Genomic DNA, 55117 nt, shown 5'->3' with positions numbered 1-55117 from the left:
CGCGTACGCGCGCAGTGAGGCCCGCAGCCGTCCCATCGCGGCGACCGCGCTCGGGCCGGAGCCGGTGACCGAGCCGACGGCGAGGCCGAGCGCGGCGTCCGGCAGCGGCAGCGCGTCGTACCAGTCGCCGCCCCCGCTCGGGCAGGTGCGGTGCCGCGCGGCCAGCTGCACGCCGGCCACCCGGGGCAGGCGGGAGGGCAGCAGTTCCTCGGTCATCGTGGCCATGCACGCGCGCGTGTGCTCCAGTTCCAGGAGCCGGGCGAGGTGCTCCGCGGCCTGACGGACGTACAGGCCGACGAGGTGGCGCTGCCGCTCCGCGGGCTCGGCGGGTTCGTCGTAGAGCCAGACGACCGCGCCCAGGCGTCCGGCGGAGCCGGTGGCGAGGGGGAGGGTGTAGCTGGCGGCGTAACCGAGGCGGGCGGCGACCTCGCGGTGCCGGGGGTCGAGGCCCTTCTCGGCGAACAGGTCCGGCTCGGCGACGCCGTCGTCCCCGCCGGGCAGCCCGTCGAGGATCCGGCCGTACGGCAGGGAGCTGCGCGGCACCGTCTCGATGTGGCCGAGGTCCGCGCGGCCGAGCCCGAGTCCGACGGTGGCGGCCCGGCCCCGGCCGTCGGCCGGCTCCAGGGAGACGAGACCGCGCCGGGCGCCGACCAGTGCGGCACCCGCGCGCAGCAGCTCCTTCAGCGCTTCGTCGAGCGTGCCGGCGCGCACCAGCCGTTCGGTGAGTTCGTGCAGCGTGGTGAGGTCCGAGACCCAGCCGGCGAGGCGGTCCTGGAGCAGCGCACCCGGGGCGTTCTGGGGGTTTGCCGCGGAAGGCGGAGAGGTACTCGTGGCGGGCGCGACAGTGTGTGCGGGGGCGGGAACCGTTGAATCGATTCCGGCCACTTTCGGAGGGTGCGGGGCGTTCATGGCGTCCGGCTTTCCGACCGGTACGTACTGCTCAAAAGCATCGCAAACCCCCATGTCATTCTGCGTCGCCGGCAGTGTCTCCACATGTACACGTACTCGTGAGGAGATGTCCAGCATTGTCCTGCTGGGATTAGTGGTGTCCGTGAGATGGGAGGGAACTCCCGTTGGACCTCTTGCCGAAATTCGAGGTTGGCTTGAAACTGCCTCAGGGGGAGGCTCACTGCGGTCGACTGGCCCTGCTCGACGGAGCGTCACAGCGGTCGTGATGGGTACGTACTCGGAGAAGGCCAGGGGCGGTTGGGAACCGCTCGGGAACCTGGCGACGGACCCGGGCGTCTTAACCACCGACGACCGTGCCCCATCCTCCCGTGGCGGAGGCGGAGAGAAACACGCGCGACGGCAAACGCCAGACTTCGCCACCCCACGCCGTACCCGTACTTCTGATAAACGCTGTATGGGTGGAACGGCCGCGGAGGCAGCCCATGCCCGGCCCAGAGGGATTCTCCCTGCCCGGCGCGGGGGTGTGATGCGCCAACAGGTACGCACAGTGAAGTAATCGACACATGACGTGATGTGGTCCACGGTGTTGCCAGGCGTGCAACGGAAAGGAACGAGCGCTCATGCGCGAGATCCTCGGAAGGCGACGCAGGCTCCTGTCCCGCCGCGGTGACGGAGGGCCCGATCTGATCGGTGCGGCCCTGACCTTCGCCGCGCGGTGGCAGTGGCCTGTACTCCCCGGTGTGGCGGCCGACCCGCAGAACGGGTCCCGCTGCGCCTGCCCCGACCCGGAGTGCACGGTCCCGGGCGCCCACCCGTTCGACCCCGGCCTCCTCGCCGCCACCACCGACCCGCGCATGGTGCGCTGGTGGTGGACCAACCGGCCGACGGCGCCCGTCGTGCTCGCCACCGGCGGCAAGGCCCCGTGCGCCGTGTCCCTGCCCGCCCTGCCGGCCGCCCGCGCGCTCGCCGCGCTGGAGCGCCGGGGGATGCGGCTCGGCCCGGTCGTCGCCTCGCCGGCCCGCTGGGCGATCCTCGTGAAGCCCTACTCCCTGGAGCAGCTGGGCGAGCTGCTGTACGCCAAGGACTTCGTCCCCGGCTCGCTCCGCTTCCACGGCGAGGGCGGCTATCTCGCCCTCCCGCCGTCCACCACCGCGCAGGGGGAGATCCGCTGGGAGCGGGCGCCGCTGCCCGGCTCGGCGGCGCCCTGGGTGCCCGATGTCGAGGCCGTGGTGGACGCCGTGGTGGAGGCCCTCACCCGTACGGGTGTGAGCGCGCCCGAGATGTAGGGGCTGCCGTCGCGCGCCGCGCCCGGTGTCCCGTTCCGGACCGCTATCTTCCCGGGGCATGTCGCGTCATGCCGGGGGCCGTGTCCGGACGCCCCTGAGGGCCCGTCCGACGGCCCTCGCGGGCGTCGCGGCGGTCTGGGCCCTCGTGCTGCCGCTCGCGGTGGCGTCCGCGGGTCAGGACTCCAGGCGTCAGGCGGCGGCCGGTCCTGACGTCCTGCGTGAGACCTCGGTGCACCGGACCTCCGCCGGTCCGGACGCCCCACGCCGGGCCGCCGTCGGCCCGGACGTCCCCGGCCCGTCCTCCGTGCCCGGGGTGCCCGGGAGGGCCGCGGCTGCCGCACCACCCGCCGACGCGACGGCGCGCGCGTCGACGGCGGGCCCCGTGCCGCCCGGCGGGCACCTGTCCACCGCCCTGCGCTGCGGTCCCGCGCTGTCCTCGTCCGAGGGGGTGGAGGCGCAGACCTGTGTGGTGATGCGCGGGGAGGACATCTGGGCGCGGGCCTACCACCGCAACCTCACCGGCAGGACCCTGGACGCCGCGCTGGCCCTCCTCGGCCCGGACGGCCGCAGCGTGCGGAGCCGGTGCGTGGTGTCCGCCGGGGACGATCCGTCCCTGTGCGAGACCCCGCGCGTACGCATCGCCGGCGCGCCGCCGGAGTACACGGCGGTCGCGGAGTTCGCGCGGCACGCCGTGTCCGCGGGCGGTGCGGGGGACGGGCGGCTGCTGCTGCGGTCCGGGAGCAACTCACCGGTGACGGACGGCAGGTGATCGGACGCGACGGGACCGGTGACGCAGGCGACCGGTGAGCCCGTCCGACGGGCGGCGACGGACACCCTGGGGCTCTTCCGTGGCACCGGCGACGGGCACGCAAAGACCCGGTTGCTGGCGACGGGGGATGCACCAGCAACCGGGCTACTGGAACGGTAACAAGAGATCGGCGGTTCGCAAATTCGAACTCGGCGTTTCCGGTCACCGACTGGCTTGTNCCCGCCGGGAGTTGCGCATGGGGCGGGTGGTGCGTCCCGGGCGGTTCGGCCGCCCGGGACACGGGTGGAGCGCCGCGTACGGCGGCCCGTCAGCTCAGCGTGACCTGGCGGTTCGTCAGACCGCCACGGGCCCGGCGCTCGTCCGCGGTGAGCGGCGCGTCGGCGGCCAGCGCGGTGGCGAGCCGCTCGGCGAACTCGGCCGCCGGCTTCTCCACGTCCTCGGCACGGATCTCGCTGGGCAGGTCCCACACCGGCACGGTGAGCCCGTGGGCGCGGAAGGAGCCGACCAGGCGGGTGCCCTCACCGAGGGACGACTGCCCGGCCGCGTGCAGCCGCGCGAGAGCGTCCAGAAGCTGCTCCTCGGGGTGCGGCATGACCCACCGCAGGTGGTTCTTCTCCGGCGTCTCGCACCAGTACGCCGAGTCCACGCCCGTCAGCTTGACGGTCGGGATGGCCGCCGCGTTGGCCCGCTCCAGGGAGGCGGTGACGTCCGGCGTGGCGTTCTCCGGGTCCGGCACCCAGAACTCGAAGCCTTCGTGCACCACTGGCTCGAAAGGTCCTTCGGGGGCGAGCAGGTCCTGCAGCCGGGGGCCGTCGGCGGGAGCGCGCCGCGCCTGCACCGGGGTGCCCGGGTCGGCGGTGAGCGCACGCTGCAGCGTGTCGGCCAGGTCGCGGCTGATGTCGCCGGAGGAGGTGTCGTTCTGCAGGCCGAGCAGGACCGAGCCGTCGTCGCGGCGCAGCGCCGGCCAGGCCATCGGCAGCACCGTGGCCAGGGTGACCGAGGGGACGCCCTCGGGCAGGCCGTCCTTCAGGGTCAGCTCGACGGTCGCGGCGGGCACCAGTTCGCGCAGCGCCACCCAGTCGCACTCGCCCGGCAGGCCCTCGAAGGGGCGGTGCACCAGCTCCGTCACCGCCTGCGCGGCGGCGCGGCCGTGGCACGCCTTGTAGCGGCGGCCGCTGCCGCAGGGGCAGGGCTCGCGGGCGCCGACGACCGGGATCTGCCCGTCCGTGAGCTGCGGGCGCTTGGCCTTCGTCTGAGGTCGCTTCTTGGCCATCGTGGGTGTCTCCCGGTTACGGCTCGTCTGGTACGGGCGCGAGCCTAGCCGTTCGCGCCACGGCCGACGGGAACCTGTGGACGACGTGCCGACCTGTGGACAACCGGGGCGAGCGGGTATCCGCTGTCCTGCTCGCCGCCCTCGGGCCGTGCCTGCCTCAGTCCAGGTCGTCGAAGACGTCCGCGAAGTCCAGGCCCGCGATGTGCGAGACGGGCGGGGCGGTCACCCGCGCGGCGAAGTCCTCACGGCGGTGACAGCTCCGGGCGTCCGGGTCGTGCACGTCGTCGTGGACGACGACCCACACCGTGACCTCCCCGGGCACCTCGTCCCGTACGCCCCAGTCGTCGGACAGCGCGGTGATGATGTTCAGCCCGCGCCCGCCGTGCGCCGTGACCGACGGGGTGGCCGGTGCGGGGCGGGTCGGGCCGCCACCGTCCGTGACCTCCACGACGAGCCGGCCGCGCGGATCCACCCGCCAGGCCGCCCGCACGTCGCCGTCCCCGGCGAGGGCGTCGCCCAGGGGCCGGCCGTGTTTGCACGCGTTGCTCAACAGTTCGGACAGGATCAGTACGGCATCGTCGACGACCGATTCCGGCACGCCTCCGTCGCGCAGCTGTGCGCGCATCCGGCGCCTCGCCTTGCCCACGCCCGCAGGGCCATGGGGCACGGCCATGCTCGACGACGTGGGCACCTCCTGTGCCACCACCAACGCCACCCCCGAGACCTCCTTCGCCCCACGCCACGGTGTGGATGCCCCATCGACCTGAACCGGAAACCGGCCGATCCGTGCGCGGTGACGCACTCGGAACGAGCGAACACGTACCGAACGCGCCGGAGCACTCCCCGTAGTCGTGTGGCTGGATTTCGTCGGTGTGGCCGAGATATGAGGATGTGGGCGGCAGGTCCCGTGGGTCAAGAGGTGTGCGGTAGCTCTGAGACGTATGGGGCGGACGGGGCGGCTCCGGCAACCGCCCCGCAACCGCGCCGGCGCCTCTCGTCCGACACCGCGCCTGGCTCGTGCCTGGCTCGTGCCTGGTCAGCGGCCCAGCCGGTCGAGCACCGCGCGCGGGCGGTTGGTGATGATGGCGTCCACGCCGAGGTCGACGCAGAGGTCCACGTCCCGTGGTTCGTTCACCGTCCAGACGTGCACCTGACGGCCGGATCGCTTCAGTCGCTCGATGTACGTGGGGTGACTGCGCAGGATGCGGATCGAGGGCCCGGCGATGTCCACCCCGACGGGCAGCCGCCCGTCGCGCAGTCTCGGTGTGACGAACTGCATCAAGTAGACCGTCGGAAGCGTCGGGGCGGCGGCCCGCACGCGGTGCAGGGACCGCGCGGAGAAGCTCATCACGCGCACCGGCGATTCCTCTCGGCCGGCCGGCGCGTCCAGCCCGAAGCGCTTGAGCAGGACCAGCAGCCGTTCCTCCACCTGCCCCGCCCACCGCGTGGGGTGCTTGGTCTCGATCGCCAGCTCCACCCGGCGCCCGGCGTCCGAGACGAGCTCCAGCAGCCGTTCCAGGGTGAGGACGGAGGTCGCCTCGCGGTCCTCCGGGCGATGCTCCCAGTCGGGCTCCTCGACGCGGGGTCCACCGGCCGCGTCCCGGCTCTTCCAGGAGCCGAAGTCGAGGGCGGCGAGATCGGAGAGCTCGAGCGCCGAGACCGCACCGCGCCCGTTCGACGTACGGTTGACCCGACGGTCGTGTACGCAGACAAGGTGGCCGTCGGCGGTGAGGCGTACGTCGCATTCCAGTGCGTCCGCGCCGTCCTCGATCGCCTTGCGGTACGCGGCCAGGGTGTGCTCGGGGGCGTCCTCGGAGGCTCCGCGGTGCGCGACGACTCGGGTCAGGTGCTGTCGTGCGTGGGTCACCGCGTCATGGTGCCACCGCACGTCGGCCGACGTGCGGGCGGTGTGACGTGAACGGCACGGCCGTCCGGTCGGGAGCCATCAGGTGGCGCGCCTTACGTGAGTAATGCCCTATATAAAGAATGGCCCCGGACCCACAGGAACGGCTTACGGTGCCCTGACGGCGTGTGGGAAAAGCTGACGTCATACAAAGGAGACGTGCACAGCTGCATCCGCGTCGCGCCCTACGCGAGGCGCGCGTGACATGCGAGCCCCCGTGCGACCGACGACGTCAGCCGTTGCGACCGAGAACGACAGCCGTGGATCGAGGAGAGAAGCTGTGAGCACCGAGAACGAGGGCAGCGCGGTACCCCCGGCCCCGTCCGCTCCGCCGCCCCCGCCGGCGGATGCTCCCGCTGCCTCCGCTCCCCGGGGCACGCACCCGGGGGCGGCTCCGGCGGCCGGCGGCCCCTACGGCGCCCAGGGCTCCCACGCACACCAGGACCCCGGCCCGCACGGCGGCGCCCCGGCCGGTCCTCCCCCCGGCGAGTCCGGCTCCGCCCCCGACGCCTCCTGGCCCCCGCCCCCGCCGCCGTCCACCCCGTCGTACGGCGGCGACGGCGGTGCGGGGCACGGTGCCGCAGGCCACGGCGGTGGCTGGGGCAGCGGCTGGGGCACCCCGTACCAGCAGCCCGCGCCGAAGAGCGGCGGCGGGCGCGGACGCGTCGTCGCCGCGGTCCTGGTCGCCGCGCTGGTCGCGGGCGGTCTGGGCGGCGGCCTCGGCTACACGCTCGCCCGGGAGAACGACAGCGGCGGCTCGACGACCGTGTCGTCGTCCACCAGCGGCGGCAACGTCAAGCGCGACCCGGGCACGGTCGCCGCCGTCGCCGCGGCGGCGCTGCCCAGCACGGTCACCATCGAGGCCGCGAGCAGCAGCGGCGAGGGCGGCACCGGCACCGGCTTCGTCTTCGACAAGCAGGGCCACATCGTCACCAACAACCACGTCGTGGCGGACGCCGTCGACGGCGGCAAGCTGTCCGCGACGTTCCCCGACGGCAAGAAGTACGACGCCGAGGTCGTCGGCAACGCGCAGGGGTACGACGTAGCGGTCATCAAGCTGAAGAACGCGCCGTCGGACCTCAACCCGCTCACCCTGGGCAACTCCGACGAGGTGGCGGTCGGCGACTCGACCATCGCGATCGGCGCGCCCTTCGGCCTGTCCAACACGGTGACCACCGGCATCATCAGCGCGAAGAACCGACCGGTGGCGTCCAGCGACGGCAGCGGCAGCCAGGCCTCCTACATGAGCGCCCTGCAGACCGACGCGTCCATCAACCCGGGCAACTCCGGAGGCCCGCTGCTGGACGCGCAGGGCAACGTGATCGGCATCAACTCCGCGATCCAGTCGACCGGCAACGGCGGCTTCGGGACGGGGCAGGCCGGCTCGATCGGCCTGGGCTTCGCCATCCCGATCAACCAGGCCAAGTACGTCGCCCAGGAACTGATCAGGACGGGCAAGCCGGTGTACGCCAAGATCGGCGCGTCCGTCTCCCTGGAGGACACGGCGAGCGGCGCGAAGATCACCGAGGAGGGCGTGGGCGGCACCGAGCCCGTCGACCCGGGCGGCCCCGCCGACAAGGCCGGCCTGCGGCCCGGTGACGTCATCACCAAGCTCGACGACCGGGTCATCGACTCCGGGCCCACCCTGATCGGCGAGATCTGGACCCACAAGCCCGGCGACGAGGTCACGCTCACCTACGAACGCGGCGGCAAGCAGCGCACCACGGAACTCACGCTGGGCTCCCGCGTGGGCGACAGCTGACCCCACCCGCGTCCGTCGAACCCGTTACCCTTGTCCCCGCGCCGCCGATCACCGGCCGGCGCGGGGAGGTGTGCCCGAGCGGCCTAAGGGAACGGTCTTGAAAACCGTCGTGGCAGCGATGTCACCGTGGGTTCAAATCCCACCGCCTCCGCGTGGTGAGCACGAAGAACGGCTCCCGACCTGACCGGTCGGGGGCCGCTCTTGTGGGTGCGTTCAGATGTCAGACCCAACTCGTCCAGCCGAAGGTGACCTTGTACGCGGCGCGCACCGCGTTCCGCCCTCGCCTTCCGGTCAGGAGCCCTGCGGTCAGGGCGACGACGAACAGCCCTGCGAACGCGGCGGCGACGATCACGGCTGTGGCCCGTGACCAGGCCAGTCCCACCAGGACGCAGGCGAGGACCGTGACGGCCGCGCCGAGGTGGGCCGCCGGCATGTCCGTGCGGAAGAAGTCGCGCACCGAGTGGCGGGACTCGCTCATGAATACGTCGTATCGGGCTTTCGCCGCGTCCGGATCGGCGTGCGGCCCTTCCGGCCACTGCTGGTGCACGGCCACGCTCCCCTCGGTCGCTGGCCGGAAGCGTAGTGAGCGGACGGGTGAGGGCCGGTCAGGCCGGTGGTGGGAGGGGGCCGAGGTGGTGGGTGAGGCGGGTGCGGAGGAGGTGGTACTCGGCGTCGCGGCGGGGCGGGGGGCCCGTGGGGCGTTTCACGGTGCGGATGGACGTGATGGTCTGGCCGTCGCGAAACTGGTCGCGGGTCAGGTCCAGTTCGATGCCGCTGGGGAGGCGGTTCCACCAGTGGTAGCCGTACGGGGACCCGTCGCGGTGCACCTCGCCGACCACGAGGTCGCCGCCGAAGAGGTCGTTGACGACCAGGGTCGTGATGTCGCAGTGGCCCAACGCGGGGTTGCCCGGGTGCCAGTCGGGCAGGTCGTCGGGTGAGCAGGTGTCGGCCGCCCAGCAGGATCTGAGCGCCCGGTCCAGTCCGAGCAGGTTCCACGGCCGCCGGCCGACGGTCCCGTCGGCAGGGGTGTCCGCGCTCACGACACCGCCCGGATCAGGCGGAGCTGGCCGATCTCCGCGACGTTCTTCATCAGTTCGGCGTTCACCCAGGCGATCATGTCGGCCTTGGTGCGGGCCGGGTCGTGCGGCCAGGGGAAGGGCGCGGTGGCGTCCAGGTCCGCGTCGGTCACGCCGTCCAGGTACGCGAGCCATTCCGTACGCAGCGCGCGGAGCCCGTCGACGGCCGCGGCGCCCTCACCGGGCCAGGTGATCTCGGTCCGCTCCCGGGGGCGTACCCCGCGCGCGTGGTCCAGCGTCACGCGCCACCACCAGCCGATGTGCCAGCTCACCCAGGCGATGGTGGGCACCGGGACGGGGTCAGGTTCGGTCTCCGCCCAGTCGGGGACCCACGTGCCGTCGTCGGCGCGGCGCACGGTCCAGCAGTGCGGGGCCGGCTCCCAGAGGAAGTCCCCCGGCTCCAGACGCTCCAGGTGGTACTCGAACAGGGACCAGGTCAGGTCGAACTGCCGGCGCAGCAGACCGGTGCGCGAGGCGGCGGGGGAAGCGAAGGATGCGGTCACAGTTCCTCGTCGGTGGCGAGTCGCTCCCAGTCCACGTCCAGCAGGGCCGACTCCGCGTCGCAGCCCGAGGGGATGCGCGACGTCGGCTGGAACCAGACCACGGTGAGGCGGGAGCGGTACAGGGCACGGTCGTGGTCCGGGTCGAGCGCCTCGGAACGGAAGCTGCCGACGCAGGTCACGGCCGGCAGCACCTCCACCGGGCCGAAGGCGCCCGCGTACTGGTCGGGGTACTCACGCGGCGGCGGGATCAGATGTACCGGGCCGTCGGGGCAGGCATGTTCGGCGGACCGGAGCAGTCCGGCGATCGTGAGGTCGTTCAGCGGCTTGCAGGGGTATCCCTCGAGCACTTCGCCGTACGTCGACGACAGGCGCAGTTCGGTGAGGTCGACCGGGCGGCCCGAGGCGAGGACGACGCGGGAGAGTGCCATGGTCGGCACTTTAAGGCGCTGGTGCATGTGGGGCTTTCGATTTTTCGGGGTGTGAGCGCGAGCGTGAGGGGGCGAGCGGGCGGTTCGGTGGGGCGGCGAGCGGCGGTGTCAGTGGCCGGTCATGCGGGCGGCCGAGGCGATCGTCGCGCGGGCCTCGCGCTCGGGCAGACCCGTGGCGCGGGCCGCGTCGACCAGGGGATCCAGCAGGGCCGGGCCGATGCCGTCCTCGTAGGCGCGGCAGGCCGCCCAGAACAGCCGGGTGTTGCGCTGGCCCTCGTGCGCCCCGAGGACGAACTGGACCAGGCCCTGGCCGTGCCCGCCGGCGGACGGCGGTGTCGGGTGGTGCGCGCGGGGCGGAGGCAGGAGCAGGCGCAGCAGGGCGGGCGGGCAGGCGGCGGGGGCGAGGTGCGCGGTGCCGGGGGCGGCCGTGTACGTGCCGTGTTCCGTACGGGAGCCGGGGCCGACGAGGTAGCCGCCGGCTCCCCGGATGTCGATGCCGGGGGCGAGGCGCCCGGCGGAGTTGGGGACGACGACGTCGGGCGGGCCGCTCAGCCAGAGGTGGCGGCCGCCGCTCGGGGTGAGGACGACGACCGTGGGCGGGATGGTGAAGCGGTGGCGGGAGGCGAGGGCGCGCAGGGCGGCGGCGGGGTCCGTGCCGTTCTTCGTGTCCAGGTCCACGCCGACGAGGTGGTGCGGGGGCAGGCCGCAGGCGATGCCGTAGCCGGTGGCGCGGGGCGCGGCGGCGAACAGGGCGCGGATCCGGGCGGGGTCGGTGGACGCGTCGTACACGCCGTGGCCGAAGCGGCCGCACTCGCCGTGGCAGCGCGGTCGCGCCGGGCCCGGGTCGTCGCGGTGCGGGGAGCGCAGGGCCGGGAGCTTGGTGCGGGAGAGGGGGAGGACGGCCAGTCCGCGCTCGGCGGCTGACAGGGCGTGTGCGAGGGCCAGCGTCGTGGCCTGCCGGTCGGTGGTGGCCATGGATCTATTTTCGTACAGGCGTTCGAAGAAAGGAAGGGGGTGCGGTGCGGCACGCCCGGGGAGGGCGGGGTGTCGACGAGGTGCCGGAACGCTTCCTCCCTTGGGGTGCCGGGGCCGGCGCCGCCCGATGATCGACGGCTCGCAGATCAGGGTCGAGTAGGGGTTTATCGGCGGGTTCTCACGCTTGCGTGCGAATCACGGCTTCCGAGGTGGTTCGGCGGGATCCGATGGGCAATCCTGATCTTGCGACGTCGTGCACAGCACCAGGGTGGGGGGACAACTTCCCTGGTGAAAGCCGTAGTTCACGCATGGTCGGCCACGAGCCGGTGCGTTCTTGGTTCTGGAGGGAACACAACATGGCAAGCATCCGTACCGCCCGCGTCATCGCCGCCGTCTCCGCGCTCCCGCTCGCGGCCGCTCTGTTCGCCGGGGTCGCGACGGCGGACAACGGCGCCCTCGGTACCGGAGTCGGCGGAGACAACTTCGGCAACTCCGCCACGACCCAGCAGCAGGCCACGGGCTGGGGCGCCGAGAACGAAAGCAATACCGCCCAGGTCAACGGCTCCGCGTTCACGAACGTCAACCAGGGCGAGGACAACGTGGCCATCAGCTTCGCGCCCTTCTGGTGGCCCGCGATCTGACGGAGAGGGGGGCTCCGGCAGAGAGGGGGGTTGTACGACCAGGGGGGAGGAGGACGCCCGTGCGGCGGCGCCACGGTGCCGCCGCTCAGGCGTCGCCCGGGGGCGCAAGGCGTCGCCCGCGGCCGGTCGCGCGCCGGGTGCCGCCCCTCAGGGGCGACCCGCAGGACCCCTCATCCGCTCGTCCACCTCCAGTAGGTGGGGCGGACCCCACCCCTACAACCTGAGGGGGATCCGGCTTCGGGACCTGCGGCCGATCCGCCGGGCGGGGCCCGCTCATAGCGTGGACGACATGACCACACCCGTCTGCACCAGAGCTTCGAACGCCGCTGCTCCGGCGACGCAGACCCTCCCGTACGCGTCCTTCTCGTCGTACATGAGGGCCCGCCAGCCGGTGCTCCTGCGGACCGCCCGGTCGCTGACCGGAAACCCGAGCGACGCGGAGGACCTGCTGCAGACCGCGCTCGCCAAGACCTACGTCGCCTGGGAGCGGATAGAGGACCACCGGGCGCTCGACGGCTATGTGCGCCGCGCGCTGGTGAACACGCGCACCTCGCAGTGGCGCAAGCGCAAGGTCGACGAGTTCGCCTGCGACGAGCTGCCCGAGCCCGACCCGGTGCCCGGCGGCGACGACCCCGCCGAGCAGCAGGCGCTGCGCGACGCGATGTGGCGGGCGATCATGCGCCTGCCGGCACGGCAGCGGGCGATGGTCGTGCTCCGGTACTACGAGGATCTCAGCGAGGCGCAGACGGCCGAGGTGCTCGGCGTCTCGGTCGGGACGGTGAAGTCGGCCGTGTCGAGGGCGCTCGGCAAGCTCCGTGAGGACGCTGAGCTGGGGCTTGTTCGAAAGTGAGGGGGGATATGGGCAGAACCTGACGGGAAACGTCGAACGGCGGAGCGTGATCGATCATCCGCTCCCCTAGTGACATACCGCGCGGTATGTGCGCACAATCAGCGCAACCCGTACCGACGCCAGGCAATGTCGCCCAGGAGGACGCCGTGCTGAGCACCATGCAGGACGTACCGCTGCTGATTTCGAGGATCCTGACCCATGGGTCGTCGATCCACGGCACTTCGCAGGTGATCACCTGGACCGGCGAGGGAGCCCCGCAGCGTCGTTCCTACGCGGAGATCGGCGCCCGCGCGGCCCAGCTGGCGCACGCCCTGCGCGAGGACCTCGGTGTCACCGGCGACGAGCGGGTCGCCACCCTGATGTGGAACAACGCCGAGCACGTCGAGGCGTACTTCGCCATCCCCTCCATGGGAGCCGTGCTCCACACCCTGAACCTGCGCCTTCCGGCCGAGCAGCTCGCGTGGATCGTCAACCACGCCGCCGACCGGGTGGTCATCGTCAACGGCTCGCTGATCCCCCTGATCGCCCCGCTGCTGCCGCACCTCAAGACCCTGGAGCACGTGGTCGTCTCCGGCCCCGGCGACCGTTCCGCCCTGGCCGCCGCCGACGTCCAGGTGCACGAGTACGAGGACCTGCTCGCCGGCCAGCCCGTCGCCTACGACTGGCCGGAGCTGGACGAGCGGGCCGCCGCCGCCATGTGCTACACCTCCGGGACGACCGGCGACCCCAAGGGCGTGGTCTACAGCCACCGTTCGATCTACCTGCACTCGATGCAGGTGAACATGACCCAGTCGATGGGGCTGACCGATCAGGACACCTCCCTGGTCGTCGTCCCGCAGTTCCACGTGAACGCCTGGGGCCTGCCGCACGCCACCTTCATGTCCGGCGTCAACATGCTGATGCCGGACCGCTTCCTGCAGCCCGCCCCGCTCGCCGAGATGATCGAGAGCGAGAAGCCGACCCACGCCGCCGCCGTCCCCACCATCTGGCAGGGCCTGCTCGCCGAGCTCACCGCCCGCCCGCGTGACGTCTCCGCCCTCACCCAGGTGACCATCGGCGGCTCCGCCTGTCCGCCCTCCCTGATGGAGGCGTTCGACAAGCTGGGCATGCGGGTGTGCCACGCCTGGGGCATGACGGAGACCTCCCCGCTCGGCACCGTCGCCCGCCCGCCGGCCCACGCCGTGGGCACCGACGAGGAGTGGGCCTACCGGCTGACCCAGGGCCGCTTCCCGGCCGGCGTCGAGGCCCGCCTCACCGGCCCCGGCGGCGAACGCCTCCCCTGGGACGGCGAGTCCGCGGGTGAGCTGGAGGTGCGCGGACCCTGGATCGCGGGCGCCTACTACAACGGCCCCGACGCCGAACCCCTCCGCCCGGCCGACAAGTTCAGCGAGGACGGCTGGCTCAAGACCGGTGACGTCGGCACCATCAGCGCGGACGGCTTCCTCACCCTGACCGACCGCGCCAAGGACGTCATCAAGTCGGGCGGTGAGTGGATCTCCTCGGTGGAGCTGGAGAACGCGCTGATGGCGCACCCGGACGTCGCCGAGGCCGCCGTGGTCGCCGTCCCCGACGACAAGTGGGGCGAGCGCCCGCTGGCCACCGTCGTCCTCAAGGAGGGCGCCACCGCCGACTTCACCACCCTGCGCGCCTTCCTCCAGGAGGAGCGCCGGGTCGCCAAGTGGCAGCTGCCGGAGCGCTGGACGGTGATCGAGGCGGTGCCGAAGACCAGCGTGGGCAAGTTCGACAAGAAGGTGCTGCGCCGGCAGTACGCGGAGGGGACGCTGGACGTCACGCGGATCTGACCGGAGCGGATGAGGGACCGGACGTGCGCCGGGCGGTAGCGCGGGAAGCGCCCACCGCCCGGCGCGGTGCTGTTGGGGCTCTTGCCCCGGGGGCGGTCACTCCACCGCCACCCATCTCGGTGAGAAGGGCCTGACCGGCATCCCGGCCGTGCCGGCATCGGCGTACGGCCAGTTGCTCCCAGCGTCCAGCGGACGGTCGTCGGCCCGAAGTCCCGGAGTCCCGAAGTCCCGAAGTCGCGGGGTCCGGAGTCCCGGAGTCTCGGGCCCCGGGCCCGGCGGACGTCAGTTCGTCCCGATGCGGGAGAGCAGGTCGACGATGCGGTCCTGCACCTCGTCGCTGGTGGACCGCTCCGCGAGGAACAGCACCGTCTCACCGGAGGCCAGGCGGGGCAGGTCCGCCGCGTCGACGGCGGCCGTGTAGACCACCAGCGGGGTGCGGGTGAGCTGCCCGTTCGCCCGCAGCCAGTCGATGATCCCGGCCTGACCGGCCTGTCGGTGCACCTGCATCAGGTCCATCACGACCAGGTTGGGCCGGAACTGACCCGCCAGCGCCACCGCGTCGGCGTCGCTCGCGGCCCGCGCGACCTGCATGCCACGCCGTTCCAGCGTGCCGGTCAGGGCCAGTGCGATCTCCGCGTGCTCCTCGACCAGCAGCACGCGCGGCGGGTGCTGCTCGCTGTCCCGCGGGGCGAGCGCCTTCAGCAGCACGGCGGGGTCGGCCCCGTACGCGGCGTCGCGGGAGGCCTGTCCGAGTCCGGCCGTGACGAGCACCGGCACCTCGGCGGCCACCGCCGCCTGACGCAGCGACTGCAGCGCGGTCCGCGTGATCGGCCCGGTCAGCGGGTCGACGAACAGGGCAGCCGGGAAGGCCGCGATCTGTGCGTCGACCTCCTCGCGCGAGTGCACGATCACCGGCCGGTAGCCGCGGTCGCTCAGCGCCTGCTGCGTCGACACGTCGGGTGCGGGCCACACCAGCAGCCGTCGGGGGTTGTCCAGCGGCTCCGGCGGCAGTTCGTCGTCCATCGGCTGCGGACGCGGCGGGTCCGCCACCTCCACGGCGCCGCCCGGACCGTCCAGCGGCTCGGGTCCCTCGGCGGCGTCCGCGTCGGGCGCCCCTATCGCGTACGAGCGTCCGGTGCCCTCGGCGGAGGGCGTGAGCCGGGACTGACCGGCCGGCGTCGGCTGCGGCTGTGCCGGGGGCTGGGCGAGGGCGGTGGCCGGTGCGTGGTCGGGCTGCGCGGGCTCGGCCGTCGGGTGCGGGCGGGCACCCTGGGTGCCGGGAGCCTGCGGACCGGCGGGCGTCTGGCCGTTCGCGGCGGCAGCCGCGTCGGGACGCGTGCCGAGCTTGCGGCGGCGTCCGGAGCCACCCGGCTGGTGCGGGGGAGGCGTGGCCGACGCCAGCGGCTGCTGGACCTGGGCGGCCTGCCGGTTGAACGGCACGCCCTGCCCCAGCGTCCGCACGCTGATCGCCCGGCCCTGCGTCGAGTTGGGGTCCACCGGCGCGGCGGCCTCGGCGGGCAGCGGCTGGGCGGCGGCCCGCCGGTCCGGGGCCGGAGCGCCCTCGGGCGGCAGCGGCGTACCGCCGGACGGCGTGGGCTGCGCGGCGTTCGGTACGGGCGTTCCGGCGCCGGAGGTGTCACCGGCGGCGGGCCACTGCTGCGGGGCCGGGGCGCCGGCGGGCGGGGTGCCCTGCGCGGGCGGGGCCTCGGCGGGCAGTGGCTGCGCCGGCGGGAGCGGCGCTCCTGCCGCGGCGGAGTTCTGAGCCGGTGCCTGCGCGGCGTCGGCCGGGGCGGGCGCACCCTGCGGGGGCACCGCCCCCCACTGCTCGGGGGTGCCGGGAGCGGGGACGCCAGGTGCCTGCCCCGCCTCGGCGGAAGGAGCGACCGCGCGCCGGCGACGGCCCGTCGGCGCGCTGGTGGGGTGCGGCTGCGGCGGGGTGTGGTCCTCGGCCTGGTCGTGCGGCACGGCGTCGTGACGCCCGGCGTCGGCCGGCCCGGCGGCGGGCGCGGGAGCCCCTGCGGCAACGGGCTGCGCGGGCTGCCCCGCGACCTGCGGCGCCGGTGCGGCGGCCTGCGGCGGCTGCCCGCCAGCCTGCGGCACCTGAGCGGCCGCGGTCTGCTGCGGGGTCGGCGGAACGGGCTGCGAAGCCTGCGGGTTCGCAGCGACGGGCTGAAGATGCGGTGCGACGGGCTGGGCCTCGGACCCGGGGACTCCCGCATGGGGCGGCACAGGCTGCGCCGCCGAAGCGACGGGCTGCGGAGCCTGAGGCATCTGCGGAGCCTGGGGGACCTGCGGAGCGTGCGGCATCTGCGGAGCGTGCGGCGCTTGAGGAGCCGCCTGCCCGTCCGGCACCGCACCCGGCGCCACCGGCCCGCCCGCCTGAACGCCCTGCCCGCCCGCGACCTGACCCGGCGCCACGGGAACCTGCGCGCCCCCCGCCCCCTGCGCCGGAACCGTCGCCTGCGGAACCGGCCCGGCACCCTGCGCTCCCGGAACCCCGGCCTGCGGTGCCTGCCCCACCACCTCGGCCTGCCCGTCCGGCGAGGTCCGTCCGGCCGGCGAGGTCTGCTCGTCCTGGTCCGCCCCGGCCGGCGGCAGCGCGAACACCGTGCGAGGGGCCGCCTCCTGGGCCGCTGCCCGCTCGTTCGCGGCGGCCAGCGCCCGTCGGCGCCGTCCCGTCGGCTGTGACTGCTGCTGGCCGGGACCCGAGCCCTGCGCCGGGACGTGCACCGCGACCCCGGCCTGCGCTGCGCCGTCGGTCTCGGCGGCCGCGGGCAGTGCCGGTGCCAGCGCGGGCTGGTCACCGGCCGCGCGCCGGGCACGCCGCCCGGACGGTGCGGGCATTCCCTGCGGCGGTACGGTCCCGCCCAGCCCCGTGTTGGACGCAGCGGCGCCCGCGGCATGCTCGGCGGCGGTGACGACGGCGCCCTCGGACACCCCCGCCCCTCCCGCTCCCGCGAGTTCGACCTCCGCGCCCGCCGCGGCCTCGGCGGGCCTGCCCCGCCGCCGCCCGGTGCCGCCGGACCCGCCCGCGCCCTCGCCGGACGCCTGGGCCGGAAGCTGGGCCTGCGCGGGTTCCGCGCCGGCCGCCCGGCGCCTGCGCCGGCCGGTGGGCTGCGCGGCCTCCGTGGCGGGGGCGTCGTCACCGCCCGGGGTGTCGCTCTCCAGGAAGGCGTCGACGGACGCACGCCGCGCCCGGCGCCGTCCGCCGCTCGGCGCCGGCTCGGCCGGAGCGGCGCTCTCCTCGGCGGGCACCGCCGCGTCCTGCTGCGCGGCCGGCACGACGCCCGCCCCGCCGCCGATCGGCACCTCGAGCACGAACGCGCTGCCGCTCATCCCCGGCACCTCGTGCGTCTGCAGCACACCGCCGTGCGCCCGGACGATGCCGCGCACGACGGGCTCGTGCACCGGGTCGCCGCCGCCGTACGGGCCGCGCACCTCGATGCGGACGACCTCGCCGCGTTGCGCCGCCGCGACCACGACCGTGTTGTCCAGGTAGCCGCCCGCCGACAGGGGCGTGTTGCCGGTCGCGTCGACGCCGGCGACGTCGGCGACCAGATGGGCGAGGGCGGTCGCGAGCAGACGCGGGTCCACCTCGGCCTCGATGGGCGGGGCGTGGACGGCGAACTGCACCCGGCCGGGGCCGATCAGCTCCACGGCACCGTCGACACCGGCCGCGACGACGGCGTCGAGCATCACCTTGGTCCGGGCGATCTGCTCGGTGCCGGCGTCCAGCCGCTGGTAGCCGAGGACGTTGTCGATGAGGGTGGTGATCCGGGAGTAGCCGGCCGAGAGGTGGTGGAGGACCTGGTTGGCCTCGGGCCACAACTGCCCCGCGTCGTCGGCGGCCAGCGCGGCCAGTTCGCGGCGCAGTTCGTCCAGCGGGCCGCGCAGGGACCCGCCGAGGAGGGTGAGCAGCTGGTCGTGCCGGGCGGCGAGGGCCTCGTAGCGGTCCTTCTCGCGCTCACCGAGGGCGGCGTACCGCTCCTCGTACGCGGCGAGTTCCTCCGCGTGCTTCTCGTGGAGCTCCTCCACCTCGGTGACATGGCTCTGCCGCAGGGCGGTCAGCTCGGAGCCGTGCTCCTCGGCGAGCCGCTCCAGCTCCTCGGCGTGCGCCCGCTCGGCGTCCTCCTTCTCCTCGAGCAACGCGTCGTAGGGGCGGCGGTCGAGGAAGGTCATGACCGCGCCGACGAGCTGGTCGCCGTCGCGTACCGGCGCGGTGGTCAGGTCGACCGGCAGCTTGTCGCCGTTCTTGGCGTAGAGGACCTGGCCGCGCACCCGGTGCTTGCGCCCGGAGCGCAGGGTGTCGGCGAGCGGGGACTCGGAGTACGGGAAGGGGGAGCCGTCGGCGCGTGAGTGCAGGACGAGCGTGTGCAGCTCGCGTCCGCCGAGCTCGCCGGCCCGGTAGCCGAGGATCTGGGCGGCGGCCGGGTTGACCAGGACGATCCGCCCGTCGGTGTCGGTGCCGACGACGCCCTCGGAGGCGGCCCGCAGGATCATCTCCGTCTGCCGCTGCGAACGGGCCAGCTCGGCCTCGGTGTCGACGGTGCCGGAGAGGTCGCGGACGACGAGCATCAGCAGCTCGTCGCCGCTGTAGCCGTAACTGTCGTACGTGTGTTGGGTGTTCTCCAGATTCGCACTGGTGACCTCGACCGGGAACTCGGTCCCGTCGGTCCGCCGGGCGATCATCCGGGTCGGCTTGGTGCGTCCGCGGGGGTCGATGTGGTCGGGCCGCCGCATGGAGCCGGGGATGAGTTTGCTGTCGAACTCCGGCAGCAGGTCCAGCAGGCCCCGCCCCACCAGAGCGGTGCCTGGCGCCTCGAACGCCTCCAGCGCGATGGTGTTGGCGTTGACGACGGTCCCGTTGGCGTTGACCAGCACCAGGGCGTCGGGAAGCGCGTCCAGTATGGCTGCGAGGCGAGCAGCGCCTCGGGATGGCCTGCTGCTCACGAGACGCTTCCTCCCTGTTACCGCGACGTGCCGACCGCTCGGGCCATCTTGCCAACCTGCCCGCAACGTGTCACGCGAGGGAGTCTAAGGGCTGGGGTTGCGCCCGCGACGCCGGATGGGACGGACGTCGCACCGTGAGGTGACGGTGATGTGACGCCCGGTACGCCCGGCACCCGCGACTGCCTGCGCCGACGCCCCGCGAACCTTCGCCGGACCTTTACGCCCCCTGTGCACCGACTGTCCGCCCCGTCTCGGGCAGCAGCGGCACCAGCCGGTCCCAGCGGGTGATCGCGCAGCCGTTCGTACGGTCGTACGTCGCGTCGACGGGGCGGCCGGCCCAGGTGCCCGTGATCCGGGCGGTGGCGGGCCCGCCGTACTGCATGGTGCACACGGCGTCCCGCGGCTGCGGGGCGAAGGCGTCCTCCCCCCACCGGGTCTGCCGCTGGACGGCCGCGCAGGCCCCGCCGGGGTCGGGGTGGCTGCCCCCACTGGGCCGGCACCGCACCTCGTACGTCCCGTCCGCCCCGTCGCCCGCGTCGCGCACGGTGACGGTGAGACGGTCGCCGGGCGGATCCGACGGCCGGGCCTGCGCCGGGGAGGGCGTGGCGGCGAGTGAGGCGACGACCGCGACAAGGGCGGCGCCGGCGGCGGTGAGCCGGCGCTTCGGCGACCGGAGGGCGGCCGGGGTCCGGGCCGGGGACATGGCGTGCTCTGCGAGGGGAGACATGCCGTGATCAACGCGCCGGCGCGCGGGACGTTGCGCCACGACGACGTGCCGGTCGGAAGGGCTTTGCCCTGCGGGCTCCCCGCCTAGTACCGTGGGGGGCGATTGGTGACACCCCAAGCGGTTGTGTCATCATCGGCACGCACCGCCCACTCGCGCCCACGCGTGACAGGTTGTGCATGGAGGCGTCGCCTAGTCCGGTCTATGGCGCCGCACTGCTAATGCGGTTTGGGTCTTAAAGCCCATCGAGGGTTCAAATCCCTCCGCCTCCGCCCCGATGACGAAGCCCCGGCCCCAGCGGCCGGGGCTTCGTCGTTGCCGCCCTCGACAGTCCACGTTTGTGCAGGTCACAAGGGGTAGGGCTAACGGATTTCACATGGCGGCGGCAGTCATGTAATGTTCTTCCTGTCGCCGCGAGCGGGCCGAAAGGGCCGGGAAGCGGCGGTAAAACTGAAGAGACAAGCACTCGTAGCTTAACGGATAGAGCATCTGACTACGGATCAGAAGGTTGCAGGTTCGAATCCTGCCGAGTGCACACAGGCCAGAGGCCCCGGAGAGATCCGGGGCCTCTGGCGTTTCAGGACGTACAGCAGCGAAGTACGGCAACGGGGTCGAGTCCGGAGCGTCGGCCCGGCTCACGGCTAGGGTGTCCGCCATCGCACGGCGACCGGGGGGTCGAACTCCCGTGTGATGCGGGAGGGGCGCTCATGAGGATCAAGATTGTCGGGGCGGGGATCGCCGCCGTGGTGCTGGCTGCACTCGCGGGATGTGGCAGCGGGGCGGCTGAAGATCAGCTCTCGTCCGAAGAGTTGCAGGGCCGGTGGTGGACCTGGGCGTCGACGGAGCCTGCCCCGACGAACCCGGTCGCCGATCAGGACGGGAGCGCGTGCGAGCGGAACCAGCCGCGGGACGTGTGGTTCCTCGCCGGCACGTTCGGCACCCAGGTCGAGCGCGCGTGCACCGTTCCTGACGGGGTGCCCCTTGCCTTCCCCCTCGTCAACGTGATCGGTTCATCAGGGGACTGCGCGGCCTTCATGAGGACAGCCAAGGGGTCCGCCGTCCTGGACGGCGAGGAAGTCGACCCGGACGCCCATCAAGCTGAGACGATCGAGATCCGAAGTGCTGTCGACAACCCGGTCACCGGCACGGACGGGTACTTCACCGCCACCGGGTGCGGACTGTGGGTCCAGCTGCCCGCGCTGAAGGCCGGAAAGCACACGCTGGAGATCCGCGGCCAGTCGGACGACTTCTCGGTCGGTGTGGACTACACCCTGACCGTGGACGCGGCGTAGCGAGTGCGCACGGACCGAGGGCCCCGGAGAGATCCGGGGCCCTCGGTGTTGTGGGGGCGGGCGGCGGTGGAGTGCGGCGATCGCGTCAGCCCGCCGCCCGAAGCGGCGCCGGGGTGTTCTGGTTCGAGTCGTCGTCGTCCGGCGGGCGGGTGACGGCGAGGGCCGCCGCGTCGTCCTCGAGGTCCTTGGTGTGCCGGAACAGGGCGGTGAGCATGGTGTCCAGGACGGCACCGGGGTTCGCGGGCAACGGGCCGGTGAGCGGCGGGACCGGGTCGAAGAAGACACCGTCGCGGTTGCGGGCCTCGATGATGCCGTCGGTGAACATCACCAGCGTGGCGCCGGGAGGCAGTTCGCACCGGTCCACCGGGACGACGGGTCCGGCGAGGTCACCCAGCCCCAGGGGCAGCGCCGGCTCCTCCGGTTCCAGCACGGTCACCTCGCCCTTGTGGACCAGCAGCGGCGCCGGATGCCCCCGGTTCGCCATGCGGAGCGCGGAACGGTCGGGGAGGATCTCGACGAAGACGGCGGTGACGAAGTCCTCGTAGGGGGCGTCGTCCTGGCGCGCCTTGACGTCCTGCACCTGCACCTCCACGGCCTGGACGACGGCGGGCAGGTCCGGCAGCTGGAGGGCCACCGCGTGGAAGGTGCCCAGCAGCGTGTTGACCAGGGTGACCGCCTGCGTGCCCTTGCCGCGTACGTCACCGATCACCATGCGCAGGCCGTGGGGGGTGTCGTGGACCGCGTACAGGTCGCCGCCGATCAGGGCCTCCTCCTGCGCGGCCTGGTACCGGGTGGCGACGGCCAGCCCGCGGACCCGGTCGGGCGTCGCCGGCAGCACCGCGCGCTGGACCGCCTCCGCCACCTGGCGGGAGGTCCTCAGCTGCTCCCGTTCACGGGCGAACGTCCGGTTGAGGAACCCCGCGACGACGGTGAGGGTGATGAGGGTCGTGAAGCCGATGACGTTCGCCCTGGTGAGCACCTCCTGGCCCTCCCGGAGCGACAGCAGCCAGCCGACCAGGCAGGCGATCGCGCCACTGGCGACCGTCCAGGTCAGGGAGAACATCGGCGCCGCGATCACGGAGACGGTCGCGAGCAGGGGGAAGGTGTTGAACGGGAGCCAGGCGAAGTCGACGAGGACCGCGACGAGGAGCACGGCGGCGGGCAGGCAACGCGCCCACGGCAGTTTCCCGGAGCCGCCCTTGTGCTGGTATCGCTCCATCCGCGCGGCCCTCGGTCGTTCCGTCCCGTCCCGCGCCCCAGTCTCCGGCACGCCCTCCCCCGCGACCACCGGGCGCGTCCGTTCGCGGCCCGCCCGGGACGGGGACGCTCACGTGGTCGACGGGGGGATGTTCTGGTTGGCGTGGAAGAGGTTGTCGGGGTCGTAGGCGCGCTTGACCTCGGTGAGGCGGGCGTAGTTGTCGCGGTAGGTGGAGCGGACGCGCTCCGGGCCCTCGGCCTCGCCGATGAAGTTGACGTAGGAGCCGCCCATGGAGTGCGGGTGGAGGTCGGTCCAGTAGTCGACGCACCACTGGCGGACCAGGTCGGCGTTGGCCGGGTCCGGGTCGATGCCGGCGACCACGCCCGACCAGACGGCGTCCCGGTACGCCCAGGCCGTCTCGCCCGGGGCGACGTCGTGGGCCGCACCGTCCACGGGGTACAGGTGCATGGTCGACAGGGTGGTGGGCAGCGCCCGGCCGTACCGCTCGTGCACCGCGACCGCCTCGTCGGAGATCGCGTCGAAGAAGTCGCCCCGCCAGTACCACTGCAGGCCCTTGGGGACCAGCTCGTCGAACATCGTCTGCAGGGCGGGGTACGGCATCGGCGTGGCGAAGTGGAAGGCGGGCGGGGCCGGCTCGTCGACCACGGAGAGCACGTCCTCCAGGCGTCCGCCGTCAAGGTCGCCGGTGTAGCACCAGATGACGGCGCACATCTTCTGCCCGTGCAGAGGTTCCGGGAAGGGCGGGCCGGGCGGGACGGACATCACGGCGAAGAAGCCGTTGAGGTCTTCCGGCGCGGCGGGCAGGAACTCCCGGTACCAGCGCAGCACGTCCGTCGTCCGCTCGACCGGCCACACGGTGACCGCCACGCCGACCGTGTCCACCGGGTGCAGCTTGAAGGTGAACGAGGTGACGACGCCGAAGTTGCCGCCGCCTCCCCGCAGTGCCCACAGCAGGTCCGGGTGTTCCTTCTCCGTGGTGGTGACGACGCTGCCGTCGGCCAGGACCACGTCCGCGCCGATCAGGCTGTCGACCGTCAGGCCGTACTTGCGGGTCAGGTGGCCGTGGCCGCCGCCCAGGGTGAGACCGCCGACGCCGGTGGTCGAGTTGATGCCGGCCGGCACGCCGAGCCCGAAGGCGTGCGTCTCGTGGTCCAGGTCGCCCAGCTGGCTGCCGCCGCCGACCTGGGCCGTCCCGTTCTCCGGGTCGACCCGGACCCAGCGCATCGGGGACAGGTCGAGCGTGAGCCCGCCGTCGACCAGGCAGAGGCCGGGGCCGCTGTGCCCGCCGCCGCGCACGGCGAGGTCGACGCCCGTCTGCCGGGCGAAGGCGATCGTGGCCCGTACGTCCGCCGTGCCCGTGCAGCGGGCGATGGCGGCGGGACGGCGGTCGATCATGGCGTTGTAGATGCTGCGGGTCTCGTCGTACCCGGCGTCCCGCGGTGTGACGACAGGTCCTCGCAGGGCCTCGCGCAGATTGTCGAGAGCAGTTGCGTCCATGCCGCTCATGAGCGGACACCCCTTGGAGCAGTGCGGAACCGGAAACGGGCCGCGTCGGACGGAACCGGCGGGAAGGGAAGGTCGCGGATCGGGGGATCGGCGAGCGGGAGGTCGAGGTGCCGGGGTCGGTGGGCCGGCCGGTGTCCGTCCGGGGGTCCGGGGGAGAGCGGGTCCCCGGTCGTTCGGGGAGCGCGGTCCCCGCTCTTACAGTGTGACGCCGGTCACAGTCTCGCGCGATGCGGGGTGGCGGGGGTCAGGGGTCAGGAGGTCAGGGCGGAGGGCCCGGGCTCCTGTGGTGGCGCAGCACGTTGCGCAGGTGGTTGGTCAGGGCGGTGGCCGCGGCCGTGAGGAAGATGAAGCTGTAGAGGATCTGCAGGATGGCCACCAGGCGGGCGGACTGTCCGCGGGGCGTGATGTCGCCGTAGCCGATGGTGGCCAGCGTGACCAGGGTGAAGTAGAGCGCGTCGAGGCGTGTGGCGATGCCGTGCATTTCGCCGGGGTGCTGGGCCAGGCCCTGGTAGGCGGTCGCGAAGACCAGCACGGACAGGCACATCAGCGGGGGGATGACCAGTCCCGGACGGACGCCCGGGACGGCCAGCAGCACCCGCGCGACCTGCACCAGCAGCAGGACGGCGATCAGGGCCAGGGCCAGGCCGAAGAGCAGCCAGCTGAGCACCGGGCGGCGCGGCCCCAGCCCGTTCAGCGGCAGCAGGAAGTACGCGGTGACCATCGCGGTCACCCCGGCCGCCTGCGCCACCCAGGGCCAGACGCCGCTCCGGCCGGCGGACGTCCCCTCTACGCCCGGGACTCGCGACGGGGTGCGCACAGGGCCCAGATGATGAAGCCGTCGATGACGATGAGGACGATCGACCACACCGGCTGGTAGGGCAGCCACACGAAGTTGGCGATCATGCTCAGGCCGGCCAGTGCGACACCCACCGCGCGGGCCCAGGTGGCGCCCGTGAACAACGCCATGCCGGCGGCGGCCACCAGGGCGCCGAGGATCAGGTGCACCCAGCCCCAGCCGGTCAGGCTGAACTCGTAGGTGAAGTTGCGGGTCGCGACGAAGACGTCGTCCTGGGCGATGGCGGCGATGCCCTCGAAGATCGCCATGATTCCGCCGAAGATCATCAGGAAGGACGCGGCGGCCGTCCAGCTCGCCGCCCAGGGGCTGCGCGCCTCGAAGCCGGCCCCGTGACGGCGCGTGCCGCTGACATTGCTGGCCATGTTCTCGACCTTTCGGATGTCCCCGAGCGGTTCGATCTCATTCAGAGTGGCACCCCCGGCCGCACCCGGCACCTCGGTGCCCGGCGCCTCCGGGCGGGACGTCGTCAGCCCTCGCGGCGGCGTTCCTCGCGGAAGCCCTCCGCCAGGGCGGTCGCGCGCGTGAACCAGTCGTTCAGGACGGATGGACCGGTTGCGGGATCGCCCTGGCCGGTACGGCGGTGCTGGGCGCGGGCATCTGCACCGGCTCCGGGCCGCTGCTCGCCGCCGGGGCGGTGGTCGTGGTGGTCGCCCTGCTGGTCACCTGGGCCCTCCACCTCGCCGGATGGGGCAAGCAGTCGGGGCCGCGCCCGAGGGAGCAGTGGGACTGGCGGGTGCGTGACACCGGCGCCCGCGCCGGGCACCCGGAGTGTCTGGGGTGCCGGCTGGCGGGGCGGGGCCGGGTGGCCGTTGCTGACGCGGCCGTGCGGGAACCCGCGCGCGTGACCGGGCCCACGTCGGCGTCCGTGTCCGCGTCCGTGCCCGTGCCCGTGTCGGCCGGCGCGGATTCGGTGGGTGTCGGGAGCTGATCCGGCCGGGCGCCGAGAGGGGCGGGGCCGCCGCTCCCGGCCGCGAGGACGCGCAAACCGGAACGGCCGTACGTAGGGCCGTCGCCCACGGCAGCGCCCCGTTGTCAGTGGTCCCCCCTACGCTCGGCGGGGATGGCACAGGCATGGCGGTGTGCGGGGCTGAGCTGGACGGCGGACGGCCCCGTGCTGATCTGGGACGGGGGCCGGCGCTCGGCGCTGACCTGGGGGAAGACGGTGGCCTTCGGGGTCACGGAAGGGGGAGTGCGCCGCTGCGTCGGAGCGCGGGGGAACGCCTGCCCGATCGGGGCCCCGGTGCCCGCGCGGAGCACCGGGGCGCGCTGCGAGGAGTGCGCCCGGCTGGACCGCGCGCACTCGGTGGCCGCCGACACCTTCGCGGACGATCCCCGGCCGTACCGCGTGTACCTGGCGTGGTTCGGGTCCGGGATGACCAAGGTCGGCATCACCGCCGCGCGGCGCGGTCCGGCCCGGCTGCTGGAGCAGGGGGCGGTCTGCTTCAGCTGGCTGGGCACCGGACCGCTGATGGCGGCGCGGCGCACCGAGGAGCTGCTCCGCGCCGCACTGCGGGTGCCCGACCGGATCCCTTACGCCGCCAAGCGGGCGGCGCGGGCGGCGCTCCCGGCGACCGCTGAGGAACGGGCGGGTGACCTGGCCGAGTTGCACGCGCGGGCCCTCGCCCTGAGCGGCTGGCCGGAGTCGCTCGACCCCGCCCCCTTCGCCCCCGTCGACCATGTGGCGGCGTTCGCCCTGGACCGGGCGCCCGCTCCGGTGGGCGAGGTCGGCGAGTTGGTCGCGGGCGGCGCGGTGAGCGGCGAGCTGGTGGCCGCGGCCGGACCCGACCTGCACCTGGCTGCGGACCGCGGCGTCCTCGTGCTGGACACCCGGCTGCTGCCCGGCTGGGAGCTCGTCCCCGCCGCCGGGCAGGGGGTCGCGGTGCCGGTCAGGGCACTGAAGGAACGGACGGGCGCCCAGGAAGGGCTGTTCTGAGGGAGGGGCTGGGCGCCGGGCCTGAAGGTGGGGCCGGCCGCCGGGTCCGACGGAGGAGCCGGGGCCGCACCGCCCGGTCTGAGGAGGGGCCGGACCACCGGGGGCTGACGAAGGGCCGCACCCCCGAGGCTGACCGAGGGGCTGGACCGTCGGGGTGGTCACGGGTGATCGTGTCGGGCATGAGCGCTCCCCCGGACAGCCCCTCCGACCCGGCCCCCGACCCCCGCGACGAGACCGCCGGCGTACGGCACTTCTGGCAGGAGCTCGGGCTGCCCGGCCTCGTCGACGTACACACGCACTTCATGCCGGAGCGGGTGCTCCGCAAGGTGTGGGCGTACTTCGACGGGCTCGGCCCGCTGACCGGCGGGATCGAGTGGCCGATCACCTACCGCGCGGAGGAGACGGAACGGGCGGCGCTGCTGCGCGCGTTCGGCGTGCGCGCCTTCACGTCGATGCTCTACCCGCACAAGCCGGGCATGGCCCGCTGGCTGAACGACTGGGCGGCCGGCTTCGCCCGCCGGACCCCCGACTGCCTGCACACCTCCACGTTCTTCCCCGAGCCCGGTGCCGCCGACTACGTGCGTCAGGCCGTCGAGGACGGCACGCGCGTCTTCAAGGCGCATGTACAGGTGGGCGGTTACGACCCCTCCGACGAGGCGCTCGACGCCTGCTGGGGGCTGCTCGCCGAGGCGGGCGTCCCGGTCGTCGTGCACTGCGGTTCGGGCCCCGCCCCCGGCAAGCACACCGGGCCCGAGCCGATCGCCCGCGTGCTCGCCCGGCACCCCCGGCTGCGGCTGGTGGTGGCCCATCTCGGCATGCCGGAGTACGAGGACTTCCTGGACCTGGCCGAGCGGTACGCGGAGGTGCGCCTGGACACCACGATGGCGTTCACCGACTTCAGCGAGCGGATGGCGCCGTTCCCCGGGCGGGCGCTGCCCCGGCTCGCGGATCTCGGCGACCGTGTCCTGCTCGGCACCGACTTCCCCAACATCCCCTACCCGTACGCCCATCAGCTCGACGCCCTGGCGGGACTGGGGCTCGGGGAGGACTGGCTGCGGGCGGTCTGCCACGACAACGCGGCCCGGCTGTTCGGCCTGCCGGACGCACCAGGGGCGCCGCCCGTCTGAGAGCCGAGCGCCCCGCTTGGGAGACGCCCGTGGGTTTCTCAGCGAAAACACAGAAAGACGAAAGGGTGCTCTCAGAGGAGCCCCGCATCGTGTCCGGTATGACCACGATCTCGCCCCAGGGGCGCTCCGCACTGCTCCGGCCGGACGGAAGCTCCGTCCGGGTGCTGGTGGTGGACGACGAGCAGTCGATCACCGAACTGCTCTCCATGGCCCTGCGCTACGAGGGCTGGCAGATCCGCAGCGCCGCCGACGGCCAGGGCGCCGTGCGCGCCGCCCGCGAGTTCCGCCCCGACGCCGTCGTCCTGGACATGATGCTGCCCGACATGGACGGACTGGCCGTCCTCGGCCGGCTGCGCCATGAGCTGCCGGACGTGCCGGTGCTGTTCCTGACCGCCAAGGACGCCGTCGAGGACCGTATCGCCGGGCTGACCGCGGGCGGGGACGACTACGTGACCAAGCCGTTCGGCCTGGAGGAGGTCGTCGCACGGCTGCGCGGGCTGATCCGCCGCTCCGGCGCGAGCGACCGCCGCTCCGACGCCGTCCTGGTGGTCGGCGATCTCACCCTGGACGAGGACAGCCACGAGGTGACGCGCGGCGGCCGGAGCATCCACCTCACCGCCACCGAGTTCGAGCTGCTGCGCTTCCTCATGCGCAACCCGCGGCGGGTGCTCAGCAAGGCCCAGATCCTCGACCGGGTCTGGTCGTACGACTTCGGCGGGCAGGCGAACGTCGTCGAGCTGTACATCTCCTACCTGCGACGCAAGATCGACGCGGGCCGGGAGCCGATGATCCACACCCGGCGCGGCGCCGGCTACCTGCTCAAGCCCGCGGTGTCGTGAGCGGACGCGGGCGGCCGCGTCCACGCACGCTGCGGACCCGGAGGTCGTCGCGTCCGTGACGCTGCTCGCGGTGGTGCTGCGACCGGTGGTGCTACGACCTCACCCTCCTGGCACCCGGGGACCGACCGCCGCACGGAGTCACGTTGTACACCGTAAGAGTGCTGTTCTACGCTGTACAGCATGACCACGTCCTCGCGGGAGCCCTCGGCCGCGTCCCCCGGCCCGGCTCCGCCGAACGACCGGGCGGCCCAGGTGGCGCCCGGTCATGCCCGGCGCTGGCTCATCCTCGGGGTCATCTGCCTCGCCCAGCTCACGGTGCTGCTGGACAACACCGTGCTGAACGTGGCGATCCCCTCCCTCACCCGGGAGATGGCCGCCTCGACCGCCGACATCCAGTGGATGATCAACGCCTACTCCCTGGTGCAGTCGGGCCTGCTGCTCAGTGCGGGAAGCGCCGCCGACCGCTACGGCCGTAAGAAGATGCTGATCGTGGGGCTGGCGCTGTTCGGAGCCGGGTCGCTGACGGCGGGGCTGGCCCAGTCGTCGGGCCAGCTGATCGCGGCGCGGGCCGGCATGGGCGTCGGCGGGGCGCTGCTCCTCACGACCACCCTCGCCGTGGTCATGCAGATCTTCACGCCCGAGGAGCAGCCCCGTGCGATCGGCATCTGGAGCGCCGTCAACTCCCTCGGCTTCGCGGCCGGTCCTCTGGTCGGCGGGTTCGTGCTGAACCACTTCTGGTGGGGCGCGATCTTCCTGATCAACCTGCCGGTCGTGGTCCTGGCGCTGGCAGCCGTCGCGGCGTACGTCCCCGAGTCCCGCAACCGGCAGGGCGACCGGCCCGACCTGGCCGGCGCGGTGCTCTCCACCATCGGCATGACCGCCCTGGTCTACGCGATCATCTCCGGCCCCGAGCACGGCTGGACGTCGGGCCTGGTGCTCGCCACGGCGGCGACGGCGGTCCTGGTCCTCGCTGCCTTCGCCTACTGGGAGAGCCGGATCCCGTACCCGATGCTCGACCCGCACTTCTTCCGCAACCGGCGCTTCACGGGCGCGGTCGGCGGACTGGTGCTGATCACCTTCGGCATGGGCGGCGCGCTCTTCCTGCTCACCCAGTACCTGCAGTTCGTCCTCGGATACGGCCCACTGGAGGCGGGACTGCGCACCGCGCCGATGGCGCTGACGGTGGTCGCCCTCAACTTCACCGGTGTGGGCACCAGGTGGTCGGCGAAGCTGGGCACTCCGCTGTCCATCGCGCTCGGCATGGGGCTGATGGCGGCCGGCCTGGTGTCGACAGCGACCCTCACCGAACACGGTTACAGCGGGACCCTTTTGGGCCTGGTGCTGATCGGCGCGGGCACGGCGATCGGCAGCCCGGTGATGGCGCACGCCGTGATGAGCTCCGTGCCCCGGGAGAAGGCGGGCGTCGGCGCGGGCATCAACGGCACCCTCGCCGAGTTCGGCAACGGGCTCGGGGTGGCCGTCCTGGGCGCGGTGCTCAACGCCCGGTTCGCGGCGCTGGTGCCGGTGGCGGCGACCTCGCTGCCGGTGGCGCTGGCCGCGGCCGGGTCCGACGGCGAACGCGCCGAGATCACCGGGGCGTTCTCCTCCGGCCTGGAGACCAGCCTGCTGGTCGGCGCGGTGGCGGTGCTGCTCGGCGGACTGATCGCGGCGGGCCTGCTGCGCCGGGCCGACCGCGCCGACGCGCGGGCCGCGGACGGCGGGACGGACGCCTAGCATGAACCGGCGTCGGCGAGTCGAGGAAGGTGCGCCATGGTGAGGGCAGCCCAGCGGTCCGGGAAGGCGCCGCGGCCCAGTGTCTGGCTGGAGGGCAGGGCCCGGGGCGGCGGGCGCGGCGGACGCCAGCCGTCCGGACTCGACCGGGAGAGGATCACCGAGGCCACCGTGCGGCTGCTGGACGCCGAGGGTCTGGCGACGTTCTCCATGCGCCGCCTCGCCGCCGAGTTGGACGTGACCGCGATGTCCGTCTACTGGTACGTCGACACCAAGGACGACCTCCTCGAACTGGCCCTGGACCGTGCCTTCGGCGAACTCTCCCTCCCCGACCCGGAGTCCGGTGAGGACTGGCGCGACGACCTGCGCGCGCTGGCCCGCGGGTACCGCGCGCTGCTGGTGCGCCACCCCTGGCTGTCGGAGCTGGCCGGCCGCTTCCTCAACATCGGGCCCAACGCGCTGCGCTTCTCGGGGGTGATCCAGCAGATCGTCGGCCGCAGCGGCCTGCCCGAGCACGGGGTCACCGGCGCGATCTCCGCCGTGTTCCAGTTCGTGTACGGCTACGGCACCATCGAGGGCCACTTCCACGACCGGGTGGCCGCCACGGGCCTGACCGCGGACGAGTACCACCGCCGGGCCATGAACGAGGTGACGCGGGACCCGGACGCCTCCGACGTGATCGGGCGGTCGGCCCGGATCATGGAGGCCCGCGGCGGCGACACCGTCGAGGAGATGCTGGAGCGGGACTTCACCTTCGCCCTGGACCTGCTCGTGGCGGGCATCGAGGCGATGGTGGCCCGCAGCCGCGGGTGACGGTGGGCGGGCTCCGGGGCCTTGCGCTCGGACCAGGCCGGATCAGGGATGACCCGGACGCAAGACCCTAGTCGCCCTCCGCCAGCCGCGCGGGGAAGCCGCCGGTGGCGACCGGCCCCCAGCGCTCCGGGGTGACCCGGATCAGCGACTTGCCCTGCTTGACCATCGCGGCCCGGTACTCGTCCCAGTCGGGGTGCTCCCCGGCGATGTTGCGGTAGTACTCCACCAGGGGTTCCACCGCCTCGGGCATGTCCAGGACCTCGGCGGTGCCGTCGATCTGCACCCACGGTCCGTTCCACTCGTCGCTCAGGACGATCAGGCTCACCCGGGGGTCTCGCCTGGCGTTGCGCGTCTTGGCGCGCTCGGGATACGTGGACACCACGATCCGCCCCGAGTCGTCGACACCGCAGGTCAGCGGGGAGCCCTGGGGGCTGCCGTCGGCCCGCCGGGTCAGCAGGACCGCCCGGTGCCGGGGCCGTACGAAGTCGAGCAACTCGTCGAGGGAGACGCTGGTGTTGGTCGCGATGTTCGGTGCCATGGCGTCAGCCTAGGCCGCCATCGCCTCCGGGAGGTTGTCGTACACGGGCACGTCACGGCGCAGGCCGGTCAGTTCCAGCACCCGGCCGGCCACGCTCTCCGGGAGGGCCACCAGGTGCACCCGGGTGTCGGGCAGCAGGAGTCTTCGGGCGTCGTTGATCAGCCGCACGCCCTGGGAGTCCATGAACCGGGTCGCGGACAGGTCGAGGACCATCACCTGGGCGGGTCCTTCGGAGCCGGAGCGGGCCTGATACATGATCAGCGGCAGCAGGCCGTCCGCGTTGCAGAAGTCGATCTCCGACGGCAGCGGGAGCATCACGCGCTCGGAGGGATACGGGGAGAGGGTCACGGCACACACCTGACGGTCGATTGTCCGAATTCGGAAAAAGGCCGCTTCCTGACCCTCCGCCCATTGCACCACGTCCGGGTGTGTGACCGGAAGCGGCTAAAGTTTGTACGTCCTGTGCTCGCAGTCGGGAATGTGCTGCGGAGCTCTCCTGCGCACGGCCGTCCGGTCGTGCTCGCCGAAGAGGTTCGTGGTGGTCTCACCCCAGTTTTCTGATTCGCGTGGCTTCCCCCAAAATGTGGATCTGGCGGAGGCGTTGACGGCGGCGGCCCGCCGACTGCACGAAACGGCGTCGGCCGGCAGCACGCTGGACGCCGCGGTACGCCTCACGGTGGATCTGCTGCCGGGCGCGGAGCACGCGGCCATCTCCGTCATAGAGCGCGACAACCGGCGCCGCCCGCTCGCCTGGACCGACGAGGTCGTCCGTGCCGCCGAGGACGGCGGGCCCCCGACCGGGCGTCAGCCGTACTGGCAGCGACTGTGGAACGCGCCGGTGGCCGAGGTCGCCGACAGCGAGGGCGACGAGGGCGAGCACACGCTGTCCGGGCTGGGGCTGCGCTCGGTACTGTCGCTGCGGCTGCGCGCCGACCGGCGGCGGCTGACCGTCCTCACCGCGTACGCCCGCAAGCCGCGCGCCTTCGACGAGGCGGCCCTGCGGGTCGGGCGGCTGTTCACCACACACGTCGGCATCGCGCTCGACTCGGCCACCGTGCGGGAGCAGCTCACCGAGGCCATGCGCACCCGGGACCTGATCGGCCAGGCGACCGGCATCCTCATGGAACGCATGGACATCGACGCGGCCGGCGCCTTCGACAGCATGGTCCGCGCCTCCCAGCGCGAGAACGTCAAACTCCGTGACCTGGCGCTGCGCATCGTCGCCACCCACGAAAAGCCCTGACGTCCCGGCCGGCCTCCGGCCTGCGGCCCCACCCCCGGACCCGGGCCGCGCACCGGGGCTTTCGGCCGCGCCCGCAAGGCCCCGACCTCCGCACGCCGGCCTGCGGCCCGGGCCGGACGGTCACACCCTCGCGGCCGATCGCCCGGCAGTGCGGCCCGTTTCGGGATGGCCCTGCCCGGCGGGCCTACGGCCTGCGACCCCGTCCCGCTCCCGGCCCCGGCGTTCCAACCGGCCGCCCCCTCCCGGTCGCGTTCCGGAAGGCCCTGCCCCGGCGGGTCATCGGCCTGCGGCCCCGGGTCTCGCACCCGGGCCTGGCGACCATCCCCGCAACCGGACCCCCGGTCGCGCTCCAGAGGGCCCTGCCCGGCGGGCCTGCAGGCCTGGCCCCCGCTCCCGGCGGCCACACCCCCGCGACCGGTCGCGGGGGTGTCCGGTCGCGGTTCGCGAGGTCCTGACCGGTGCGCCACCGGCCTGCGGCCCCCGTGCAGTTCTCAGCCCCGGTGGCCGCACACCTGCAATCGGCTGCCCGCCCGGGTGCTTCCGGACGCCGGCTGCCCCTGCCCACCGCAGCGCGCGGCGGCTGTGCTTCGGCGGCCGGCGCGTGGTGGGGCGCTGCCCTCGGGCGCGGGCCCCGCTTCCGCGACTCCTCAACGGGCGGGCCCCGGTAGGTGGAGCGGGGCCCGCCCCGCCTCGGTGCTCAGACCGCCGGCAGGGTCTCGCCCTGGACTGCCTGGATGTCCAGTTCCACGCGGAGGGTGGTGCCGATGGCGGCGATGCCGGCCTGGACGACCTGGTTGTAGTTCATCGCGAAGTCCTCGCGGTGCAGTTCGGTCGTCGCGCGGAAGGCCGCGCGGGTGCCGCCCCAGGGGTCGGCTCCGGTGCCGAGGTAGGCGAGGTCCAGGTCGACCGGGCGGACCACCCCGCGCATGGTCAGCTCGCCGTGGACCGTCCAGCGGTCGGTGCCCGCCTGGGTCAGCCCCGTGGACCGGTAGGTGATCTCCGGGTGGCGCTCGACGTGCAGGAAGTCCGGGGACCGCAGATGGGTGTCGCGCATCCCGTTGCCGGTGTCGATGGACGCGGCCCGGATGACCGCCTCGACACGGGACTTGGTCACGTCGTCCGGGGCGATCTCCACCGTGGCCGAGAAGTCGGTGAACCGTCCCCGCACGCTGGAGATGCCCAGGTGCTGGGCGACCGCCGCCACGCCGGAGTGCGCCGGGTCGACGGTCCACGGCCCGGGCGGCGGCAGCTCCGTGCCCCCGGTGCGGGCCAGCGTCACGGTCCCGACCTCGGCACGCCCGCTCGCGGTGACGAGGGCGCTCGCGGCGGCGGGCGCGTACCCGACCGCGGTCACGACGACGGTGTACGCCCCCGACGTCAGCTCGGTGGCGTCCCGGACGGCGCCCTCGGCGTCCGCCTCGGCGCGCAGCACCTGGCTGCCGGTCCCGTCGGTGAGCGTGACGACCGCGTGCGACACGGCCCATCCGTCCCGGGTACGGATCCTCGCGGTCAGTGGCATCCGGTCTTCTCCCTGAAAAGGCTCATAAAAAGGTCGTGATACGACCGGCCCGTGGCGGGGCGCGTCTCCGCTACAGGACGCGCGGGCCCGCCACGGGCCGGGGCCGGTGCTACTCGCCCGGGTGGGCGAGCTCGATGTCGTGGTCGTCGACACCGGTGCCGGCGACCGTCAGCGCGTTCGCCACCGGCGGGTAACCCGTGGCGATGACGGTGTACTCGCCGCCGTCCAGGTCGGCGAAGGCGTACGCCCCGTCCGCCCCGGTCGTCGCCGTGCCGACCACGTTGCCCGCCGCGTCGACCAGGGTGACCCGGGCGTCGGCCAGCGGACCGTGCGGGGCGCGGACCACGCCCCGGACGTGGGCGCCGGTCTCCAGGTCGGCCTCGACCCGGGTGACGCCCGTGGCGCCGATCTCGACCGGCAGGGCGCGCGGCCGGTACCCGGCGGCGTTCACCGCCACGGTCACCGCGCCCGGCACCAGCTCGGCGAACGAGAAGTCGCCCTGCTCACCGGTGGTCCCGGTGGCCAGCAGGTCCCCGCGCACGTCGGTGACGATCACCATCGCGTCCTTCACCGGCCGACCGGTGTCCGCCGCGCGGACCACACCGGTCATGCCGCTCGTGCCGCTGAGCAGGATGTCGTAGGCGACCGGCTCGCCGTTCACCACGACCGTGGACGCCTGTGGCTGGTGGCCGTCGGCGGCGGCGATCAGGACGTACGACCCCGCCGAGGGGGCGTCCACCGCGTAGGCGCCGTCGTCCTGGGCCACCGAGCGGCCCAGCTGACGTCCGCCCAGGGAGATCAGCGTGACCGCGGCCCGCGGCACCGGGGTGCTGTCCGCGCCCCGGACGAAGCCGCGCACCGGGATGCCGCCGGAGACGGACTCCACGGGACGGGCCACGGTGGCGACGGCGGTCACGGGCTGGGCGAAGGTGTCCTCGCCGGCCCGCTCGGTCTCCGAGGTCACGGAGCCCGCGGGGGCCGCGTCCCCGGCCGGGACGGTCGCCGCGGCCTCGGCGACGGCCGGGACGGCCGGGTCACCGGTGACGCCCGCCTGCTCCTGGGCGGCCTGGGCCAGCGCGCCCGTGGTCCGCAGCGGGACCTCCTTGATGAACAGGGTCACCAGGAAGCCGAGCAGGGCGACCGGCGCGACGTACAGGAAGATGTCGGCGATGCCGTGCCCGTAGGCGCTCTCCAGCCAGGTGCGGATGCCCGGGGGCAGCAGGTCCATGTCGGGGATGGCGCCGCTGCCGGAGGTCTTGGCGGCCGCCGCCTGCTCCTGCGGGCTGAGCGAACCGATGCTGTCCGCCGCGTAGTGGCTGATCCGGGAGGACATCACCGAGCCGAGCACGGAGACGCCCACCGCACCGCCGAGCGAGCGGAAGAAGGTCACCACGGAGGAGGCCGCGCCCAGGTCGCTCGGGGCCACCTGGTTCTGCGTGCAGAGCACCAGGTTCTGCATCATCATGCCGACGCCGAGACCCATCAGCGCCATGAAGATGCCGATGTGCCAGTACGGGGTGTCGTAGCGCATGGTGCTCAGCAGGCCGAGGCCCGCCGTGAGCAGCACGCCGCCCGCCAGCAGCCAGGCCTTCCAGCGGCCGGTCTTGGTGATGATGATGCCGGAGACGGTCGACGATATGAACAGACCGCCGATCATCGGGATGGTCATGACGCCCGACATGGTCGGGGACTTGTCCCGGGCCAGCTGGAAGTACTGGCTGAAGTAGACGGTGCCGGCGAACATCGCGATACCGACGAACAGCGAGGCCAGCGAGGCCAGCGTGATGGTGCGGTTGCGGAACAGGCGCAGCGGGATGATCGGCTCGCTGGCCTTCGACTCGACGAACAGGAAGACCAGCGTCAGCAGGATCGCGCCGCCGACCATCAGACCGGTCTGCCAGGACATCCAGGCGTACTTGTCGTCGGCGAAGGTGACCCAGACGAGCAGCAGGCTGACGGCCGCGGTGACGAAGAAGGCGCCGGCCCAGTCGACCTTGACCTCCCGCTTCACCAGGGGCAGGTTCAGCGTCTTCTGCAGCACGATCAGGGCGATGATCGCGAACGGGACGCCGACGTAGAGACACCAGCGCCAGCCGAGCCAGCTGGTGTCGGTGATGACACCGCCGAGCAGCGGGCCGCCGACGGTCGCGACGGCGAAGGTCGCGCCCAGGTAGCCGGAGTACCGACCGCGCTCACGCGGGGAGATCATCGCGGCCATGATGATCTGCGCCAGTGCGGCCAGACCGCCACCGCCGAGACCCTGGATGGCGCGAGCGATGATCAGCATGCCCGAGTTCTGCGCCGTACCGGCCACGATCGAGCCGATGACGAAGACCACCAGGGCCGTCTGGACCAGGGCCTTCTTGCTGATGAGGTCGGCGAGCTTGCCCCACAGCGGGGTGGAGGCGGTCATCGTCAGCAGCGAGGCCGTGACGACCCAGGTGTAGGCGCTCTGTCCGCCGCCGAGGTCGGAGACGATCTCGGGCAGGGCGTTGGTGACGATGGTCGACGACAGGATGGCGCAGAACATGCCGAGCAGCAGCCCGGACAGCGCCTCCATGATCTGCCGATGGGTCATCGGAGCGTCCTGGGAGGGGCCTCCTCCGTGCTTGGCATGAGCCCGCACACCTTGTGGTGTGGTCGTTGCCATGGACTTCCTTCTCTTATGTGCTTGCGGGTGTACGGGGGGTCTTCTCGAGCGCGGGAGGCGCCTGCCGCGGCACGGTGCGCGGGTCGCCGAAGCTGTCCCGGAGCCGGGCCATCAGCTGGGTGAGGCTGCCGACCTCCTCGTCCGACCAGTCGCTCAGCCGCTCGGCGAGGAGCCGGGTCGTGAGCCGGAACATCTCGTCGAGCCGGGTCTGGCCGGCCGGGGTGAGGCGCAGGATGCGGGACCGTTTGTCGGCGGGGTCGGGGGAGCGTTCGATCCAGCCGCGCTCGGCCAGATGGGCGACGTGGCGGCTGGTGACGGACATGTCCACGGACAACAGCTCCGCGAGACGGCTCATGCGCATGGCGCCGTGGCCGCCCAGCAGGGTCAGCACGGCCGCGGAGCCGCTCGGGCAGTCGGCCGGCATGATCCGGCTCATCTCCCGTTTGACGGCGCCGAAGGCGCTGAACTGTCGGACCAGTTCCTCGTACTGTGCCGACTCGGCCATGGCACCTCCGTTTCGTTGCTTAAAGCAACCGTAGGTTTCGATGGTTGCTGAAGGCAAATAAGAACGGCCTCGCGGGGCCAAAAACTTGGCAAAGGCAAGTAATCGCGGCAGTAAACCCGCAGGTCGGAGGGGTCGTGCCGCGTCGGCGGCGGTCTTCTGTGGCCGGTGCGGTCGCCTGTCCCCGCCCCGCTTGGGGCGCCGGACGGTGATTCGCTAGGGTCTCGTGACATGGCTAACACCCAGGGCCCGCAGGGCAATCACGACCCTGCCGGCAGCACCCAGATGTTCCGCGCGTTCGTCGACGAGGCCCCCCAGGGGCAGCAGGCGGCGGCGTCCACGGGCGGGGGGCCGCGGATCGGCCTCATCGTCGGCATCGTCGTCGCCGTGGCGGTCGTCGCCGCGGTGGCCTGGCTCGCACTGAAGTAAGAACGCGCCGGCCGCCGACGCGATCCCTTCGGGCGCTACGGCGGCCACGCACCTCCCTCTTCACGCTCTTCACGTGGGGGCGCTCGCGTGTCCGCGCGTGGAGGGGTGCCTTGTCGTCGCCGGCACGGCACCCTCACTCCCGCACCATGGCGGCCACGCACCGTGTCCCCTGCGCGGGCGCGTTCGCGTGCCCGCACGGCGGTGCGCCTTGCCGCCGCCGGCACGGCACGCTTCACGTCCAGCGCGGCGCGAGCGCCCGCGCGTCGTCGAACGCCTCGCCGCCGGCGCGGCTCGCTCGCTGCCACGCCGCGAGCGTCCTGTCGCCGGCGCGGCTCGTTCGTCCCCGCGCTGCGGCGCATCTCGCTGCCCTCGCGGGCATGCTCACGTGCTTGCGCACACCTTGTCCGCTTATGTCCCGTGCTGCGGCGCACCCCGCCACCCCCAGGTCGGCCAGGCTCACCTTTCCGGGCTGCGATGTCCTCCGCTCCGTGGCGGCGCCGCCCGCGTTCTTTGCGTCCGCGAGCGGTGCGGGACCGTTATCCACAGGTGTGGATAACCTTTTCGGTTCGACGGACAGGCCCCACGGCCAGGGTGAGCGTCACATGAGGACCGCGGATCTGCGGCAGACACGGAGGTGTCCCGGACCCCAGGGGGCCGGGACACCTCCGTACCGGAGTCGCCGTGGACGTCAGTCCGAGATGAGTCCTTCCCGCAGCTGCGAGAGCGTCCGCGTGAGCAGACGTGAGACGTGCATCTGCGAGATGCCGACCTCCTCGCCGATCTGCGACTGCGTCATGTTGGCGAAGAACCGCAGCATGATGATCCGCCGCTCACGCGGCGGCAGCTTCGCCAGCAGCGGCTTCAGGGACTCCCGGTACTCCACGCCCTCCAGCGCCGTGTCCTCGTAGCCGAGGCGGTCCGCCAGCGAGCCCTCGCCGCCGTCGTCCTCCGGGGCGGGGGAGTCCAGCGAGGACGCCGTGTACGCGTTCCCCACCGCGAGGCCGTCGACGACGTCCTCCTCGGACACGCCCAGCACGACGGCGAGTTCGCTCACCGTCGGCGAGCGGTCCAGCTTCTGGGAGAGCTCGTCGCTGGCCTTGGTCAGCGCCAGCCGCAGCTCCTGCAGCCGGCGCGGCACCCGCACCGACCAGGACGTGTCACGGAAGAACCGCTTGATCTCCCCGACCACCGTCGGCATCGCGAACGTCGGGAACTCCACGCCCCGTTCGCAGTCGAAGCGGTCGATCGCCTTGATCAGGCCGATGGTGCCGACCTGGACGATGTCCTCCATCGGCTCGTTGCGCGAGCGGAAGCGTGCCGCCGCGTACCGCACGAGCGGGAGGTTGAGTTCGATCAGCGTGTCCCGGACGTAGGCACGCTCCGGGCTGTCCTCGTCGAGCACGGCGAGCCGCAGGAACAGGGAGCGGGACAGGGTGCGGGTGTCGAGGGCCGCCGTGTCCGGGAGGTCCGGAGCGGGTGTTGCGGCGAGGGCCGGGCCCTCGTCGATGGGGCCGAGTGCGTCGAGAGCATGGGGAGCTGACTCGCTCTCCGCGAGCGTGAGCACCTTCGAGCTGCCCTGTTCTGCGGACATGCCACCCCCTTTGGGTCGCGGGACGGTCGCGGCGAACGCTCCCGATCCGAGGAACGCAGCCTTCACCTGAATACCGGCGCCGAGGCTCCGGCAAACGCGCTTCCGGCAGAATGTCACATGTCGGCAACGCGCTGTAGTGACATGTCGACATGCGAGACGCGAATCAGCCCTGGAAACGAGGGGTCTGACGGGGTATCGGGCCGAAAAACCGGAGAAGCGCGCTCGGGGGCGATTCGCTCTTTACGGTTACGCGTCGATCCTGTTTGCGGACCGCAGTCGCTGGAAGCTCCGGGCCAGGAGCCGGGAGACGTGCATCTGTGAGACGCCCAGTTCCGCGCTGATCTGGGACTGCGTCAGATTGCTGTAGTAACGCAGCAGAAGGATGCGCTGCTCGCGCTCCGGCAGCTGCACGAGCAGATGCCGGACCAGGTCGCGGTGTTCGACCCCGTCGAGGGCCGGATCCTCGTAGCCGAGCCGGTCCAGCAGGCCGGGCATGCCGTCGCCCTCCTGTGCTGCCTCCAGCGAGGTGGCGTGGTACGACCGGCCGGCCTCGATGCAGGACAGCACCTCCTCCTCGGAGATGCGCAGCCGCTCGGCGATCTCGGCGGTCGTCGGGGTGCGCCCGAAGGCGGTGGTGAGGTCCTCGGTCGCGGCATTGACCTGCACCCACAGCTCGTGCAGCCGGCGCGGTACGTGGACGGTGCGGACGTTGTCGCGGAAGTACCGCTTGATCTCGCCGACCACGGTGGGCATCGCGAAGGTCGGGAACTGCACGCCCCGCTCCGGGTCGAAGCGGTCGATGGCGTTGATGAGCCCGATGGTGCCGACCTGGACGACGTCCTCCATCGGCTCGTTGCGGGAGCGGAAACGGGCGGCCGCGTAGCGCACGAGCGGGAGGTTCGCCTCGATGAGCGCCGCTCGTACGCGGGCGTGCTCCGGCGTGCCGGGCTCCAGGTTCTTGAGCTGACCGAACAGCACCTGGGTGAGGGCCCGGGTGTCCGCGCCGCGGCGCTTGGCGGGTGTCTGGACCGCGTCGGGGGACACCTCGTCCTGGGGCGGCGCGGAACTGGCCGACACGGTCAACGCCACCTCTTCATCGCTCACATCGTCCGTCAACTCATCCGTCAAAAGCGGTCATAGCATCACAAGACTGACTCACTGTGTGCAAGCACCGCATATTCCGTGTTGAGGGCGGACGGGTGCCGCCGGACGCGCGAAAGCCCCTTGCCGCAGCGGCAGGGGGCCTCGGTGCACGGGGTGCGGACGGGGCGTCAGAACTCGTAGTCGGCGATCACCCACGTGGCGAACTCGCGCCACAGGCCCACGCCCGCCTGGTGGTCGGGGTGCTCCACGTACCGGCGCAGCGCCTCGGCGTCGTCGAACGCCGAGTTGATGGCGAAGTCGTAGGCGATGGGGCGGTCGCTGATGTTCCAGGCGCACTCCCAGAAGCGGATCTCTCCGATCTTTCCCTCCAGTGCGCGGAAGGCCTCCACTCCTTCGACGACCTTCGGGTCGTCGCGGCGGACGCCCTCGTTGAGCTTGAAGAGCACCAGGTGCCGGATCATCGCTTGCCTCCCGCGGCCAGCCAGGTCATGAAGTCGCCGACCGCCTTGGCGGCGTCCGAGACGCCCTGGAACCCGATGGTGACGTAGTCGCCGGCGGTCTCGGGATCCGTGATGATCACGTACAGCACGAAGACCACCACCAGATAGACGGCGGCCTTCTTCGCGTTCACCGCCATCGCGGCCCTCCCCTGTCACTGCTGTCACGCGTGCATCGAGCGGGCCCATGATCGCACGAAGGGCCCCGTCTGACGACGGGGCCCTTCAGAAGCGGTAGCGGAGGGATTTGAACCCTCGGTGACTTGCGCCACACTCGCTTTCGAGGCGAGCTCCTTCGGCCGCTCGGACACGCTACCGAGGGAGACTTTACAGCACGGTGGCGCGTGGTCAGAAATCGGTATTCACCGGCCGCGGAAGAACTCCGTGAGGAGCCGCGCGCAGTCCTCGGCGAGCACGCCCTCGATCACTTCGGGGCGGTGGTTGAGGCGGCGGTCCCGTACGAGATCCCACTGGGATCCCACCGCGCCGGCCTTCTCGTCCCGGGCGCCGTAGACGACCCGGTCCACCCGGGACTGCTGGACCGCCCCCGCGCACATCGTGCAGGGCTCCAGGGTGACGACCAGGGTGCAGCCGGCCAGCCGCCACTCCCCGAGCCGCTCGGCGGCCCGCCGCAGTGCCAGCACCTCCGCGTGCGCGGTGGGATCACCGCCCGCCTCACGCTCGTTGTGCGCGGAGGACAGCACGGTGGTCCCGTCCGCGGCCAGCACGACGGCGCCCACGGGGACATCCCCGCCCGGGACGGCCCGGCGGGCCTCGTCCAGGGCGAGGCGCATCGGCTCACGCCAGCGGTCGCGCACCGGGTCCGGGAGACCCGGTGCGGGGGTGGTCGTCGGCACGGTCAGCGGACGGTCTCCAGGACCTCGGAGGCGCCCAGGGCCTCGGCGATCTCCGAGACGGCGTCCGCGGTCATCGACCGCAGCTCCTTCTCGGTGACGCCCAGGTCCTCCAGGACCTGTGCGTCCCCGACCGGGCCGTGCGGCATGGACTCCCCGGAAACGGTGGGTCCGGGGGCGCCGTCGGCGTCCTCGTCGTCCGGCTCACCGTCCTCCGTGCCGTCGAGGTCGAGGGAGTCCAGGTCGGAGCCGTCGTCCCCGGGCTCCCGGCCGAGCAGCTCGTCGGTGAGGAGGATCTCGCCGTAGCTGTTGCGGGCCGCGGCGGCGGCGTCGGAGACGTAGATCCGGGGGTCCTCCTCACCGTCCACGCGGACGACGCCGAACCAGCCGTCCTCCTGCTCGATCAGCAGGAGCACCGTGTCCTCGTCGGGAGAGGCTTCCCGGGCGAGGTCGGCCAGATCCGACAGGGTTTCCACATCGTCGAGCTCTGTGTCGCTCGCTTCCCACCCGTCTTCGGTGCGCGCGAGCAGTGCGGCGAAGTACACCGTGACTCTCCCACTGGTCATAGGTGTGCCGGTTGGGGGTCCCCCCGGCGGAGGTGTGCGGGCGGGTGTTCCGGTGCTCCGAGACCCCGCCCACTGGGAATCGTGGCAGAAACAAGGCCATCAGGGGACGTCTTCCGCTCCCTGTGTCCGGCAGTTTCGATAGCAGTGCGCCGAGTGCGCCCCGGAAGGACTCACCAGCGCACTTGTTGCCGCCACGTCGGGATCGTACGCGGCTTTGCCCGCCGCCCCCGTGCGGCACTCGCAGCCGTCCCGCCGGGGGCACCTCCGGCACCCCCACTCCCTCAGCGACAACCGGCCCCCACCGCACACGACCGGCCCACCCCCGTGGCGTGTCGCACCCACCACCCCAGTCCCGCCCTCGCGGGCACGCCCCCACCCTCCGCGGCCGGTGCCGCGAGAAGGCGCCGCATCCAGGCGTCGGCCCCCGCTGTCCGCGGGCAGTCGTGCCGCCGGGGCGATGGGGGCACCTCCCGCTCGAGCGGAGCCGAGAGTGGGGGAGGGTGGGCGTGGCGGCGCCCCGTAGGCGCCGGGCTGCGCGAACACCCCCGGCCCCGCCCGCACCGGGTCACCGAACGCCCCCGGCCCCGACCCGCACCGGGTCACACCGAGCGCCTCCGGCCCCGACCCGCACCGGGTCACACCGAACGCTCCCCGGCCCCGACCCGCACCGGGTCACAGCGGAAGCCCGCCGCAGCGAAACCGCTACCAGCGAAACGTTCGCATCCGCATCGCATGCCGCAACCGCGCCGCCTTCGCCCGCCGAGGCTGCACCCGATCCCGCAGCGCCCGCGCCTCCGCCAGCTCCCGCAGGAACCGCGCCCGCCGCCGTCGGCGGTCGGCCTCCCAGTCGACCTCCGCCCCGGAGGCCCCGGCCGCTCCGCCCGGACCGCCCGGACCGCCCGCTCCACCGGGACCGACCGCTCCACCAGGCCCGCTCGGCCCGGCCGACCCGGCCCGGCCACCACGCCCGGCCCGCCCGGCCTGTGCCGTCCTTCCGCCCTGCCCCGTCCGTCCGCCCTGCGAGGCCCGTCCACCCTGCCCGGCCCGCCCGGCCGGCCTTGTCCGCCCGGCCCGTCCGGGCTCCTCCAGCGCCGACGGATCGTCGCGATCGTCCTGCTCAGGCATTGCCTCACCACCCCAATCCGTCCCTCCCACCTTCCCTCGCACGGGCGGTTTGACGCCAGCGAAGGAGTGACGGACGACCGAGACGCTTGCCACGCGAGGGGACGCCGACCCCTCAGGTCCCGGTTAGTGTTGAGGTCATGCGTCTCCACGTCGTCGACCACCCCCTGGTCGCCCACAAGCTCACCACGCTGCGCGACCAGCGCACCGACTCCGCGACCTTCCGCCGCCTCGCCGACGAGCTGGTCACCCTGCTCGCCTACGAGGCCACGCGTGACGTGCGCACCGAACAGGTCGACATCCGGACGCCCGTCGAGGCGACCACCGGCGTCAAGCTCTCCCACCCCCGCCCCCTGGTGGTGCCGATCCTCAGGGCCGGCCTCGGCATGCTGGACGGCATGGTCCGGCTGCTGCCGACCGCCGAGGTGGGCTTCCTGGGCATGGTGCGCAACGAGGAGACGCTCCAGGCCTCCACCTACGCCACGCGCATGCCGGACGACCTCTCCGGCCGCCAGGTCTACGTCCTGGACCCGATGCTCGCGACCGGCGGCACGCTCGTCGCGGCCATCCAGGAGCTGATCAAGCGCGGCGCGGACGACGTGACCGCCGTGGTGCTGCTGGCCGCGCCCGAGGGCGTCGAGGTGATGGAACGCGAGCTGGCCGGCACGCCCGTGACGGTCGTGACGGCGTCCGTCGACGAGCGTCTCAACGAGCAGGGCTACATCGTGCCGGGCCTCGGCGACGCGGGCGACCGGATGTACGGGGCCGCGGAGTAACTCCGCGCGTCCACCGCCCCCCGGTTCACCGTCCCCCCGCGCCCTTCAGCAAGGGCGCGGGACCGCTGAACCGCTCAGCAGTTCTTCTTGGAGGCGGGCGTCGGCTTCGGGTTGGCCAGTGAGGTCAGCGCCCGGTCGGCGTCCGCCTTCGCCGTCAGCCCCCGGAAGGTGTCGCCGATGATCAGGTCGAGCTCCACGCCCTTGCGAGCCGGGTCGGTACGGCGTTCGGCGCCGGCGAGCTGTGTGCCGAGCACCGGCAGCGCCGTGTCCAGCGCGGCGGCCGGGCCGAGCAGCACGCCGGTGCCCTTGACCTTCTTGTCGTAGGTCGCGGGCGCGTTGGCCACCTCGCCGATCCGGAAGCCGCGCTTCTTGAGCTCGTCCGCCGTCTTCTGGGCGAGCCCGCCGCGGGTGGTGGCGTTCAGCACGTTGACCGTGATCGTGCCGGGGCGGGGGAGCGCCTTCCCGGCCGCCGCCGCGGGGCTGGCCGCGGGGCTCGCCACGGCGGAGCACGCCTTGGTGCCGGCCGCGGAGGCGGAGTCCCCGCCGCCGGTGAACACGTCGATGAGCTGCAGCGTGCCCCAGCCGCCCACGCCGAGCACGGCGACGGACGCGACGGTCAGCACGACGAGCTTTCCGCGCCGCCGAGGCCTGCGCATCCGCGGGTACTTGTCACCCGTGATGCGGTACTGGCCGCCCATGCCAGGGGGAGTGAGCATGCTCATGAGCGCAGCGTAGTGCGCCCGGGCTGCAATGCCTACTAGATGATCATTCGACTGGGTGCAGTCCGACCCGAAAGGGCCAAACCGGCCCGTGAGAGGGTTCGACAGGCCTCAGTCGAGTTCGAGAACGCGCGCGTGCAGCACCTGGCGCTGCTGGAGCGCGGCGCGCACCGCGCGGTGCAGTCCGTCCTCCAGGTACAGGTCGCCCTGCCACTTCACGACGTGCGCGAAGAGGTCGCCGTAGAAGGTCGAGTCCTCGGCGAGGAGCGTCTCGAGGTCGAGCTGCTGCTTGGTCGTCACGAGCTGATCGAGGCGGACCGGGCGCGGCGCCACGTCCGCCCACTGCCGGGTGCTTTCCCGGCCGTGGTCGGGGTACGGCCGGCCGTTTCCGATGCGCTTGAAGATCACACGGAAAGCCTACCGGTCGAGACGTTCCGGGCGCAGCCATGGCGACGCAGTACGCCGCCGCAAAAGATGCCGGAAACCGTCAGAAAAGGGTCTGCCCGCCCGTCGCGCGCCCTCACGGCCCGCCCCGTACGTCACCCCCGGCTCAGATACCCGCCCCCGGTACGCCCTCGGGGACGAACCCGCGGGTGCCCGTTCACGCCCCCGGCTTCTTCGCGGCCTTGGCCGCCTTCGCCGCCGCCTTCATCTCCTGCTTGTGCGCCCGCACCTTCACCAGGGACTCGGGGCCCGTGATGTCCGCGACGGACCGGAAGGACTTCTCCTCGCCGTAGGCGCCGGCCGCCTCCTGCCATCCGGCGGGGCGGACCCCGAGCTGCTTGCCCAGCAGGGCGAGGAAGATCTGCGCCTTCTGCTTGCCGAACCCGGGCAGTTCCTGCAGCCGCTTCAGCAGCTCCCGGCCGTCCTCGACGCCCCGCCAGACGGCCTCCGCGTCACCGTCGTAGTGCTCGACGAGGTACCGGCACAGTTGCTGGATGCGCCCGGCCATCGAACCCGGGTAGCGGTGCACGGCGGGCTTCTCGGAGAGCAGCGCGGCGAACGCCTCGGGGTCGTACGCCGCGATCTCGTGCGCGTCGAGGTCGTCCGAGCCGAGGCGCCGCGCGATCGTCGCCGGGCCCTTGAACGCCCACTCCATCGGGATCTGCTGGTCCAGCAGCATGCCGGTCAGCGCGGCGAGCGGGCTGCGCCCCAGCAGCCGGTCGGCGTCGGGGTCCTGGGCGAGGTGCAGTGTGACGTCCATGCCCCCGATGATCGCGCGTCGCCCCGTTGATCGCGCGTCGCGGGTCAGCTCGCGCGCCAGTACCCGAGCGCCTGCACCCGCTGCTTGGGGACGGCCAGCTCCTTGCGGACGAACGCGCCCAGCGCGCGGGTGGTCGCGGTGTCGCAGGCGATCCACACGTACGGGTCGGGGCCGGACCTCAGCAGGTCGGGCAGTTCGGCGCGCACCCGCTCGACCAGCGCGGCGCCCGCGTCCCGCCGGGGCACCTCGCGCACCTCGTGGCGCGCGGGGTCGGCGACACAGGGCAGCCCTTCCAGGGAGCCCTCGAACCAGATGGTCGCCGGTGTGTCACCCAGGGCGCCCAGCAGGGAGTTGATGGCGGGCAGCGAGGCCGGGTCTCCGACCACGCAGACGTGGGACGGGGCGGGGCTGGGCTGCTCGAAGCCCGTGCCCTGCACGGTCGCCTCGACGGTGTCGCCGGGCTTCGCGGCCCGGGCCCAGTCGCTGGCGCAGCCCTCGTGCAGCGCGAACTCCAGGGCGAAGGTGCCGGCCTCCGGATCCGGGTCGACCAGGGTGTACGCGCGCTGGTGCGGCTTGCCCGCGTTGTCGAACCACAGCCGCACCCACATCGTGGGGTGCGTGCCGGTCGTCGCCAGCATCCCGCCGTCGGTGAAGGTCACCCGCCGGTAGTCCGCGGTGACGTCCTCGGTGCCCGTCACCGTGAACTCGAAATCCTTCGCGCGCAGCAGTTTGAGGACCGCGCCCTCCCAACCCCGCCCCTGCCCCATCGCGTCCTCACCCTTCGCGTACGATTCCGCCACGTCACGGTTGACTTAGGGGAGCCTAACCTAAAGTGAAATGAGGGCACAGTGTCCGGTGCGATCTTCCGGGACCCCTGGGGGATTCCCCATCTGCGGGCGGACGACGCGCGTGAACTCGCGCGCGTCCAGGGGCTGGTGACCGCCCTCGACCGCGGCTGGCAGATCGAGGTGGAGCGGCACCGCGCCCAGGGCACCTCGGCCTCCTTCCTCGGCGCCGGGGAGCTGTCCTGGGACGTGCTGGTCCGGCGCGCCCGGGTGACCGACACGGCCCACCGCTGTTTCGCCCGCCTGGCGGAGTACGACCCCGAGACCGCCGACTGGATCCGGGCGTACGTCACCGGCGTCAACCAGGGCCTGGACGGGCTCGACGCCCCGGAGTTCGCCCGCGCCGGCATCGTTCCCGGCCGCTGGGAGCCGTGGACCCCGCTGGCGGTGTGGCTCTCCACGCACCTCCTCTTCGCCGGGTTCCCCGCCAAGCTGTGGCGCGACCACGTCGCCGGGCGGCTCGGGCCCGACGCCGTGGGCCTGTTCGCCACCGACGGCCCCGGCACCTCCGGCAGCAACGGCTGGCTGGTCGCGGGGGAGCGCACGGTCACCGGGCAGGCGGTGATCGCCGGCGACCCGCACCGGTTCATCGAGGACCCCGGTGTCTACCAGCAGATACGTCTGTCCTGCCCGGAGTTCGACGTCCTCGGCCTCGCCGTGCCGGGCGTCCCCGGCATCGCCCACTTCGGCCACACCGGCACGGCCGCCTGGGCCATCACCAACGCCATGGCCGACTACCAGGACCTCTACCGCGAGCGGCTGCGCCGCACCGGCGCCGGCGTCGAGGCGCTCGGCCCGGACGGCACCTGGCGGCGGGCCGCCCGGCACACCGAGACCGTGGAGGTGGCGGGCGAGGAACCCGTCGAGGTGGAGGTGGTCGAGACCGAGCGCGGCCCCGTCGTCATCGGCGGCCCCGAGGGCCTCGACGGCGGGGTCCAGGAGTCCGGCGAACCCCCGCTCGCCGTCGCCCTGCGGTACCCGCCCCGCGTCACCGGCGACCTCGGCTTCGGCGCGCTGCTGCCCCTGCTGCGCGCCCGTCGCGTCGCCGACGTCGACCGCGCCCTGGACCTGTGGGCCGAGCCCGTCAACGTCGTCCTGGCCGCCGACACCGAGGGCGGCACCCTGCACCGGGTGGCCGGCCGCGTCCCCGTGCGCGCCGAGGCCAACGGCACCCGGGTGGTGCCCGCGTGGGAGCCCGGCCACGAGTGGCGGGGCCGGCACGAGACACCCCGCGCCGGACTCGACGACGGCGTCGCCGTGATGGCCAACCAGCGCGGGCCCGCCGTCCCCCTCGGCGTGGAGTTCGCCCCGCCGCACCGCGCCGACCGCATCGCCGCGCTGCTCGCGGGGCGACGCCGCTGGTCCGCCGCCGACATGGCGGCCGTCCACACCGACACCCACCTCGCCTCCGCCGCCCCGCTCCTGGGCCACCTGGCCGCGCTCGACACCTCGGCCCTCACCGGACCCGCCGTCGCCCTGCGCGAGCGCCTGCTCGCCTGGGACCGGCACATGGACGCCGGCAGCGCCGACGCGGCAGCCTTCGGGGCCCTGCGCGGTGCGGTCGTCCGCCGGCTCGCCGCCGAGCCCGCCTTCGCGGCCGCCGCCACCGCGCCGCCGTACCCGGAGGTGTTCCGGCCCTGGCTCGCGCTGGTCCCGCGCATCGGGTTCGCCCTCGAACACCTGCTGGCGGCCGAGGACCTGTTCGGCATCGACCGTCCGGCCGTCGTCCGCGCGGCGCTGGAGGAGGTGGCCGCCGCGCCGCCCGCCGGCGTCTGGGGCGACACGCACCGCCTCGCGCCCTGGCGGGCGCTGCCGCCCGAGGCGCCGCAGGAGGAGCCCGCCCTGTCCGGCGACCACGACTGCGTGCTGTGCACCTCCGCCGTGCCCGGCATCACCGACCTCGCCGCCCGCGGGCCCGCCGCCCGCTACGTCTGGGACCTGGCCCGGCGCGAGGACAGCCGCTGGGTGGTGCCGCACGGCGCCTCCGGCCGGCCCGGATCACCCCACCACCGAGACCAGCAGCCCCTGTGGCTCGCCGGAGACCTGGCCCCGGTCGTCACCGACTGGGCACAGCTGACGAAGGAGACCGATGTCTGACCCGTACGCCTCCCGGCCGGCCGTCCACGAGCAGACGGTCGACGGCTTCGGCACCGTGCGCGTCCTGCCGCTGGACGCGGCCGCCGACGCGCCCCTGCTGCACCACTGGGTGAGCGAGGAACGCGCCGTGTTCTGGGGCATGAACGGCCTCACCGTGGAGCGGGTCGCCGAGATCTACGCGCACATGGAGACCCTCGACACCCATCACGCGTACCTCGTCGTCAAGGACGGCGAGCCGGCCGCGCTGCTCCAGACGTACGAGCCGGAGGCCGACCGGGTCGGCGCGTGCTACCCCGTCGAGCCGGGCGACATCGGCGTGCACCTGCTGCTCGCGCCCGCAGGTCCGGGCGAGACACGCCCGGGCTGGACCGCCGGTCTGGCAGTCGCCGTCGTCACCTACGTGCTGGGGGTGCTGGACCGCCGGCGGATCGTCGTCGACCCGGACGTCGCCAACGAGAAGGCGGTCGCACGCTTCGTCAGGCAGGGCTTCACCACCGGTCCCCGGGTCGTGCTGCCCGAGGTCGACCTGCCGGACGTGTACCTCCCGGAGAAGAACGCACAACTCGCCTTCCTCACCCGAGAGGTAGCCTTCCGCGGGTGACCCCCGACGACCTCGTCGCCCACTACGGACTGGAGCCGATCCCCCGTGAGGGAGGCCGGTTCCGGCAGACCTGGGCCGGTCCGCCCCGCCCCGACGGCCGCCCCGAGGGCACCGCCATCGTCGCCCTGCTCACCGACGCGCCCGGCGACTTCTCCGCCCTGCACCGCCTGCCCGCGGACGAGACCTGGCACCACTACCTCGGTGACCCGCTGCGGATGCTGCTGCTCGCCCCCGACGGCAGCAGCAGCACCCCCGTGCTCGGCCCCGACGTCCTCGGCGGCCAGCACGTCCAGCTCACCGTCCCGGCCGGCACCTGGATGGGCGCCCGGGTCGCGGCGGGCGGCTCCTGGACGCTGTTCGGCTGCACGATGGCCCCCGGCTTCACCTACGAGGGCTACGAGCACGGCGACCCGGCCGAACTGGCGGCCCGTCACCCGGACCGGGCGGACCTCGTCGCGGAGTTCGGCCGGCCATGAGGGAGCGGCGACTGCTGCACGGCCAGGTCGCCCTGGTCACCGGCGCGGGGGGCGGCATCGGCGGGGGCATCGCCCGGCGGTTCGCCGAGGAGGGCGCGGCCGTCGCGCTGCACTGCCGCACCTCGGTCGCGTCCGCGCAGGAGACCGCCGCGGCCATCCGGGACGCGGGCGGCCGGGCCGTCGTCCTGCGGGCCGACCTCACCGACGAGGACGCCTGCCACCGCCTGGTCGCCGAGACGGCCGAGCGGTTCGGCGGCCGGCTCACCGCGCTGGTCAACAACGCCGGCGTCCAGCCCGTCCAGGAACTCGCCGGGATGACGGCGGCGGAGTGGCGGGCGGTCGTGGACACCAACCTCACCGCCGTTTTCGCCTGCACCCAGGCGGCCGCCCGGCTGATGCGGGATCAGGACGGCGGCGGCTCCGTCACCCACATCGCCTCCGTCGAGGCCCGCTTCCCCGCCCCCGGCCACGCGCACTACGGCGCGTCCAAGTCCGCGGTGGTGATGCACGCCCGCACGGCGGCCCTGGAGTACGGCCCCTGGGGCGTGCGCGTCAACACGGTCTCGCCCGGCCTGATCGACCGGGAGGGCCTGGCGGACGCCTGGCCGGAGGGCGTACGCCGCTGGCGGGAGGCGTCCGCCGTGGGCCGGCTCGGCCGCCCGGAGGACGTCGGCGACGCCTGCGTGTTCCTCGCCTCCCCGCTGGCGTCCTGGGTGACCGGGCACGACCTGGTGGTGGACGGAGGGGCGACGTCCCGCCCGACCTGGTGACCCGGATCCGTTTCCGTTGAGCGGACCGGGCCCGTCCTCCGTACCTCCTGGGAGGCGAACGGCCGGGAGGCGGGTACGACGTGGAGCGACGGCGCGGTGAGACGGCGGGCGATCGTGGCGGAGGCGGGTCCCGGCGGCTCCGGGCCCTGGTGCTGCTGGGCACCCTGCTGATCCTGCTGCTCGGCGGCGCGGCCCCGGCGAGCGCCCACGCGGCCCTGCGCGCCAGCGACCCGGAAGAGGGAAGCGTCGTCAAGACGGCGCCCACGCACATCACCCTGACGTTCACCGAGTCCGTGGGCCTGCTCGAGGACTCCTTCCGGGTCTACGGCCCCGACAACCGCCGCGTGCACATGGAGGAGCCCGCGCACGCGGCCGGCGCCGCCGACACCGCGCGCGCCGAACTCCCCCGGGACCTCGCCGAGGGCACGTACACCGTGGCCTGGCGGGTGGTCTCGGCGGACAGCCACCCGGTGTCCGGCGCGTTCACCTTCTCCATCGGCAAGCCGTCACCGACCCCGCCCTCGGCCCCCGCCGACCACGCCGAACACCCGGTCACCAAGAGCCTGTACGACACCGGCCGCTACCTCGCCTACATCGCCGCCGCGCTGCTCATCGGCACGGCGGCGTTCGCGGCGCTGTGCCGCCCGCCGGACACGGCACCGCTGAGGGCGCCGCTGCTGTTCGGCTGGTGGACCCTGGTGCTGACGACGGCCGCGCTGCTGGTCCTGCGCGCCCCGTACGAGAAGGGGACGTCCCCGGCGACGGCGCTGGACCTCTCGTCGTTCCCCGGCACCCTGACCGGCCGCCCCGGCCTGGCCCTCCTCACCCGCCTCGCCCTCCTGCTGACGGCCGCCCTGCTCGTCCCCCTCCTCCGTCGCCGCTCCCCGCGCACCCGTGAGACGGCGGGCGCGGCCCTGTCCCTCGGCCTGGCCCTGACCTGGGCGTCCGCCGAACACGCCTCGGCCGGCATCCAGGTACCGGTCGCCATGACGTCGTCGGTGCTGCACCTGCTGGCGATGGCGGCCTGGCTCGGCGGCCTCACCGCCCTCCTGCTCACCCTCCACCGCGCGAAGACCCCGCTCCCGTACCCGGCGGTCGCGCGCTTCTCCCGCCTGGCCTTCACCTCGGTGACGGTCCTCGTCGTCACCGGCGTCTACCAGTCCTGGCGCGGCCTCGGCTCCTGGTCCGCCCTCACGGGGACGACGTACGGCCGGACGCTGACCGTCAAACTGGCCGCGACGGTCTTCCTGCTGCTCGCGGCGGCCCTGTCCCGCCGCTGGACGGCCCTGTCGGCCCGCCCGGCGCCGGCCGAGGAACGCGTACCCGCGCTGGTCGGCGCGGCGGGCCCGCCCCCCGAACCGAGGACCACGACCGTGACGCCCGCGACCGCCCAGCCGGAGACCCTCCACCGCCGCGCCCTGCGCCGCTCCGTGCTGGCGGAGGTCGTCGTGGCGGTGGCCGTCCTGCTGGTCACCACGGTGCTGACCGGCACCCTGCCGTCCCGCGCGGAGGCGGAGGCGGCCAAGGCCCCGGAGCCGCAGGTGGCGGGTCTGCCCGGCGCGGAGGCGTTCACGGTCCCCTACGACACGGGCGCCCCGGGCGGCAGCGGCACGGTCCAGCTTCAGATGGACCCGGGCCGGGTCGGCGAGAACGGCCTCCAGGCGGTGGTCTTCGGCCCCCAGGGTGCCCTGACCTTCGTCCCGGAACTCCGCGTCTCCTTCACCCTCCCGGCCAAGGACGTCGGCCCCATCGACGCGAAGCTCACCGACCGCGGCGGCTACTGGGCCACCAACGACCTCACCCTCCCCCTGGAGGGCACCTGGACACTGAAACTCACCGTCCGCGTCTCGGACATCGACCAGATCACCGCATCCCGCCAGGTGAGAATCACCCGCTGACCGGCGCCTCCCTCTCCACTGGGCGAGCAGGGACGCGACGGACCGGCCCCCTCGCGTGAGCCGGTCCTGCACTTCTGGGGGTCAGGCGGCCCTGCAGGTCGCCAGCCAGGCGTGTATCTCTTCCGCGTCCATGCGGTCCAGGAGGCCGCTGATCTCCTGCACCAGCTTGGTGTCGCCGGCCTTCTGGGCCTTGCCGAGGATGACGAAGAGCGCGAACCGGTCGTCCTCGGCCTGGGCCGGCGGGTAGCCGGTCTCCAGCCAGGCGCGGGTTTCTTCGGGGTTGTTGCGTTCGAGGAGAGCGATGACCTCCTCGGTCACCCGCCTGTCCCCGTTCTGCTCCGCCGTGTGCAGCAGTCGGAAGAGGCGGACGTGGTCGTCCACGGCCTGGGCGGCCGGGTGGCCGGTCTTCAGGAACGTGCGCATGTCGTCGACGGTGCCGTTGAGGGCCTGGGTGGCTGCCTCGGTGACGGCCCAGCCGCTGGCCTCGTCCGCCAGGATCGCGGTGATCGCGGCGCGCAGCTCGTCCTCCGTCATCTCGTCCACCGGCGTCCCGGACGAGACCGTCGCGGTCGTCGCGGGGGCGGGTGCGGCCGACGGGCCGGCGAAGGCCGGGGTGGAGAGGAGGAGAGCCGGGGCCAGGGCCGTGGCCGCGACGAGCAGGCCTGCGCGGTGTCGTCTCACTGGTGTACCTCCTGTTTGTGAGGTGGACACCGTGATCATCACTGCTCGCACTGCTCGAACACATTGCCGTAGGCGGGCAGCTTTCCGGGCACGTTGCCTGCCGCCCCCGCCCCGGCCGGCAGGTGGGCCGCCATGTGTCCGGCATCACGCCTGCCGGCCCACGAGCTGGCCGGGTACGGCGCTGCTAGAGCTTGGTCATCTTGGCGTACGGGCTCAGGATCCGCATGGGCGTCGAGCCGAAATCCACGAGCACCGCGACTCCGTCCTCGACGTCGACCACCCGGCCGAGGCCGTACACGTCATGGGTGACCTGGTCGCCCAGGGCGAAGTGCTTGGCAGCCGGTGCGACCGGGGCCTTGAAGGGGCTGGTGGGCAGATGGCGTTTCGACGCCGCTGACTTGGTCATGTCTCAGTATGCGCCTCCGCGGCGAGCACGACGGTGGCTCGCTCCGTACTTGTGACGCTGGTCATGCTCCACGGAAACTGGGACGGACAACGTCGAAGGGCCCCACTGCGAACAGTGGGGCCCTTCGACTTCGTGCCCGGTGAGGCACTGGCGGAGGATACGAGATTCGAACTCGTGAGGGGTTGCCCCCAACACGCTTTCCAAGCGTGCGCCCTAGGCCTCTAGGCGAATCCTCCGCCAGGAACATTACATGACCGAGAGGAGTGCTCGCGAACTCGTTCCTGGCCCCGGACATGGGGTAGCCTCTGCGTAGCCCCTCACGCGGCGCTATCTGACTGAACTCCCCCAGGGCCGGAAGGCAGCAAGGGTAGGTTGGCTCTGGCGGGTGCGTGGGGGGCGCTTGCGTTCCCGAGTGGCCGGTCCGGTTGTCGGTGGCCGCCTATAACCTCGTAAGCGTGTCGTCTCTCGCGCTGTACCGCCGCTATCGCCCGGAGTCGTTCGCCGAGGTCATCGGGCAGGAGCATGTCACCGACCCGTTGCAGCAGGCGCTGCGGAACAACCGGGTCAATCACGCGTACCTGTTCAGCGGGCCCCGCGGATGCGGCAAGACGACCAGCGCCCGGATCCTCGCCCGCTGTCTGAACTGCGAGCAGGGCCCCACACCCACACCGTGCGGTCAGTGCCAGTCGTGCCAGGACCTCGCGCGCAACGGCCCCGGTTCGATCGACGTCATCGAGATCGACGCCGCTTCGCACGGTGGTGTGGACGACGCCCGTGACCTGCGGGAGAAGGCGTTCTTCGGGCCCGCGTCCAGCCGCTACAAGATCTACATCATCGACGAGGCCCACATGGTCACGTCGGC

54 protein-coding genes, 5 tRNA genes and 1 other RNA gene (2 of these 60 only partly in view) are annotated in these 55117 nt (G+C 73.1%); 26 read left to right on the top strand and 34 right to left on the bottom strand.

Annotation, left to right across the window (positions count from 1 at the left end; translation table 11 throughout):
• Positions 1 to 1026 carry the 5' portion of a PP2C family protein-serine/threonine phosphatase gene (locus B100_RS0119975; protein ID WP_078541032.1) on the bottom strand. It extends 486 nt beyond the left edge of the window, so 1026 of the gene's 1512 nt are visible here — the first part of the coding sequence; it begins with the start codon at positions 1024 to 1026; its stop codon lies off the left edge, out of view.
• A gap of 503 nt (positions 1027 to 1529) precedes the next feature.
• Between B100_RS0119975 and B100_RS0119970 the strand changes: the two genes are divergently transcribed.
• Together B100_RS0119970 and B100_RS36530 are read left to right on the top strand one after the other, a co-directional pair.
• Positions 1530 to 2195, top strand: a complete 666-nt coding sequence (locus B100_RS0119970; RefSeq protein WP_024886194.1) for a bifunctional DNA primase/polymerase — start codon at positions 1530 to 1532, stop codon at positions 2193 to 2195.
• 58 nt (positions 2196 to 2253) lie between these two features.
• Positions 2254 to 2964, top strand: a complete 711-nt coding sequence (locus tag B100_RS36530) for a hypothetical protein (protein ID WP_024886193.1) — start codon at positions 2254 to 2256, stop codon at positions 2962 to 2964.
• Between the two features lie 307 nt (positions 2965 to 3271).
• On the opposite strand, the gene B100_RS0119960 is transcribed toward B100_RS36530, so the two are convergent.
• From B100_RS0119960 to B100_RS0119950, 3 genes are all read right to left on the bottom strand, one after another.
• Positions 3272 to 4237: a DUF5926 family protein gene (locus tag B100_RS0119960; RefSeq protein ID WP_024886192.1), complete on the bottom strand. Its 966-nt coding sequence runs from the start codon at positions 4235 to 4237 to the stop codon at positions 3272 to 3274.
• A 157-nt stretch (positions 4238 to 4394) separates the two neighbouring features.
• Positions 4395 to 5039 (bottom strand): ATP-binding protein, encoded by a 645-nt coding sequence (locus tag B100_RS34035; protein WP_037723115.1) that lies wholly within the window; start codon positions 5037 to 5039, stop codon positions 4395 to 4397.
• Positions 5040 to 5273: 234 nt separating this feature from the next.
• Entirely contained in the window at positions 5274 to 6104 is an 831-nt protein-coding gene (locus B100_RS0119950; protein WP_024886190.1) for a glycerophosphodiester phosphodiesterase, read from the bottom strand.
• A 316-nt stretch (positions 6105 to 6420) separates the two neighbouring features.
• Here B100_RS0119950 and B100_RS0119945 point away from each other — a divergent pair, with 316 nt between their 5' ends.
• Both B100_RS0119945 and B100_RS0119940 read left to right on the top strand, forming a co-directional pair.
• Positions 6421 to 7902: a trypsin-like peptidase domain-containing protein gene (locus B100_RS0119945; protein ID WP_024886189.1), complete on the top strand. Its 1482-nt coding sequence runs from the start codon at positions 6421 to 6423 to the stop codon at positions 7900 to 7902.
• 64 nt (positions 7903 to 7966) lie between these two features.
• A tRNA-Ser gene (locus B100_RS0119940) sits at positions 7967 to 8053 on the top strand.
• 69 nt (positions 8054 to 8122) lie between these two features.
• Here the strand turns inward: B100_RS0119940 and B100_RS34030 are convergent.
• The 5 genes from B100_RS34030 to B100_RS0119915 all read right to left on the bottom strand — a co-directional run bounded on the left by B100_RS34030 (position 8123) and on the right by B100_RS0119915 (position 10884).
• Entirely contained in the window at positions 8123 to 8380 is a 258-nt protein-coding gene (locus tag B100_RS34030; protein WP_037723143.1) for a hypothetical protein, read from the bottom strand.
• A gap of 127 nt (positions 8381 to 8507) precedes the next feature.
• The gene (locus B100_RS0119930; protein WP_024886187.1) at positions 8508 to 8942 is read right to left on the bottom strand and encodes a YunG family protein; all 435 of its coding nucleotides are present in this window, start codon (positions 8940 to 8942) and stop codon (positions 8508 to 8510) included.
• The gene (locus B100_RS0119925; protein WP_024886186.1) at positions 8939 to 9481 is read right to left on the bottom strand and encodes a DinB family protein; all 543 of its coding nucleotides are present in this window, start codon (positions 9479 to 9481) and stop codon (positions 8939 to 8941) included. Before B100_RS0119925 ends, B100_RS0119930 begins: the two co-directional genes overlap by 4 nt.
• Positions 9478 to 9909, bottom strand: coding sequence for a hypothetical protein (locus tag B100_RS0119920; RefSeq protein ID WP_024886185.1), 432 nt, complete (start codon positions 9907 to 9909; stop codon positions 9478 to 9480). The genes B100_RS0119925 and B100_RS0119920 overlap by 4 nt, the downstream gene beginning before the upstream one ends.
• 108 nt (positions 9910 to 10017) lie before the next feature.
• Positions 10018 to 10884 carry a bifunctional DNA primase/polymerase gene (locus B100_RS0119915; RefSeq protein ID WP_024886184.1) on the bottom strand — a complete coding sequence of 289 codons (867 nt, stop codon included), beginning with the start codon at positions 10882 to 10884 and terminating at the stop codon, positions 10018 to 10020.
• Positions 10885 to 11240: 356 nt separating this feature from the next.
• Here B100_RS0119915 and B100_RS0119910 point away from each other — a divergent pair, with 356 nt between their 5' ends.
• The 3 genes from B100_RS0119910 (at position 11241) to B100_RS0119900 (ending at position 14177) form a co-directional block, all read left to right on the top strand.
• Positions 11241 to 11525 (top strand): hypothetical protein, encoded by a 285-nt coding sequence (locus tag B100_RS0119910; protein ID WP_024886183.1) that lies wholly within the window; start codon positions 11241 to 11243, stop codon positions 11523 to 11525.
• Between the two features lie 289 nt (positions 11526 to 11814).
• Positions 11815 to 12375, top strand: coding sequence for a SigE family RNA polymerase sigma factor (locus B100_RS0119905; RefSeq protein ID WP_024886182.1), 561 nt, complete (start codon positions 11815 to 11817; stop codon positions 12373 to 12375).
• An 86-nt stretch (positions 12376 to 12461) separates the two neighbouring features.
• On the top strand, positions 12462 to 14177 hold the full coding sequence (locus B100_RS0119900; RefSeq protein ID WP_051490023.1) for a long-chain fatty acid--CoA ligase: 1716 nt from the start codon (positions 12462 to 12464) through the stop codon (positions 14175 to 14177).
• A 282-nt stretch (positions 14178 to 14459) separates the two neighbouring features.
• Here B100_RS0119900 and B100_RS0119895 read toward each other — a convergent pair whose 3' ends face one another.
• Both B100_RS0119895 and B100_RS0119890 read right to left on the bottom strand, forming a co-directional pair.
• On the bottom strand, positions 14460 to 19127 hold the full coding sequence (locus B100_RS0119895; protein WP_078541026.1) for a PAS domain-containing protein: 4668 nt from the start codon (positions 19125 to 19127) through the stop codon (positions 14460 to 14462).
• A 217-nt stretch (positions 19128 to 19344) separates the two neighbouring features.
• Positions 19345 to 19830 (bottom strand): SSI family serine proteinase inhibitor, encoded by a 486-nt coding sequence (locus B100_RS0119890; protein WP_024886179.1) that lies wholly within the window; start codon positions 19828 to 19830, stop codon positions 19345 to 19347.
• Positions 19831 to 20032: 202 nt separating this feature from the next.
• On the opposite strand from B100_RS0119890, the gene B100_RS0119885 reads away from it, so the two are divergent.
• The 3 genes from B100_RS0119885 (at position 20033) to B100_RS0119875 (ending at position 21143) form a co-directional block, all read left to right on the top strand.
• Positions 20033 to 20123 (top strand) — tRNA-Ser (locus B100_RS0119885).
• Positions 20124 to 20313: 190 nt separating this feature from the next.
• Positions 20314 to 20386: transfer RNA gene (locus B100_RS0119880), tRNA-Arg, on the top strand.
• Positions 20387 to 20558: 172 nt separating this feature from the next.
• Positions 20559 to 21143: a hypothetical protein gene (locus B100_RS0119875; RefSeq protein WP_024886178.1), complete on the top strand. Its 585-nt coding sequence runs from the start codon at positions 20559 to 20561 to the stop codon at positions 21141 to 21143.
• A gap of 85 nt (positions 21144 to 21228) precedes the next feature.
• On the opposite strand, the gene B100_RS0119870 is transcribed toward B100_RS0119875, so the two are convergent.
• The 4 genes from B100_RS0119870 to B100_RS0119855 form a co-directional block, all read right to left on the bottom strand.
• Complete coding sequence (locus B100_RS0119870) at positions 21229 to 22362, bottom strand: PP2C family protein-serine/threonine phosphatase (RefSeq protein ID WP_024886177.1); 1134 nt, start codon at positions 22360 to 22362, stop codon at positions 21229 to 21231.
• Between the two features lie 108 nt (positions 22363 to 22470).
• Positions 22471 to 23859 carry an FAD-binding oxidoreductase gene (locus B100_RS0119865; protein WP_024886176.1) on the bottom strand — a complete coding sequence of 463 codons (1389 nt, stop codon included), beginning with the start codon at positions 23857 to 23859 and terminating at the stop codon, positions 22471 to 22473.
• A 268-nt stretch (positions 23860 to 24127) separates the two neighbouring features.
• Complete coding sequence (locus tag B100_RS0119860) at positions 24128 to 24589, bottom strand: potassium channel family protein (RefSeq protein ID WP_486585664.1); 462 nt, start codon at positions 24587 to 24589, stop codon at positions 24128 to 24130.
• A gap of 65 nt (positions 24590 to 24654) precedes the next feature.
• Positions 24655 to 25086: a DUF7144 family membrane protein gene (locus tag B100_RS0119855; RefSeq protein WP_024886174.1), complete on the bottom strand. Its 432-nt coding sequence runs from the start codon at positions 25084 to 25086 to the stop codon at positions 24655 to 24657.
• A gap of 218 nt (positions 25087 to 25304) precedes the next feature.
• Between B100_RS0119855 and B100_RS0119850 the strand changes: the two genes are divergently transcribed.
• The 6 genes from B100_RS0119850 to B100_RS0119825 all read left to right on the top strand — a co-directional run bounded on the left by B100_RS0119850 (position 25305) and on the right by B100_RS0119825 (position 31167).
• Positions 25305 to 25652 (top strand): hypothetical protein, encoded by a 348-nt coding sequence (locus B100_RS0119850; protein WP_024886173.1) that lies wholly within the window; start codon positions 25305 to 25307, stop codon positions 25650 to 25652.
• A gap of 132 nt (positions 25653 to 25784) precedes the next feature.
• Positions 25785 to 26657, top strand: coding sequence for a DUF2797 domain-containing protein (locus B100_RS0119845; RefSeq protein ID WP_024886172.1), 873 nt, complete (start codon positions 25785 to 25787; stop codon positions 26655 to 26657).
• Between the two features lie 179 nt (positions 26658 to 26836).
• Positions 26837 to 27784 carry an amidohydrolase family protein gene (locus B100_RS0119840; protein WP_051490028.1) on the top strand — a complete coding sequence of 316 codons (948 nt, stop codon included), beginning with the start codon at positions 26837 to 26839 and terminating at the stop codon, positions 27782 to 27784.
• A 98-nt stretch (positions 27785 to 27882) separates the two neighbouring features.
• Positions 27883 to 28623, top strand: coding sequence for a response regulator transcription factor (locus B100_RS0119835; RefSeq protein ID WP_024886170.1), 741 nt, complete (start codon positions 27883 to 27885; stop codon positions 28621 to 28623).
• Between the two features lie 180 nt (positions 28624 to 28803).
• Positions 28804 to 30357, top strand: a complete 1554-nt coding sequence (locus B100_RS0119830; RefSeq protein WP_024886169.1) for an MFS transporter — start codon at positions 28804 to 28806, stop codon at positions 30355 to 30357.
• 36 nt (positions 30358 to 30393) lie between these two features.
• Positions 30394 to 31167, top strand: coding sequence for a TetR/AcrR family transcriptional regulator (locus B100_RS0119825; RefSeq protein ID WP_024886168.1), 774 nt, complete (start codon positions 30394 to 30396; stop codon positions 31165 to 31167).
• 67 nt (positions 31168 to 31234) lie between these two features.
• Here B100_RS0119825 and B100_RS0119820 read toward each other — a convergent pair whose 3' ends face one another.
• A complete protein-coding gene (locus tag B100_RS0119820) occupies positions 31235 to 31705 on the bottom strand; it encodes a PPOX class F420-dependent oxidoreductase (RefSeq protein ID WP_024886167.1) in 471 nt (156 codons plus the stop codon).
• 9 nt (positions 31706 to 31714) lie between these two features.
• Positions 31715 to 32020 carry an STAS domain-containing protein gene (locus B100_RS0119815; protein ID WP_051490027.1) on the bottom strand — a complete coding sequence of 102 codons (306 nt, stop codon included), beginning with the start codon at positions 32018 to 32020 and terminating at the stop codon, positions 31715 to 31717.
• Positions 32021 to 32183: 163 nt separating this feature from the next.
• Here B100_RS0119815 and B100_RS0119810 point away from each other — a divergent pair, with 163 nt between their 5' ends.
• The gene (locus tag B100_RS0119810; RefSeq protein WP_051490026.1) at positions 32184 to 32948 is read left to right on the top strand and encodes an ANTAR domain-containing protein; all 765 of its coding nucleotides are present in this window, start codon (positions 32184 to 32186) and stop codon (positions 32946 to 32948) included.
• A gap of 697 nt (positions 32949 to 33645) precedes the next feature.
• Here the strand turns inward: B100_RS0119810 and B100_RS0119805 are convergent.
• The 3 genes from B100_RS0119805 to B100_RS0119795 form a co-directional block, all read right to left on the bottom strand.
• Complete coding sequence (locus B100_RS0119805) at positions 33646 to 34467, bottom strand: YceI family protein (protein ID WP_024886164.1); 822 nt, start codon at positions 34465 to 34467, stop codon at positions 33646 to 33648.
• Between the two features lie 109 nt (positions 34468 to 34576).
• Complete coding sequence (locus B100_RS0119800) at positions 34577 to 37045, bottom strand: MFS transporter (RefSeq protein WP_024886163.1); 2469 nt, start codon at positions 37043 to 37045, stop codon at positions 34577 to 34579.
• Between the two features lie 85 nt (positions 37046 to 37130).
• Entirely contained in the window at positions 37131 to 37622 is a 492-nt protein-coding gene (locus B100_RS0119795) for a MarR family transcriptional regulator (protein WP_024886162.1), read from the bottom strand.
• Between the two features lie 228 nt (positions 37623 to 37850).
• Between B100_RS0119795 and B100_RS0119790 the strand changes: the two genes are divergently transcribed.
• Complete coding sequence (locus B100_RS0119790) at positions 37851 to 38048, top strand: hypothetical protein (RefSeq protein WP_024886161.1); 198 nt, start codon at positions 37851 to 37853, stop codon at positions 38046 to 38048.
• 688 nt (positions 38049 to 38736) lie between these two features.
• Here the strand turns inward: B100_RS0119790 and B100_RS0119785 are convergent.
• The 7 genes from B100_RS0119785 to B100_RS0119755 all read right to left on the bottom strand — a co-directional run bounded on the left by B100_RS0119785 (position 38737) and on the right by B100_RS0119755 (position 42639).
• A complete protein-coding gene (locus B100_RS0119785) occupies positions 38737 to 39639 on the bottom strand; it encodes an RNA polymerase sigma factor SigF (RefSeq protein ID WP_024886160.1) in 903 nt (300 codons plus the stop codon).
• Between the two features lie 246 nt (positions 39640 to 39885).
• Positions 39886 to 40722 (bottom strand): RNA polymerase sigma factor SigF, encoded by an 837-nt coding sequence (locus tag B100_RS0119780; RefSeq protein WP_024886159.1) that lies wholly within the window; start codon positions 40720 to 40722, stop codon positions 39886 to 39888.
• Positions 40723 to 40910: 188 nt separating this feature from the next.
• On the bottom strand, positions 40911 to 41204 hold the full coding sequence (locus tag B100_RS0119775; RefSeq protein WP_024886158.1) for a Dabb family protein: 294 nt from the start codon (positions 41202 to 41204) through the stop codon (positions 40911 to 40913).
• Entirely contained in the window at positions 41201 to 41380 is a 180-nt protein-coding gene (locus B100_RS0119770; protein WP_024886157.1) for a hypothetical protein, read from the bottom strand. The genes B100_RS0119775 and B100_RS0119770 overlap by 4 nt, the downstream gene beginning before the upstream one ends.
• A gap of 92 nt (positions 41381 to 41472) precedes the next feature.
• Positions 41473 to 41557: transfer RNA gene (locus B100_RS0119765), tRNA-Ser, on the bottom strand.
• Positions 41558 to 41602: 45 nt separating this feature from the next.
• On the bottom strand, positions 41603 to 42034 hold the full coding sequence (tadA, locus tag B100_RS0119760) for a tRNA adenosine(34) deaminase TadA (RefSeq protein ID WP_037723131.1): 432 nt from the start codon (positions 42032 to 42034) through the stop codon (positions 41603 to 41605).
• A gap of 65 nt (positions 42035 to 42099) precedes the next feature.
• Positions 42100 to 42639 (bottom strand): tRNA adenosine deaminase-associated protein, encoded by a 540-nt coding sequence (locus B100_RS0119755; RefSeq protein ID WP_024886155.1) that lies wholly within the window; start codon positions 42637 to 42639, stop codon positions 42100 to 42102.
• Positions 42640 to 43922: 1283 nt separating this feature from the next.
• On the opposite strand from B100_RS0119755, the gene upp reads away from it, so the two are divergent.
• Positions 43923 to 44558: a uracil phosphoribosyltransferase gene (gene upp, locus B100_RS0119750; RefSeq protein ID WP_024886154.1), complete on the top strand. Its 636-nt coding sequence runs from the start codon at positions 43923 to 43925 to the stop codon at positions 44556 to 44558.
• Positions 44559 to 44632: 74 nt separating this feature from the next.
• Here upp and B100_RS0119745 read toward each other — a convergent pair whose 3' ends face one another.
• The 4 genes from B100_RS0119745 to B100_RS0119730 all read right to left on the bottom strand — a co-directional run bounded on the left by B100_RS0119745 (position 44633) and on the right by B100_RS0119730 (position 47248).
• The gene (locus B100_RS0119745) at positions 44633 to 45256 is read right to left on the bottom strand and encodes a LytR C-terminal domain-containing protein (protein WP_024886153.1); all 624 of its coding nucleotides are present in this window, start codon (positions 45254 to 45256) and stop codon (positions 44633 to 44635) included.
• A gap of 132 nt (positions 45257 to 45388) precedes the next feature.
• Entirely contained in the window at positions 45389 to 45685 is a 297-nt protein-coding gene (locus B100_RS0119740; RefSeq protein ID WP_004943146.1) for a type II toxin-antitoxin system VapB family antitoxin, read from the bottom strand.
• A 193-nt stretch (positions 45686 to 45878) separates the two neighbouring features.
• Complete coding sequence (locus tag B100_RS0119735) at positions 45879 to 46481, bottom strand: HhH-GPD-type base excision DNA repair protein (RefSeq protein WP_024886152.1); 603 nt, start codon at positions 46479 to 46481, stop codon at positions 45879 to 45881.
• A gap of 44 nt (positions 46482 to 46525) precedes the next feature.
• The gene (locus B100_RS0119730; RefSeq protein WP_024886151.1) at positions 46526 to 47248 is read right to left on the bottom strand and encodes a siderophore-interacting protein; all 723 of its coding nucleotides are present in this window, start codon (positions 47246 to 47248) and stop codon (positions 46526 to 46528) included.
• Between the two features lie 81 nt (positions 47249 to 47329).
• On the opposite strand from B100_RS0119730, the gene B100_RS0119725 reads away from it, so the two are divergent.
• From B100_RS0119725 to B100_RS0119705, 5 genes are all read left to right on the top strand, one after another.
• Entirely contained in the window at positions 47330 to 49423 is a 2094-nt protein-coding gene (locus tag B100_RS0119725) for a penicillin acylase family protein (protein WP_024886150.1), read from the top strand.
• Positions 49416 to 50024, top strand: coding sequence for a GNAT family N-acetyltransferase (locus B100_RS0119720; RefSeq protein ID WP_024886149.1), 609 nt, complete (start codon positions 49416 to 49418; stop codon positions 50022 to 50024). Before B100_RS0119725 ends, B100_RS0119720 begins: the two co-directional genes overlap by 8 nt.
• Positions 50021 to 50500, top strand: coding sequence for a cupin domain-containing protein (locus B100_RS0119715; protein WP_024886148.1), 480 nt, complete (start codon positions 50021 to 50023; stop codon positions 50498 to 50500). Before B100_RS0119720 ends, B100_RS0119715 begins: the two co-directional genes overlap by 4 nt.
• A complete protein-coding gene (locus tag B100_RS0119710; RefSeq protein WP_024886147.1) occupies positions 50497 to 51270 on the top strand; it encodes a glucose 1-dehydrogenase in 774 nt (257 codons plus the stop codon). The genes B100_RS0119715 and B100_RS0119710 overlap by 4 nt, the downstream gene beginning before the upstream one ends.
• A gap of 149 nt (positions 51271 to 51419) precedes the next feature.
• Complete coding sequence (locus B100_RS0119705; RefSeq protein ID WP_024886146.1) at positions 51420 to 53168, top strand: copper resistance protein CopC/CopD; 1749 nt, start codon at positions 51420 to 51422, stop codon at positions 53166 to 53168.
• An 81-nt stretch (positions 53169 to 53249) separates the two neighbouring features.
• Here B100_RS0119705 and B100_RS0119700 read toward each other — a convergent pair whose 3' ends face one another.
• The 3 genes from B100_RS0119700 to B100_RS0119685 form a co-directional block, all read right to left on the bottom strand.
• Complete coding sequence (locus B100_RS0119700) at positions 53250 to 53849, bottom strand: ALF repeat-containing protein (protein ID WP_024886145.1); 600 nt, start codon at positions 53847 to 53849, stop codon at positions 53250 to 53252.
• 184 nt (positions 53850 to 54033) lie between these two features.
• Entirely contained in the window at positions 54034 to 54255 is a 222-nt protein-coding gene (locus B100_RS0119690; protein WP_024886144.1) for a hypothetical protein, read from the bottom strand.
• A 148-nt stretch (positions 54256 to 54403) separates the two neighbouring features.
• A tRNA-Ser gene (locus tag B100_RS0119685) sits at positions 54404 to 54491 on the bottom strand.
• Positions 54492 to 54563: 72 nt separating this feature from the next.
• Here B100_RS0119685 and ffs point away from each other — a divergent pair.
• Both ffs and B100_RS0119680 read left to right on the top strand, forming a co-directional pair.
• Positions 54564 to 54662: signal recognition particle sRNA small type (gene ffs / locus B100_RS35060), an RNA gene on the top strand.
• Between the two features lie 48 nt (positions 54663 to 54710).
• Positions 54711 to 55117: the 5' end (the start) of a DNA polymerase III subunit gamma and tau gene (locus B100_RS0119680; protein WP_024886143.1), read on the top strand. Its footprint extends 1825 nt past the window's final position; only the first 407 of its 2232 coding nucleotides appear in the window; the start codon lies at positions 54711 to 54713; the stop codon falls past the right edge of the window.

The sequence above is a fragment of the Streptomyces sp. CNH189 genome, assembly GCF_000527195.1.
Note: the sequence above shows the minus strand (reverse complement) of the source record. Positions and strands in the feature narration are given on the sequence as shown.

Excerpts from the sequence above, each read along its gene's own strand:
- B100_RS36530 (WP_024886193.1), top strand. The coding sequence starts at position 2,254 with ATGTCGCGTCATGCCGGGGGCCGTGTCCGGACGCCCCTGAGGGCCCGT.
- B100_RS0119840 (WP_051490028.1), top strand. The coding sequence starts at position 26,837 with ATGAGCGCTCCCCCGGACAGCCCCTCCGACCCGGCCCCCGACCCCCGC.
- B100_RS0119910 (WP_024886183.1), top strand. The coding sequence starts at position 11,241 with ATGGCAAGCATCCGTACCGCCCGCGTCATCGCCGCCGTCTCCGCGCTC.
- B100_RS0119810 (WP_051490026.1), top strand. The coding sequence starts at position 32,184 with ATGTGCTGCGGAGCTCTCCTGCGCACGGCCGTCCGGTCGTGCTCGCCG.
- B100_RS0119890 (WP_024886179.1), bottom strand. The coding sequence starts at position 19,830 with ATGTCCCCGGCCCGGACCCCGGCCGCCCTCCGGTCGCCGAAGCGCCGG.
- B100_RS0119875 (WP_024886178.1), top strand. The coding sequence starts at position 20,559 with ATGAGGATCAAGATTGTCGGGGCGGGGATCGCCGCCGTGGTGCTGGCT.
- B100_RS0119905 (WP_024886182.1), top strand. The coding sequence starts at position 11,815 with ATGACCACACCCGTCTGCACCAGAGCTTCGAACGCCGCTGCTCCGGCG.
- B100_RS0119960 (WP_024886192.1), bottom strand. The coding sequence starts at position 4,237 with ATGGCCAAGAAGCGACCTCAGACGAAGGCCAAGCGCCCGCAGCTCACG.
- B100_RS0119735 (WP_024886152.1), bottom strand. The coding sequence starts at position 46,481 with ATGGACGTCACACTGCACCTCGCCCAGGACCCCGACGCCGACCGGCTG.
- tadA (WP_037723131.1), bottom strand. The coding sequence starts at position 42,034 with ATGCGCCTCGCCCTGGACGAGGCCCGCCGGGCCGTCCCGGGCGGGGAT.
- B100_RS0119900 (WP_051490023.1), top strand. The coding sequence starts at position 12,462 with ATGTGCGCACAATCAGCGCAACCCGTACCGACGCCAGGCAATGTCGCC.
- B100_RS0119785 (WP_024886160.1), bottom strand. The coding sequence starts at position 39,639 with ATGTCCGCAGAACAGGGCAGCTCGAAGGTGCTCACGCTCGCGGAGAGC.
- B100_RS0119770 (WP_024886157.1), bottom strand. The coding sequence starts at position 41,380 with ATGGCGGTGAACGCGAAGAAGGCCGCCGTCTATCTGGTGGTGGTCTTC.
- B100_RS0119835 (WP_024886170.1), top strand. The coding sequence starts at position 27,883 with ATGACCACGATCTCGCCCCAGGGGCGCTCCGCACTGCTCCGGCCGGAC.
- B100_RS0119800 (WP_024886163.1), bottom strand. The coding sequence starts at position 37,045 with ATGACCCATCGGCAGATCATGGAGGCGCTGTCCGGGCTGCTGCTCGGC.
- B100_RS0119815 (WP_051490027.1), bottom strand. The coding sequence starts at position 32,020 with ATGCTCCCGCTGCCGTCGGAGATCGACTTCTGCAACGCGGACGGCCTG.
- B100_RS0119845 (WP_024886172.1), top strand. The coding sequence starts at position 25,785 with ATGGCACAGGCATGGCGGTGTGCGGGGCTGAGCTGGACGGCGGACGGC.
- B100_RS0119730 (WP_024886151.1), bottom strand. The coding sequence starts at position 47,248 with ATGGGGCAGGGGCGGGGTTGGGAGGGCGCGGTCCTCAAACTGCTGCGC.
- B100_RS0119720 (WP_024886149.1), top strand. The coding sequence starts at position 49,416 with ATGTCTGACCCGTACGCCTCCCGGCCGGCCGTCCACGAGCAGACGGTC.
- B100_RS0119690 (WP_024886144.1), bottom strand. The coding sequence starts at position 54,255 with ATGACCAAGTCAGCGGCGTCGAAACGCCATCTGCCCACCAGCCCCTTC.
- B100_RS0119855 (WP_024886174.1), bottom strand. The coding sequence starts at position 25,086 with ATGGCCAGCAATGTCAGCGGCACGCGCCGTCACGGGGCCGGCTTCGAG.
- B100_RS0119920 (WP_024886185.1), bottom strand. The coding sequence starts at position 9,909 with ATGGCACTCTCCCGCGTCGTCCTCGCCTCGGGCCGCCCGGTCGACCTC.
- B100_RS0119775 (WP_024886158.1), bottom strand. The coding sequence starts at position 41,204 with ATGATCCGGCACCTGGTGCTCTTCAAGCTCAACGAGGGCGTCCGCCGC.
- B100_RS0119805 (WP_024886164.1), bottom strand. The coding sequence starts at position 34,467 with ATGCCACTGACCGCGAGGATCCGTACCCGGGACGGATGGGCCGTGTCG.
- B100_RS0119970 (WP_024886194.1), top strand. The coding sequence starts at position 1,530 with ATGCGCGAGATCCTCGGAAGGCGACGCAGGCTCCTGTCCCGCCGCGGT.
- B100_RS0119870 (WP_024886177.1), bottom strand. The coding sequence starts at position 22,362 with ATGGAGCGATACCAGCACAAGGGCGGCTCCGGGAAACTGCCGTGGGCG.
- B100_RS0119825 (WP_024886168.1), top strand. The coding sequence starts at position 30,394 with ATGGTGAGGGCAGCCCAGCGGTCCGGGAAGGCGCCGCGGCCCAGTGTC.
- B100_RS0119795 (WP_024886162.1), bottom strand. The coding sequence starts at position 37,622 with ATGGCCGAGTCGGCACAGTACGAGGAACTGGTCCGACAGTTCAGCGCC.
- B100_RS0119710 (WP_024886147.1), top strand. The coding sequence starts at position 50,497 with ATGAGGGAGCGGCGACTGCTGCACGGCCAGGTCGCCCTGGTCACCGGC.
- B100_RS0119830 (WP_024886169.1), top strand. The coding sequence starts at position 28,804 with ATGACCACGTCCTCGCGGGAGCCCTCGGCCGCGTCCCCCGGCCCGGCT.
- B100_RS0119820 (WP_024886167.1), bottom strand. The coding sequence starts at position 31,705 with ATGGCACCGAACATCGCGACCAACACCAGCGTCTCCCTCGACGAGTTG.
- B100_RS0119860 (WP_486585664.1), bottom strand. The coding sequence starts at position 24,589 with ATGGTCACCGCGTACTTCCTGCTGCCGCTGAACGGGCTGGGGCCGCGC.
- B100_RS34030 (WP_037723143.1), bottom strand. The coding sequence starts at position 8,380 with ATGAGCGAGTCCCGCCACTCGGTGCGCGACTTCTTCCGCACGGACATG.
- B100_RS0119915 (WP_024886184.1), bottom strand. The coding sequence starts at position 10,884 with ATGGCCACCACCGACCGGCAGGCCACGACGCTGGCCCTCGCACACGCC.
- B100_RS0119790 (WP_024886161.1), top strand. The coding sequence starts at position 37,851 with ATGGCTAACACCCAGGGCCCGCAGGGCAATCACGACCCTGCCGGCAGC.
- B100_RS0119865 (WP_024886176.1), bottom strand. The coding sequence starts at position 23,859 with ATGGACGCAACTGCTCTCGACAATCTGCGCGAGGCCCTGCGAGGACCT.
- upp (WP_024886154.1), top strand. The coding sequence starts at position 43,923 with ATGCGTCTCCACGTCGTCGACCACCCCCTGGTCGCCCACAAGCTCACC.
- B100_RS0119745 (WP_024886153.1), bottom strand. The coding sequence starts at position 45,256 with ATGGGCGGCCAGTACCGCATCACGGGTGACAAGTACCCGCGGATGCGC.